Origin of the sequence: Mesorhizobium sp. B2-2-3 (assembly GCF_006442405.1) — a bacterium.
Lineage (GTDB): Bacteria > Pseudomonadota > Alphaproteobacteria > Rhizobiales > Rhizobiaceae > Mesorhizobium.
In genome coordinates, this window is record NZ_VFWC01000001.1 from 342,116 (window position 1) to 399,786 (window position 57,671).

51 protein-coding genes (2 of these 51 running past the window's edge) are annotated in these 57,671 nt (G+C 63.2%); 26 read left to right on the forward strand and 25 right to left on the reverse strand.

What is annotated here, in order from left to right; all coding sequences use genetic code 11:
• The 5 genes from truB to FJ951_RS01615 form a co-directional block, all read left to right on the forward strand.
• Positions 1-560 carry the 3' portion of a tRNA pseudouridine(55) synthase TruB gene (truB, locus tag FJ951_RS01595; RefSeq protein ID WP_140513172.1) on the forward strand. It extends 412 nt beyond the left edge of the window, so the window shows 560 of its 972 coding nt (coding positions 413-972); its start codon lies off the left edge, out of view; the stop codon is at positions 558-560.
• Between the two features lie 44 nt (positions 561-604).
• Positions 605-1,699: a magnesium/cobalt transporter CorA gene (gene corA, locus FJ951_RS01600; protein ID WP_140513174.1), complete on the forward strand. Its 1,095-nt coding sequence runs from the start codon at positions 605-607 to the stop codon at positions 1,697-1,699.
• A 139-nt stretch (positions 1,700-1,838) separates the two neighbouring features.
• On the forward strand, positions 1,839-2,150 hold the full coding sequence (gene rpsO, locus FJ951_RS01605; protein WP_281405124.1) for a 30S ribosomal protein S15: 312 nt from the start codon (positions 1,839-1,841) through the stop codon (positions 2,148-2,150).
• 413 nt (positions 2,151-2,563) lie between these two features.
• Entirely contained in the window at positions 2,564-4,711 is a 2,148-nt protein-coding gene (gene pnp, locus FJ951_RS01610; RefSeq protein WP_140513176.1) for a polyribonucleotide nucleotidyltransferase, read from the forward strand.
• 69 nt (positions 4,712-4,780) lie between these two features.
• Positions 4,781-5,800 carry a class I SAM-dependent methyltransferase gene (locus tag FJ951_RS01615; RefSeq protein ID WP_140513178.1) on the forward strand — a complete coding sequence of 340 codons (1,020 nt, stop codon included), beginning with the start codon at positions 4,781-4,783 and terminating at the stop codon, positions 5,798-5,800.
• An 18-nt stretch (positions 5,801-5,818) separates the two neighbouring features.
• Here the strand turns inward: FJ951_RS01615 and FJ951_RS01620 are convergent, their stop codons facing one another.
• The 4 genes from FJ951_RS01620 to fabA all read right to left on the reverse strand — a co-directional run bounded on the left by FJ951_RS01620 (position 5,819) and on the right by fabA (position 10,121).
• Positions 5,819-7,363, reverse strand: coding sequence for a bifunctional diguanylate cyclase/phosphodiesterase (locus tag FJ951_RS01620; protein ID WP_140513180.1), 1,545 nt, complete (start codon positions 7,361-7,363; stop codon positions 5,819-5,821).
• Positions 7,364-7,488: 125 nt separating this feature from the next.
• Positions 7,489-8,301, reverse strand: a complete 813-nt coding sequence (fabI, locus tag FJ951_RS01625) for an enoyl-ACP reductase FabI (protein WP_140513182.1) — start codon at positions 8,299-8,301, stop codon at positions 7,489-7,491.
• A gap of 31 nt (positions 8,302-8,332) precedes the next feature.
• The gene (gene fabB / locus FJ951_RS01630) at positions 8,333-9,553 is read right to left on the reverse strand and encodes a beta-ketoacyl-ACP synthase I (protein ID WP_140496770.1); all 1,221 of its coding nucleotides are present in this window, start codon (positions 9,551-9,553) and stop codon (positions 8,333-8,335) included.
• Positions 9,554-9,602: 49 nt separating this feature from the next.
• Positions 9,603-10,121 (reverse strand): 3-hydroxyacyl-[acyl-carrier-protein] dehydratase FabA, encoded by a 519-nt coding sequence (fabA, locus tag FJ951_RS01635; protein WP_140496768.1) that lies wholly within the window; start codon positions 10,119-10,121, stop codon positions 9,603-9,605.
• Between the two features lie 242 nt (positions 10,122-10,363).
• Here fabA and irrA point away from each other — a divergent pair, with 242 nt between their 5' ends.
• Complete coding sequence (gene irrA, locus FJ951_RS01640) at positions 10,364-10,795, forward strand: iron response transcriptional regulator IrrA (RefSeq protein ID WP_181172194.1); 432 nt, start codon at positions 10,364-10,366, stop codon at positions 10,793-10,795.
• An 85-nt stretch (positions 10,796-10,880) separates the two neighbouring features.
• Positions 10,881-11,240, forward strand: a complete 360-nt coding sequence (locus FJ951_RS01645) for a DUF4260 domain-containing protein (RefSeq protein WP_140513186.1) — start codon at positions 10,881-10,883, stop codon at positions 11,238-11,240.
• 43 nt (positions 11,241-11,283) lie between these two features.
• Here FJ951_RS01645 and FJ951_RS01650 read toward each other — a convergent pair whose 3' ends face one another.
• The gene (locus tag FJ951_RS01650) at positions 11,284-11,844 is read right to left on the reverse strand and encodes an SH3 domain-containing protein (RefSeq protein ID WP_140496762.1); all 561 of its coding nucleotides are present in this window, start codon (positions 11,842-11,844) and stop codon (positions 11,284-11,286) included.
• 148 nt (positions 11,845-11,992) lie between these two features.
• Between FJ951_RS01650 and FJ951_RS01655 the strand changes: the two genes are divergently transcribed.
• The gene (locus tag FJ951_RS01655) at positions 11,993-12,994 is read left to right on the forward strand and encodes a D-glycerate dehydrogenase (RefSeq protein WP_140496760.1); all 1,002 of its coding nucleotides are present in this window, start codon (positions 11,993-11,995) and stop codon (positions 12,992-12,994) included.
• A 30-nt stretch (positions 12,995-13,024) separates the two neighbouring features.
• Here the strand turns inward: FJ951_RS01655 and FJ951_RS01660 are convergent, their stop codons facing one another.
• From FJ951_RS01660 to FJ951_RS01700, 9 genes are all read right to left on the reverse strand, one after another.
• A complete protein-coding gene (locus FJ951_RS01660) occupies positions 13,025-13,513 on the reverse strand; it encodes a GNAT family N-acetyltransferase (protein ID WP_140513188.1) in 489 nt (162 codons plus the stop codon).
• Between the two features lie 2 nt (positions 13,514-13,515).
• Entirely contained in the window at positions 13,516-14,274 is a 759-nt protein-coding gene (locus tag FJ951_RS01665) for a molybdopterin-synthase adenylyltransferase MoeB (RefSeq protein WP_140496755.1), read from the reverse strand.
• A gap of 39 nt (positions 14,275-14,313) precedes the next feature.
• The gene (gene recF, locus FJ951_RS01670) at positions 14,314-15,456 is read right to left on the reverse strand and encodes a DNA replication/repair protein RecF (protein WP_140513190.1); all 1,143 of its coding nucleotides are present in this window, start codon (positions 15,454-15,456) and stop codon (positions 14,314-14,316) included.
• 11 nt (positions 15,457-15,467) lie between these two features.
• The gene (dnaN, locus tag FJ951_RS01675) at positions 15,468-16,586 is read right to left on the reverse strand and encodes a DNA polymerase III subunit beta (protein WP_140496751.1); all 1,119 of its coding nucleotides are present in this window, start codon (positions 16,584-16,586) and stop codon (positions 15,468-15,470) included.
• 200 nt (positions 16,587-16,786) lie between these two features.
• Positions 16,787-18,331 carry a chromosomal replication initiator protein DnaA gene (gene dnaA / locus FJ951_RS01680; RefSeq protein ID WP_140496749.1) on the reverse strand — a complete coding sequence of 515 codons (1,545 nt, stop codon included), beginning with the start codon at positions 18,329-18,331 and terminating at the stop codon, positions 16,787-16,789.
• An 848-nt stretch (positions 18,332-19,179) separates the two neighbouring features.
• A complete protein-coding gene (gene rpsT / locus FJ951_RS01685) occupies positions 19,180-19,446 on the reverse strand; it encodes a 30S ribosomal protein S20 (RefSeq protein ID WP_140496747.1) in 267 nt (88 codons plus the stop codon).
• A gap of 207 nt (positions 19,447-19,653) precedes the next feature.
• Entirely contained in the window at positions 19,654-20,427 is a 774-nt protein-coding gene (locus FJ951_RS01690; RefSeq protein WP_140513192.1) for an enoyl-CoA hydratase, read from the reverse strand.
• A 41-nt stretch (positions 20,428-20,468) separates the two neighbouring features.
• Positions 20,469-21,359: a bifunctional DNA-formamidopyrimidine glycosylase/DNA-(apurinic or apyrimidinic site) lyase gene (gene mutM / locus FJ951_RS01695; protein WP_140513194.1), complete on the reverse strand. Its 891-nt coding sequence runs from the start codon at positions 21,357-21,359 to the stop codon at positions 20,469-20,471.
• Positions 21,352-22,593, reverse strand: coding sequence for a phosphopentomutase (locus tag FJ951_RS01700; RefSeq protein ID WP_140513196.1), 1,242 nt, complete (start codon positions 22,591-22,593; stop codon positions 21,352-21,354). Before FJ951_RS01700 ends, mutM begins: the two co-directional genes overlap by 8 nt.
• Positions 22,594-22,728: 135 nt before the next feature.
• On the opposite strand from FJ951_RS01700, the gene FJ951_RS01705 reads away from it, so the two are divergent.
• Positions 22,729-23,646, forward strand: a complete 918-nt coding sequence (locus FJ951_RS01705) for a PhnD/SsuA/transferrin family substrate-binding protein (protein WP_140513198.1) — start codon at positions 22,729-22,731, stop codon at positions 23,644-23,646.
• Between the two features lie 5 nt (positions 23,647-23,651).
• On the opposite strand, the gene FJ951_RS01710 is transcribed toward FJ951_RS01705, so the two are convergent.
• From FJ951_RS01710 to FJ951_RS01720, 3 genes are all read right to left on the reverse strand, one after another.
• Complete coding sequence (locus tag FJ951_RS01710; protein ID WP_140513200.1) at positions 23,652-24,272, reverse strand: TadE/TadG family type IV pilus assembly protein; 621 nt, start codon at positions 24,270-24,272, stop codon at positions 23,652-23,654.
• 40 nt (positions 24,273-24,312) lie between these two features.
• On the reverse strand, positions 24,313-24,894 hold the full coding sequence (locus FJ951_RS01715) for a TadE/TadG family type IV pilus assembly protein (RefSeq protein ID WP_140513202.1): 582 nt from the start codon (positions 24,892-24,894) through the stop codon (positions 24,313-24,315).
• A gap of 127 nt (positions 24,895-25,021) precedes the next feature.
• Positions 25,022-25,444 carry a pilus assembly protein N-terminal domain-containing protein gene (locus FJ951_RS01720; protein WP_140496732.1) on the reverse strand — a complete coding sequence of 141 codons (423 nt, stop codon included), beginning with the start codon at positions 25,442-25,444 and terminating at the stop codon, positions 25,022-25,024.
• A 320-nt stretch (positions 25,445-25,764) separates the two neighbouring features.
• Between FJ951_RS01720 and FJ951_RS01725 the strand changes: the two genes are divergently transcribed.
• From FJ951_RS01725 to FJ951_RS01765, 9 genes are all read left to right on the forward strand, one after another.
• Complete coding sequence (locus FJ951_RS01725) at positions 25,765-25,944, forward strand: Flp family type IVb pilin (protein ID WP_140496730.1); 180 nt, start codon at positions 25,765-25,767, stop codon at positions 25,942-25,944.
• 161 nt (positions 25,945-26,105) lie between these two features.
• Positions 26,106-26,624, forward strand: a complete 519-nt coding sequence (locus tag FJ951_RS01730; protein WP_140513204.1) for a prepilin peptidase — start codon at positions 26,106-26,108, stop codon at positions 26,622-26,624.
• Positions 26,625-26,825: 201 nt separating this feature from the next.
• Positions 26,826-27,638: a Flp pilus assembly protein CpaB gene (gene cpaB / locus FJ951_RS01735; protein WP_140513206.1), complete on the forward strand. Its 813-nt coding sequence runs from the start codon at positions 26,826-26,828 to the stop codon at positions 27,636-27,638.
• Complete coding sequence (locus tag FJ951_RS01740; protein WP_140513208.1) at positions 27,635-29,155, forward strand: type II and III secretion system protein family protein; 1,521 nt, start codon at positions 27,635-27,637, stop codon at positions 29,153-29,155. Before cpaB ends, FJ951_RS01740 begins: the two co-directional genes overlap by 4 nt.
• Before the next feature lie 14 nt (positions 29,156-29,169).
• Positions 29,170-29,907 (forward strand): CpaD family pilus assembly protein, encoded by a 738-nt coding sequence (locus FJ951_RS01745; RefSeq protein ID WP_140513210.1) that lies wholly within the window; start codon positions 29,170-29,172, stop codon positions 29,905-29,907.
• 34 nt (positions 29,908-29,941) lie between these two features.
• Positions 29,942-31,231: a CpaE family protein gene (locus FJ951_RS01750; protein WP_140513212.1), complete on the forward strand. Its 1,290-nt coding sequence runs from the start codon at positions 29,942-29,944 to the stop codon at positions 31,229-31,231.
• A 29-nt stretch (positions 31,232-31,260) separates the two neighbouring features.
• A complete protein-coding gene (locus tag FJ951_RS01755) occupies positions 31,261-32,769 on the forward strand; it encodes a CpaF family protein (protein ID WP_140496710.1) in 1,509 nt (502 codons plus the stop codon).
• Positions 32,770-32,798: 29 nt separating this feature from the next.
• The gene (locus FJ951_RS01760) at positions 32,799-33,812 is read left to right on the forward strand and encodes a type II secretion system F family protein (RefSeq protein ID WP_140496708.1); all 1,014 of its coding nucleotides are present in this window, start codon (positions 32,799-32,801) and stop codon (positions 33,810-33,812) included.
• A 9-nt stretch (positions 33,813-33,821) separates the two neighbouring features.
• Complete coding sequence (locus FJ951_RS01765) at positions 33,822-34,838, forward strand: type II secretion system F family protein (RefSeq protein ID WP_140496706.1); 1,017 nt, start codon at positions 33,822-33,824, stop codon at positions 34,836-34,838.
• A gap of 83 nt (positions 34,839-34,921) precedes the next feature.
• On the opposite strand, the gene FJ951_RS01770 is transcribed toward FJ951_RS01765, so the two are convergent.
• Positions 34,922-35,743, reverse strand: coding sequence for a tetratricopeptide repeat protein (locus FJ951_RS01770; protein WP_140496703.1), 822 nt, complete (start codon positions 35,741-35,743; stop codon positions 34,922-34,924).
• 130 nt (positions 35,744-35,873) lie between these two features.
• On the opposite strand from FJ951_RS01770, the gene FJ951_RS01775 reads away from it, so the two are divergent.
• The 5 genes from FJ951_RS01775 to pdeM all read left to right on the forward strand — a co-directional run bounded on the left by FJ951_RS01775 (position 35,874) and on the right by pdeM (position 41,902).
• Positions 35,874-37,238 (forward strand): leucyl aminopeptidase family protein, encoded by a 1,365-nt coding sequence (locus tag FJ951_RS01775; RefSeq protein WP_140513214.1) that lies wholly within the window; start codon positions 35,874-35,876, stop codon positions 37,236-37,238.
• A gap of 77 nt (positions 37,239-37,315) precedes the next feature.
• Positions 37,316-37,666 carry a MarR family winged helix-turn-helix transcriptional regulator gene (locus tag FJ951_RS01780; protein ID WP_140513216.1) on the forward strand — a complete coding sequence of 117 codons (351 nt, stop codon included), beginning with the start codon at positions 37,316-37,318 and terminating at the stop codon, positions 37,664-37,666.
• A 29-nt stretch (positions 37,667-37,695) separates the two neighbouring features.
• Positions 37,696-38,556: an NlpC/P60 family protein gene (locus FJ951_RS01785; RefSeq protein ID WP_140513218.1), complete on the forward strand. Its 861-nt coding sequence runs from the start codon at positions 37,696-37,698 to the stop codon at positions 38,554-38,556.
• Between the two features lie 98 nt (positions 38,557-38,654).
• Positions 38,655-41,189 carry a ligase-associated DNA damage response DEXH box helicase gene (locus tag FJ951_RS01790; RefSeq protein WP_140513220.1) on the forward strand — a complete coding sequence of 845 codons (2,535 nt, stop codon included), beginning with the start codon at positions 38,655-38,657 and terminating at the stop codon, positions 41,187-41,189.
• Positions 41,186-41,902, forward strand: coding sequence for a ligase-associated DNA damage response endonuclease PdeM (pdeM, locus tag FJ951_RS01795; RefSeq protein ID WP_140496693.1), 717 nt, complete (start codon positions 41,186-41,188; stop codon positions 41,900-41,902). The genes FJ951_RS01790 and pdeM overlap by 4 nt, the downstream gene beginning before the upstream one ends.
• Before the next feature lie 5 nt (positions 41,903-41,907).
• Here pdeM and FJ951_RS01800 read toward each other — a convergent pair whose 3' ends face one another.
• From FJ951_RS01800 to FJ951_RS01810, 3 genes are read right to left on the reverse strand one after another with little or no spacing between them, the layout of a single operon-like run.
• Entirely contained in the window at positions 41,908-42,843 is a 936-nt protein-coding gene (locus FJ951_RS01800; protein WP_140513222.1) for a DmsC/YnfH family molybdoenzyme membrane anchor subunit, read from the reverse strand.
• A 5-nt stretch (positions 42,844-42,848) separates the two neighbouring features.
• Complete coding sequence (locus FJ951_RS01805) at positions 42,849-43,583, reverse strand: 4Fe-4S dicluster domain-containing protein (RefSeq protein WP_140496689.1); 735 nt, start codon at positions 43,581-43,583, stop codon at positions 42,849-42,851.
• Complete coding sequence (locus tag FJ951_RS01810) at positions 43,580-46,510, reverse strand: molybdopterin oxidoreductase family protein (protein ID WP_140513224.1); 2,931 nt, start codon at positions 46,508-46,510, stop codon at positions 43,580-43,582. Before FJ951_RS01810 ends, FJ951_RS01805 begins: the two co-directional genes overlap by 4 nt.
• Before the next feature lie 277 nt (positions 46,511-46,787).
• Between FJ951_RS01810 and FJ951_RS01815 the strand changes: the two genes are divergently transcribed.
• On the forward strand, positions 46,788-47,690 hold the full coding sequence (locus tag FJ951_RS01815; RefSeq protein WP_140496685.1) for a LysR family transcriptional regulator: 903 nt from the start codon (positions 46,788-46,790) through the stop codon (positions 47,688-47,690).
• 12 nt (positions 47,691-47,702) lie between these two features.
• Here the strand turns inward: FJ951_RS01815 and FJ951_RS01820 are convergent, their stop codons facing one another.
• The 4 genes from FJ951_RS01820 to FJ951_RS01835 all read right to left on the reverse strand — a co-directional run bounded on the left by FJ951_RS01820 (position 47,703) and on the right by FJ951_RS01835 (position 55,054).
• Positions 47,703-48,959: an Hsp70 family protein gene (locus FJ951_RS01820; RefSeq protein ID WP_140513226.1), complete on the reverse strand. Its 1,257-nt coding sequence runs from the start codon at positions 48,957-48,959 to the stop codon at positions 47,703-47,705.
• A 180-nt stretch (positions 48,960-49,139) separates the two neighbouring features.
• Entirely contained in the window at positions 49,140-49,928 is a 789-nt protein-coding gene (locus FJ951_RS01825) for a TIGR02186 family protein (RefSeq protein WP_140496681.1), read from the reverse strand.
• Positions 49,928-50,851 carry a sulfite exporter TauE/SafE family protein gene (locus FJ951_RS01830; protein ID WP_140496679.1) on the reverse strand — a complete coding sequence of 308 codons (924 nt, stop codon included), beginning with the start codon at positions 50,849-50,851 and terminating at the stop codon, positions 49,928-49,930. Before FJ951_RS01830 ends, FJ951_RS01825 begins: the two co-directional genes overlap by 1 nt.
• A 192-nt stretch (positions 50,852-51,043) precedes the next feature.
• Positions 51,044-55,054: a peptidoglycan-binding protein gene (locus tag FJ951_RS01835; RefSeq protein WP_140513228.1), complete on the reverse strand. Its 4,011-nt coding sequence runs from the start codon at positions 55,052-55,054 to the stop codon at positions 51,044-51,046.
• Positions 55,055-55,499: 445 nt separating this feature from the next.
• Here FJ951_RS01835 and FJ951_RS01840 point away from each other — a divergent pair, with 445 nt between their 5' ends.
• Together FJ951_RS01840 and FJ951_RS01845 are read left to right on the forward strand one after the other, a co-directional pair.
• A complete protein-coding gene (locus tag FJ951_RS01840) occupies positions 55,500-55,961 on the forward strand; it encodes a MerR family DNA-binding transcriptional regulator (protein ID WP_140497287.1) in 462 nt (153 codons plus the stop codon).
• A gap of 262 nt (positions 55,962-56,223) precedes the next feature.
• Positions 56,224-57,671: the 5' portion of an acyl-CoA dehydrogenase gene (locus tag FJ951_RS01845; RefSeq protein WP_140513230.1), read on the forward strand. The gene runs 343 nt beyond the window's last position; the window shows 1,448 of its 1,791 coding nt (coding positions 1-1,448); it begins with the start codon at positions 56,224-56,226; the stop codon falls past the right edge of the window.

Below are 57,671 nucleotides of genomic sequence, written 5' to 3' on the forward strand. Positions count from 1 at the left end.
ATGATCTCGCCCGCGACGGCGAGACGGTCGACATTCCCGCGCGCGAGATCGAAATCGGCCGCCTCGACATCGTCGAGCACGGGGCCGATCACACGGTTTTCGAGGTCGAATGCGGCAAGGGTACCTATGTGCGCTCGCTGGCCCGCGACATGGGCCGCGATCTCGGCTGCTTCGGCCATATTTCTGAACTGCGCCGGATCGAGGTCGAGCCGTTCACCGCCGAGGATTTCGTCACCGTCGCCGAACTGGAGGCGGCGCGCTTCGGCGAGCAGGGTCATGGCACGCAGCAACCGTCCCCCGATTCGATAGAAGCGCCGATCGATTTTGCCGCGATCGACGCGCTGCTTGTCGACACCTCGGCGGCACTCGACTGCCTGCCGCAGATAGCCATCAGCGACGATGCGGCGACGAAGATCCGCCTCGGCAATCCCGTCATCATCCGCGGCCGCGACGCGCCGGTGGAGGCCGAGGAAGCCTGCGCGACCGCGCGCGGCAAGCTGGTGGCCATCGGCGCCATCGAGCAGGGCATGTTCAAGCCCAAACGGGTCTTTGCCGGGTGAGGGCCCTCGTCTAATCTCTATGCGATATCTATCCGAGGGGCCGCATGGCAAAGGTTGAGGCGATCAAGACGCGGGCGCCGCTCAGGGCCAGGCGGCCGCCGGTCGGTGCATCGCCCGGAACGCTGATCGCCGATCCCGCGGCGCGACGCTCGGAACTGCGGCTCACCCTGATCTCGCCGCAAAAGTCCAAAACGATCGACAATGCCAGCATCGACGACGTCAATGCCAATTGCGAAAAGTGGCCGGTCATCTGGCTGGACTGCACCGGCCTGGCCAATATCGAGCTGATCAAGGAGATCGGCCGCATCTTCAGCCTGCATCCGCTGGCGCTGGAGGACGTCGTCAACACGGGCCAGCGGCCGAAGGTGGATTTCTACGAAGACCATGCTTTCGTGGTCGTGCGGATGATCGACGACGTCGCCTCGCACCGCTACGAGCAGATCGCCGTTTTCCTTGGCAAGAATTTCGTCGTCACCTTCCAGGAGCGCGAAGGCGATCCGTTCGATCCGGTGCGCAAGCGCATCGAAAGCTCGGCGCCGAACCGGCTGCGCGCCCGTGGCGCCGACTATCTCGCCTATGCGCTGATCGACGCCATCGTCGATAGCTACTTTCCGCCGATCGAGGCGGCCGGCGAACTCGTCGACAGCATCGAGGACCAGATGCTGCACGCACCGCACAAGCATCAGATGCAGCAGCTTCATGGATTGCGGCACGACGCCAATGTGCTGAAGGGGGTGCTGTGGCCGGTGCGCGATGCGCTAGCGACGCTGATCCGCAACGACGTGTCCTATGTGAAGGCCGAAACCAAGGTCTTCCTGAACGATACGCTCGACCACGCGCTGCGGCTGATCGAGCTGGTCGAGAACCAGCGCGACATGCTGACCGGCCTGATCGAGATGCATCTGTCGCTGAGCCAGGCACGCACCAACGACGTCATTTCCTATCTGACGATCGTCTCGGTCATCTTCATGCCGCTCACGTTTCTGGTCGGCGTCTGGGGCATGAATTTCGATCCGGAGACGTCGCCTTGGAACATGCCTGAGCTGAAGGCCTATTACGGCTATCCCTTGTCGCTGCTGTTCATGGCCGTGGTCGCGGTTGGGCTGATTGCCTTCTTCAAATGGAAAAAATGGCTTTGACAGGGATAACTTGCCGTTTTGGCGTGAAAAGCCGGCTTCGTGAATTGGGCTGGTGTTTTCTTGGGAATTGCACTATATGCGCCGCAGCTTAGCGCTATGACGCTCTGCTTGCACCGGCCCCTGCTGGACGACATCCCGGCTGAGGGCGACCCGTTTCCTCGAACAGATAAGGAAAAACACGATGTCGATTACTGCCGAGCGCAAACAGGAATTGATGACTGAATTCGCAACCGCCAAGGGCGACACCGGGTCTCCGGAAGTTCAGGTAGCCATCCTTTCCGAGCGCATCAAGAACCTGACCGACCATTTCAAGGACCACAAGAAGGATAACCATTCCCGCCGTGGTCTGCTCGCTCTCGTCTCCCAGCGCCGAAGCCTGCTTGATTATCTCAAGCGCAAGGACGACACGCGCTACCAGACGCTGATCGAGAAGCTCGGCCTGCGCCGTTGACGAATTGACCGGCGGGCCTCACAAGGGCCCGCCGGTCGCGCATTTGAGCACCGGACCAATCCGATCTCGAATGCAGGTACTGGAGCGCCGCGCACCCATCCGGATGCCGGACGGACGCTCCAACAAGTTGAGTTTGCGCGTGACGCATTCCACAAGCCGCTGCTTGTGGGGTCATGCGCAGGGCCAGTCGGATCGATTGGCCAAATCCGGTTTCGAGCGTGCAGAGGGCCCCCTCGAAGCCACCCCATGGACGGTCATGGGGCAGGATTGCAGGACGCTCGCGCGGCCATCCGGCCGACATGGATCGAGCTTCCCGTTGTCTTGCCCGTGGCTGCCCGAGAAAGGAAGCCAGGGGAAAGGGCACCCGCGCACGCTGAAACGGCGCGGCCCTTTCCTCATATGAAGGACAAGACATGTTCAATCACCACAAAGTGGAAATCGAATGGGGCGGTCGCCCGCTCATCCTCGAAACCGGCAAGATCGCGCGCCAGGCCGACGGCGCCGTGCTCGCCACCTACGGCGAGACCAAGGTTCTCGCCACGGTCGTTTCGATGAAGGAGCCCAAGCCGGGCCTCGACTTCTTTCCGCTGACCGTCAACTACCAAGAAAAGACCTACGCCGCCGGCAAGATCCCGGGCGGCTATTTCAAGCGTGAAGGTCGTCCGAGCGAAAAGGAAACGCTGGTTTCGCGCCTCATCGACCGCCCGATCCGCCCACTCTTTGCCGACGGCTACAAGAACGACACGCAGATCGTCGTCACCGTCGTCCAGCATGATCTCGAGAACGATCCGGACATCCTGTCGATCGTCGCCACCTCGGCGGCCCTGACCCTGTCGGGCGTGCCCTTCATGGGCCCGATCGGCGGCGCCCGCGTCGGCTACATCAACGGCGAATACGTGCTCAACCCGCATGTCGACGAGATGCAGGAATCCAAGCTCGACCTGATCGTCGCCGGCACCGCCGACGCCGTGCTGATGGTCGAGTCCGAAGCCAAGGAGCTCGGCGAAGACCTGATGCTCGGCGCGGTCATGTTCGGCCATCGCGGTTTCCAGCCGGTGATCGACGCGATCATCAAGCTGGCCGAAGTCGCCGCCAAGGACCCGCGCGACTTCACCGCGCCGGACTATTCCGCTCTCGAAGCCGAGATGCTGAAGATCGTCGGCGACGAGCTTCGCGACGCCTACAAGATCACCGACAAGCAGAAGCGCTATGCCGCCGTGGACGCCGTCAAGGCCAAGGTCAAGGCGGCCTTCGCTCCGGCCGAAGGCGAAGAGCCGAAATATTCCTCCGAGCAGATCGGCAGCGTGTTCAAGGAGCTCCAAGCCAAGGTCGTGCGCTGGAACATTCTCGACACTGGTTCGCGCATTGACGGCCGTGACCTGAAGACCGTGCGCAAGATCGTATCCGAGGTCGGCGTCCTGCCGCGCACCCACGGTTCGGCGCTGTTCACCCGCGGCGAGACCCAGGCGCTGGTCGTCGCCACGCTGGGCACCGGCGAGGACGAGCAGTATGTCGATTCGCTGACCGGCATGTACAAGGAGAAGTTCCTCCTCCACTACAACTTCCCTCCCTATTCCGTCGGCGAGACCGGCCGCATGGGCTCGCCCGGCCGCCGCGAGATCGGCCACGGCAAGCTCGCCTGGCGCGCCATCCGCCCGATGCTGCCGACATCAGACCAGTTCCCCTACACGCTGCGCGTGGTCTCGGAGATCACCGAGTCCAACGGCTCGTCGTCGATGGCAACCGTCTGCGGCACCTCGCTGGCGCTGATGGACGCCGGCGTGCCGCTGGCCAAGCCGGTCGCCGGTATCGCCATGGGCCTGATCAAGGAAGGTGAGCGCTTCGCCGTGCTCTCCGACATCCTGGGCGACGAGGATCACCTCGGCGACATGGATTTCAAGGTCGCCGGCACCGCCAACGGCATCACCTCCTTGCAGATGGACATCAAGATCGAGGGCATCACCGAGGAGATCATGAAGATCGCTCTCGACCAGGCCAAGGACGGTCGTCAGCATATTCTCGGCGAAATGGGCCACGCGCTGTCCGGCGCGCGCGCCGAGCTCGGCGAGTTCGCGCCGCGCATCGAGGTCATGCACATCCCGACCGACAAGATCCGCGACGTGATCGGTTCCGGTGGCAAGGTCATCCGCGAGATCGTCGAGAAGACCGGCGCCAAGATCAACATCGAGGATGACGGCACGGTCAAGATCGCTTCGGCGAACGCCAAGGAGATCGAGGCGGCGAAGAAGTGGATCCACACCATCGTCGCCGAGCCGGAAGTCGGCGAAATCTACGAAGGCACGGTCGTCAAGACCGCCGACTTCGGCGCTTTCGTCAACTTCTTCGGCCCGCGTGACGGCCTCGTCCACATCTCGCAGCTTGCCAACGACCGGGTCGCCAAGACTTCGGACGTCGTCAAGGAAGGCGACAAGGTGTGGGTCAAGCTGATGGGCTTCGACGAGCGCGGCAAGGTCCGCCTGTCGATGAAGGTCGTCGACCAGGCCACCGGCAAGGAAATCGTTCGCGACAAGAAGGCCGAGAGCGAAGAAAACGCCGCCTGAACTGGCTAACGGAAAAATCGAAGCGGGCGCGGCTCATGTCGCGCCCGTTTTCGTTTATGGAGCAAAGGCATGTCCGCTGAAGTGCTGAAGACGCTGTTCCATCCATTCGAGGCCGAGGCGGTCGCCTTGCCGCGAAAGGGCGAGCGCATGCTTTTTCTCGGGGCCGAATCCGGCTTGCGGACACCGCGGGACTTCGACGCCGAGCTGCACGTGGTGCAAGGCTTCCGGCCGCATTTTCGCGCGCTGCAAGCCGCGGGCTTCACTGTCACCCCGCAAACGCAGGGCGATGGCTTTGACGCCGCGCTGGTGCTCGCGGGCCGCCATCGCGGCCAGAACGAGCTGCGCATCGCGGATGCGCTGGAGCGCGTCACCGAGGGCGGATTGATCGTCATTGCCGGCGGCAAGGATGATGGCATCGCCAGCCTGCGCAAGCGCATGGACGAGCTTGTGCCGCTCGAAGGCCATCTGCCCAAATATCACGGCATCGCCTTCTGGCTTCGCCGGCCGGCCGGGACGGAGACGGCAGCAGCGCTGCGTGCCGCCAATCCCGCCGGGCTGGTCGACGGCCGCTTCAGCACGGCGCCCGGCATGTTTTCCTTCGATCGTGTCGATGCCGGTTCGAAGTTGCTGGCGGACCATCTTCCGGCCGACCTGCGCGGCCATGTCGCCGATTTCTGCGCCGGCTGGGGCTATCTGGCGGCGGAGATGGAAGCGCGTTCGCCCGGCATCTCGGCACTTGATCTCTATGAGGCGGATTTCGCTTCGCTCGAAGCCGCCAAAGCCAATCTTGCCACGGCCAGCCAGTCGGTTGCGAAAGGTTTCTTCTGGACGGACCTGCAGGGGGAGCCGGTCGAGCGTCGCTACGACGCGGTCATCATGAACCCGCCTTTTCATCGCAGCCGCGCGGCCGAACCGGAGATCGGCGCCGGCCTGATCCGGGCAGCGGCAAAGGCGCTGAAGCCGGGAGCGCGGCTGTACATGGTGGCGAACCGCCAGCTGCCCTACGAGCCGGTACTGGCCGCCGCCTTCTCCAGCCATGCCGAGCTCGCCCGTGACGGCATGTTCAAGGTTCTTTCCGCGCGTCGCTGACACGCAACAGCGTGGCACTCAGTGCAGATTGGCGACGCGCCTCGAATCCTCGATGACATGTCCCTCGCCGGCCATGACCGCAAGCGGCGCCGGCCGGCCGAACAGATAGCCTTGCACCACCTCGCAACCGGCTGCCCTGAGCAGTGTCGCCTGGTCCTCTGTCTCGACACCCTCGGCAATGATACTGACGCCGAGTGCTCGCGAGAGGCCGACAATGGTCGATACGACGGCGCCGGAGCTCGAATCCGTATCGATGCGGCTGACGAAGGAGCGGTCGATCTTCAGCTTGCCGAATGAAAAATCGATCAGGTAGCTGAGATTGGAATAGCCGGTGCCGAAATCGTCGACGGCAACCGAGATGCCCATATCGGCAAGCTCTTTCAGGATGGCGGCGGCGCGGTCGCGGTCCTGCATCATGGCCGTCTCGGTGACTTCCAGCTCCAGCCGCGAGGGCTTGATGCCGGTGGTCCGCATCGTGTCGCGCACGAGGCCGATGAAGTCCTTGGTCATGAACTGGACCGGCGAGATGTTGACGGCGACGAAGCAGTCGTCGGGTAAATGGCGGGCGTCGCTGCATGCCTTGCGCAGAACCCATTCGCCGATCGGATTGATCATGCCGGTTTCCTCGGCGATCTGGATGAACTCCAGAGGTGGGATCATGCCGCGTTCTGGATGGTTCCAGCGGATCAGCGCTTCATAGCCGACGATGCGGCCGCTCGGCAGGTCCAGCTGCGGCTGATAGTGAAGGTCGAAATCACCGCGCTCGAATGCGATGTGCAGCTCGGATTCGACCCATTGGCGATGATCGGCGACCCGCCCCATCTCGGTATCGAAAACCGACCAGTTGCCGACTCCCCTGGCGCGCGCATTTTGCAGCGCCAGGTTGGAGCGGCGCAGGATGAGGACCGGGTCGACGCCGTCCTTGGGCATCGCCACGATGCCCACCGACAGGCTCACCGATTGCTGGTGGCTGCTGAGCTCATAGGGCTCCATCATCTCGTCGATGAGCCTCTCCACCATAGCTTCCATCGTTCCCTGAATCTGATGATCGGGAAGCAGCACCGCGAACTCGCCGGCGCCGATGCGCCCGATCTGCACGCGCTCGGGCACGCAGGCCTGCAGCCGCTTGGTAAAGGCGCGGATCAATTCGTCGCCCTGGCTGTAGCCGATCGCGTCGTTGATCTGCTTGAACCGGTCGATGTCGATGTCGATGAGGAACATCGGGGCCCCGGTGCGGCTCGTCGCGCAGGCTGCCTCGGCGATCTTGCCGACCATCGCCGGACGCGCCAGCAATCCGGTCAGCTTGTCGAACTGGGTTTCGTTGAAGACGAAATCAGCCGATTCATCGACGCCGGCGAAGAAAGACATCGCGGCTCCCGCCGCCGCCAATGCGCAAAGGGCAGCCATGATCGCCACCATCACGTCCGCCGGCATGCCGGCAAAGCCGTCGCCAAGCGCGTGCTTCAGCCCCCAGATGCCGAGAATGAAACTGCCAATGCCCGAACTGGCTATGGTGATCAGCCGGAACACCGGTGTGCGGTTCGGGTTGCTGACGGCAGGCATTGAAAGTCCCCAAATTGCGGGACTCTATAGCCGACAGGCCCTTAAAATGAGTTTCCGCGAATGCATCCAATTTTATTGGAAGGGAATTATTTCTTCGCAGGAGAAAGACTATTTCGCGAAATGGCCTATTCGCTCGCGCGATCCGTCTGCTTCAGCTCCTCAAGCGTCGGCATGGAAACGATATGATAGCCGGAATCGACATAGTGGATTTCGCCGGTGACGCCGGAAGCGAGGTCGGACAGGAGATAGAGTGCCGAGCCGCCGACCTCGTCGATGGTCACGGTGCGGCGCAGCGGAGAATTGCGCTGCTGGTAAGAGAACATGTGGCGCGCATCGGAAATCCCGGCGCCGGCAAGCGTTCGCACCGGTCCGGCCGATATGCCGTTCACCCTGATGCCGCGCGGGCCGTAATCGTTGGCGAGATAGCGCACGCTGGCCTCGAGGCCGGCCTTGGCGACGCCCATGACGTTATAGTTCGGCATGACGCGCACCGAACCGGCATAGGTCAGGGTGATCATCGATCCGCCATCCTGCATCAGGGCCGCGGCGTGGCGCGCGACCTCGGTGAAGGAATAGCAGGAGATGACCATGGTGCGGATGAAATTGTCGCGGCTGGTGTCGGCGTAGAGGCCCTTGAGCTCATTCTTGTCTGAAAAGCCGATGGCATGGACCACGAAGTCGAGCCCGCCCCAGGCCTTGCCCAAGGTCTCGAAGGTGGCGTGGACCGAGGCGCTGTCCTCGACATCGCAGGGAACCACCAGCGCCGCGCCGAGCTTGTCGGCAAGCGGCTTGACCCGGCGGCCGAAGGCGTCACCCTGGTAGGTGAAGGCAAGTTCGGCCCCATGTTCGGACAGTTTCCGGGCTATGCCCCAGGCGATCGAATGATCGTTGGCGACGCCCATGACAAGCCCGCGCTTGCCCTTCATCAATCCGTCCATGATCGCCAATCCTCGTGGAAAAAACGTGGCCTTATGCGGAATAGCGCTGGAAAACCAGCGTTGCGTTGGTGCCACCAAAGCCGAAGGAATTGGACAAAACGGTGTCGATCCTGGCGTTGTCGATGCGCTTTCGCACCACCGGCATGCCCTCGAATTCGGGGTCGAGAGTCTCGATATGGGCGCTTTCGCCGATGAAACCGCCTTGCATCATCAGGATCGAATAGATGGATTCCTGCACGCCGGCCGCGCCCAGCGAATGGCCCGTCAGCGATTTGGTCGAGGTGATGAAGGGCATCTTCTCGCCGAACACCTCGCGGATCGCGCCCATTTCGCGGGAATCCCCCACCGGCGTCGAGGTCCCATGGGTGTTGATGTAGTCGACCGGGGTGGTGACGGTCGCCAGCGCCTGCCGCATGCAGCGGACCGCGCCTTCGCCCGAGGGCGCAACCATGTCGAAGCCGTCCGAGGTGGCGCCGTAGCCGACGATCTCTGCATAGATCTTGGCGCCGCGCGCCTTGGCATGCTCCAGTTCCTCGAGCACCAGCACGCCGGCGCCGCCGGCGATGACGAAGCCGTCGCGATCGACGTCATAGGCGCGGGAAGCGGCAGATGCCCTGTCATTGTACTTCGACGACATGGCGCCCATGGCATCGAACAGGTCCGACATCGTCCAGTCGAGATCTTCGTGGCCGCCGGCGAACACCATGTCCTGCTTGCCCCACTGGATCAGTTCGTAGCCATTGCCGATGCAATGCGCCGAGGTCGAACAGGCCGACGAGATCGAATAGTTGACGCCGTGGATCTTGAACCAGGTGGCCAGCGTCGCCGACGCGGTCGACGACATCGCCTTCGGCACCGCGAATGGGCCGATGCGCTTGGGGCTGCCATTCTTGAGCGTGGTTTCGGCCGCCTCGACGATGGTGCGGGTGGAAGGCCCGCCCGAGCCCATGACGATGCCGGTGCGCTCATTGGTGATGTCGCTCTCGCCAAGGCCGGCATCGGCGATCGCCTGGTCCATGGCGACATGGTTCCAGGCCGCTCCCTGGCTCAGGAAGCGCATTGCGCGGCGATCGATCATGGCGCTGGGATCGAGCGTCGGCGCGCCCCAGACCTGACAGCGGAAGCCGTGCTCGGCGAAGGAGTCGGAGAAGCTGATGCCGGATTTGGCGTCATGCAGCGAGGCTTGCACCTCGTTGGCATTGTTGCCGATCGACGACACGATGCCGAGGCCTGTGACTACGACACGTCTCATTCGCAACTCCTTCCAGGAATGCTGGCCACGAGGTCGGCCAGGGCGACGGTCAAGCGACCGCCGACTGCTTGGACAGACCGACTTTCAGGTCCGTTGCCGCGTATATGGGTTCGCCGTCCGCCTTTAGCCAACCATCGGCGATGCCCAGCACCAGCCGGCCACGCATCACACGTTTGAATTCCACGCCATACTCGACCTTTTTAACCGAGGGCGTGACCATTCCCTTGAACTTGACCTCGCCGGTCGACAGCGCCATGCCTTTGCCGGGTTCCCCCAGCCAGCCGAGATAAAAACCCGTCAGCTGCCACAAGGCATCGAGGCCCAGGCATCCAGGCATGATGGGATTGCCGATGAAATGGCAGGCAAAGAACCACAGGTCCGGCTTGATGTCGAATTCGGCGCGGATGAAGCCCTTGTCGAAAGCCCCGCCCGTTTCGCTGATCTCGGTGATGCGGTCAAACATCAGCATCGGCGGGTAAGGCAACTGGGCATTGCCCGGTCCGAACAGCTCGCCGCGGGCGCAGGCCAGCAATTCTTCGTAGTCGTAGCTGGATTTCGAACCCGCCATCAATCTCGTTCCCATATGTCCCAGGCGCTGGCGCGCCCTTGTCGTTGGTGTCCTAACACAATCTGTTTCAGGCCGGAAACCGGCGTTTGCGCTTAACCCGCCAGTCTTGCCGGGTCAATGCGCGCTATTGATCGCATCCGGACGACAGAATATATGTCGAAAGGGGTCCGGTTTCGGCAGACATCCATTTTTTTGCCATTCTGGACGTGTCTTGAGGCGGAACTGTGAGCTTGGACGACCAGATGGACCGGGGCTGCCGGAAGGAAAATGTCGCTGTGGACAAGCGGGTTCGTGAAGCCGGCCTGAGGCCGACACGGCAGCGCATTGCGCTTGCCGACCTGCTTTTCGCCAAGGGCGACCGCCATCTGTCGGCCGAGGAACTGCACGAGGAGGCCGTCGCCGCCGGCGTGCCGGTGTCGCTGGCCACCGTCTACAACGCCCTTCACCAGTTCACCCAGGCGGGACTGCTGCGCATTCTCGCTGTCGAGGGCGCCAAAACCTATTTCGACACCAACACCTCCGATCATCACCATTTCTATATCGAAGGCGAAAACCGGATTTTCGACATCGCCGATGGTCCGGTCACCGTCACCAACCTACCGGAACCACCCGAGGGGATGGAGATCGCCAATGTCGACATCGTGGTGAGGCTGCGCCCCAAACGCGCCGAATGACCGGGGGCCAGGCACGTATGCACGGCCGGGCACGTATGAACGGCTGGGCACGTATGAACGGCCAGGCACGTGTGAACGGCCAGGAATGAAGCCGCTCGATCTGGCTATCCGGCTGGAATGGGCCGCTGTCGCGGTGTCCGCTATCGTCTTTTATGCACTCGCCGGTGCGTCCTGGTGGTTGTTCGCCTTGTTGATCCTGGCGCCTGATCTGTCCATGTTCGGCTATCTCGCCGGGCCGCGCGTCGGCGCCGCGTGCTACAATGCCTTCCACATCTTGGTCCCGCCAATGCTTTTGGTGCTTGCCGGCAGCCTGTTCGGCAATGCAGCCGCTATAGCGGTTGCATTGATCTGGATCGCCCACATCGCTATCGATCGTGCGCTGGGCTACGGCTTGAAGCTGTCGAGCAGCTTTCAGGATACCCATCTCGGCCGCATCGGCCGCTAAACGGTCCGGCCTGCGGTTCAAACGAGTCGGGCAAGGCCAAAAATCAGTCCTTGACCCGTTCGCCGGGATAGGCGCCCCAGACGACGGATTGGGCGAGCCAGCCGGTGTGGCCATCGAGCGTCATTTCGCACCACTGGCCGTCGCAGGATTTGATCGTGCCCATGACGCCCGGCTCGACGATCGCCACCACGCTGGCGTCCTTTTCGGGGCTCCTGAGGAGATTGATCTGGGCGCCCTTGCCGCGCTGCCACGGCGCCACGATCGCCGTGCGCCGGCCCGAAAGCAGCGACTGGTTGATCCAACCTTCCGAACCGTCGGCGTCGCGCACGCGGCGCCATGTGTCGAATTCCTGGATGATCTCCATCGGCAGGCCTGCCTTCAGATACATCCAGTCGACCGAGTAGTTGGCGCCCGGCCCGACACGCGAATTGACGCGGCCGGATTTCAGGCTGACGAATCGTGGCAGCGGCAGGCCGCTCGGCCCGAGCGTGACGACGCTCTGGGCGGGGGCTGCTGCACCTTGCGCGCACAGTTGGGGTGAATAGAGCAGAGCGCCGAGAAATGCTGCGCTGAGGGTCAGGCGAAGCGACGCGAAACCAGACACTTTCGTTCCTTTCGGCGCTGGCCTGCCGGCCCCGGCGCCCCTTTTTCTTTGTCTTCGGCGGCACCGCTTGGTACATGGGTAAATCGGCTACCGCGACCGGCTTCCAGTTTCGCCGGTCTTGGTTAAAGAGGTCTCAACGAGGGAAACAATGGCAGGCAAAAAGAAGCCTCTCGTGGTCATCACGCGAAAACTGCCCGACCCTGTCGAGACCCGCATGCGCGAGCTGTTCGACGCAAGGCTGAACGTCGAGGACAGGCCGATGACGCAGCCGGAACTGGTCGCGGCGGTCAAGGAGGCCGACGTGCTGGTGCCGACGGTCACCGACCGCATCGACGCGGCATTGATCGCCCAGGCCGGCGAAAACCTCAAGCTGATCGCCAATTTCGGCAATGGTGTCGACAAGATCGACGTGGCGGCCGCGGCCAAGAAAGGCATCACCGTCACCAACACGCCCAACGTGCTGACCGAGGACACGGCCGACATGACGATGGCGCTGATGCTGGCGGTGCCGCGCCGGCTGGCGGAGGGCGCCAATGTACTCACCGGCGACAAGAAATGGGCTGGCTGGTCGCCGACATGGATGCTTGGCCGGCGCATCTGGGGCAAACGGCTCGGTATTGTCGGCATGGGGCGTATCGGCACCGCCGTTGCCAGGCGTGCCAAGGCCTTCGGCCTCTCCATCCACTATCACAACCGCCATCGCGTGCTGCAGGCGGTCGAGGACGGGCTGGAGGCGACCTATTGGGAAAGCCTCGATCAGATGCTGGCCCGCATGGACATCATCTCGGTCAACTGCCCCTCGACGCCGGCGACGTTCCATCTGCTTTCGGCGCGGCGGCTGGCGCTGCTTCAGCCCACCGCCTATATCGTCAACACTGCGCGCGGCGACATCATCGACGAGGAGGCGCTGGTCAAGCTGATTCAGGATGGCAGGATCGCCGGCGCCGGACTCGACGTCTACGAGCACGAGCCCGCATTGAACGGAAAACTGCTCAAGCTCGCGACCAAGGGCAAGGTCGTGCTTTTGCCGCATATGGGGTCGGCGACGCTCGAGGGCCGCATCGACATGGGCGAGAAGGTGATCATCAACATCCGCGCCTTCGTCGACGGCCACCGCCCGCCGGATCGCGTGCTGCCGCTCAGGACCTGAGCGGCTTCGCAACATAATGTAAGTGGAAACTTACGAAACAGTCTTGCGCATGGTGACCGAAGTCGGTCGCGCATAACCTTCATGCGCCGTTCTCACGGTCTCGCGAAAACCGAGCCGGGCAAAGGCTGCCTGGTTCCCAGCCAGCTCGATTCGCGTCTGCAGCTCGATTGCGGCCTTGCCGCGGCTGCGGGCAAAATCCTGGACGGCTTGCATCAACAACCTGCCGATGCCCTGGCCCTGACAGTCCGGCGTGACGGCGAGCTTGCCGACATAGAGGTGGTCGGTTCGTTCCAGGGCGAAGATGCAGCCGACGATCCTGTTGCCGCTGAGCGCCAGCATGCCGGTCTCGCGGCGGGCTTTGTCGCGCAAGGTTTCCGCGGTGAGCAGGTGCGCCGAGGACGGCGGGTCGATGATGCCGTCCATGAAGGCGAATGCGCGCAGGATCAGGGCGAGCACTTCGTTCCAGCGGTCGAAATCGGCCGGAATCCGGGTGATGACGATATCGGCAGTGCGCGTCAACGTCAGTTTCGTCTCTTGTAGCGGATGGTCTCGAAACGCGCGGCTAGCGCGTCATAGAGCAGCAGTCGTCCGATCAGCGGCTCGCCAATGCCGGTGATCAGCTTGATGGCTTCCATCGCCTGCAACGTGCCGATGACCCCAGTCAGCACGCCAAGCACCCCGGCCTCGGCGCAGGACGGCACCAGACCCGGCGGCGGGGCCTCCGGGAAGAGGTCGCGGTAGCCGGGGTTGGAGGTGCCGTCCCTATCGGCTTGGAACGGCATCAGCACGGTCACGGAGCCATCGAAACGGCCCACGGCGGCGTGCACCAGCGGCTTTCCCTCCGCCGCGCAGGCATCGGCCACGACATAGCGCGTCTCGAAATTGTCGGACCCGTCGACGACCACGTCGTAACGGGCGACGAGGGCTTGGGCATTGTCCGCGGTCAGGCGCAATGTGTGGATTTCGACAGCGGTGTTGGGATTGATGCGGGCAATTGCCGCCTTGGCGCTGTGGGTTTTCAGCATGCCGACAGTGTTCGTGCCGTGAATCACCTGCCGCTGCAGGTTGGAGAGCGAAACCGTGTCGTCGTCGATCACGCCGAGCGTACCGACGCCGGCTGCGGCAAGATATTCAAGCACTGGTGCGCCCAATCCGCCGGCGCCGATGACCAGCACCCGCGCTCGCTTCAGGCGCTGCTGGCCGGCGCCGCCAATTTCGGGCAGCACGATGTGGCGGGCATAGCGTTCGAGTTCTTCGTCGGTGAGGGCGGTGGCGATCATGGCTCGATCATATAGCGGGAGAAAAACCTTGTCAGGTGCTCACACAGCCATCGGCGCGACCGTGCCGTGATCCACGATCAGGAACTGCGCCCGGCCCGCCAGGCTGGAAAACAGCGCAGCATCGGTTCCCGTCATGAAAGCCTGGCAGTTCAATTCCTCCAGGATCGAGAACAGCGCCGCACGCCGGCCACCATCGAGATGTGCCGCGATCTCGTCGAGCAGCAGGATTGGCGTCAAGCCGGACATCTCGCCGGTCAATCTGGCATGCGACAGGACAATGCCGACAAGCAAGGCTTTCTGTTCGCCGGTCGAACACAGCGCCGCCGGCATCGCCTTGGGTCGGTGCCGGACCACGAGATCGGAGCGGTGCGGGCCCTCGAGCGTGCGCCCGGCGGCGCGGTCGCGGTCGCGGCCCCCGGCGAGCGTGCGGCGGAACCGCTCCTCGACGTCGACAGCCGGCGTGTTGGCGATCTCGGCTTCCAGATCGCCCGACAGGCCGATATCGGCCTGCGGAAACGGGCCGCTGTCGGGCAGCCTGTCGATCATGGCGGCCAGAAGGCGCACCATTTCGGCGCGCGCCGCGGCGATCGCCACGCCCGTCTCGGCCATCTGCATCTCGATCGCCTCGAACCAGCTCAAATCCCGCGAACCTTCCGTCAGCAACCGGTTCCGGCCGCGCATCGCCTTTTCATAGTCGAGGGCGCGCTGTCCGTGGCCTGGATCGATCGCCAGCACCAGCCGGTCGAGAAAGCGCCGGCGGTCCGCGGCCGGTCCGGTGAACAGAGCATCCATGGCCGGCGTCAGCCACACGACGCGCAGCCATTCCAGCATGTCCTCGGCGGATCGCGCCGTGGCGCCGTTGATGCGCACCCGTCTGCCGCCCTCGCCAAGACTGTCGCCACCCGAAATGCCCGTCCCTATCTCGACTTGGCCGTCAGGTCCGTCGAGCCGTGCGTGCAGCGCAAAGCCGCCGTCACCGCCCTCACGCGCGACGTCCGCGTAAGGCGCGCGGCGCAGGCCGCGGCCCGGCGTCAACAGGGAAATCGCTTCCAGCAGATTGGTTTTGCCAGCGCCATTGTCACCGGAAAACACCACCGCGCCCGGCTCAAGCTCGACCGACAGCGCCGCATAGTTGCGGAAATTGGTAAGTGTAAGCTTACTTATATGGGTTTGTGCCGGCAACCGCTACTGCTCTACACCCGCATCGGCATCAGCACATAAAGCGCGGTTTCATCGGCCATGTCGTGGATCAGCGTTGGCGAACCGGCGTCGGCCAACATGAACCGGGCCTCTGAACCGGTCAATTGTGCGGCAACGTCGAGCAGGTACTTGGCGTTGAAGCCGATCTCGATCGGGTCGGCTGAATAGTCGGCGGCCAACTCCTCGGTGGCGCTGCCCGAATCCGGATTGTTGACCGCAAGCGTCACCTGGCCCTCACTGATCGAAAGCTTCACCGCGCGCCCGCGTTCGGAGGAGATGGTCGAGACGCGGTCGACGGCGGCCGCGAAGCTCTGGCGGTCGATGATCAGCTTCTTGTCGTTGCCGGTGGGAATGACCCGCTGATAATCGGGGAAGGTGCCGTCGATCAGCTTGGAAGTCAGGATGACGCTGCCGATGGTGAAGCGGATCTTGGTGTCCGACAGTTCGGTGGTGACCGCCACGTCGGGATCATCGACCAGCTTCTGCAATTCGCTGACCGTCTTGCGCGGTATGATGATGCCTGGCATGCCTTCGGAACCCGCCGGCGCGTCGATCTCGGCGCGCGCCAGGCGATGGCCGTCGGTCGCCACCGAGCGCAGCTTCAGCTTGCCGCCGACCTCATGTGTGTGAAGATAGATGCCGTTGAGATAATAGCGCGTCTCCTCGGTGGAGATGGCGAACTGGGTCTTCTCGATCAGCCCCTTGAGCGCGACCGAGTCGAGCCGGAAGATATGCGAGAAGGATCCGGCCGAAAGCTCGGGGAAGTCCGATTGCGGCAGGCATTGCAGTCGGAAGCTCGAGCGGCCGGAGGTCACCGTCATGGCGTTGCCGTCCTCGTCCGTCTTCAGCATCACCTCGGCACCGTCGGAAAGCTTGCGCACGATGTCGTAGAGCAGATGCGCCGGAACCGTTGTCGCGCCACCCCGCTCGACCTTGGCCGGCGTCGCTTCCGTCACCTCCAGGTCGAGGTCGGTGGCCTTCATTTCCAGGCTGGCGCCTTCGGCGCTGAGCAGCACGTTGGACAGGATCGGTATGGTGTTGCGCCGTTCGACCACGCGGTGGACGTGGTTGAGCGACTTCAGGAGATTTGACCGTTCCAGGATAACACGCATGACGAACCAGGCTCGCTTGAATGAATGAGCGGGTCTCCGGCTGGCGGCGTCCCGCGAAAGGTCTGAACAGGCTTCAGAATCTGCGTAAACTGACAGGAAAAAACCAGCAAACGCAAGCCCGCGCGACCGGTTCGGGCCGGCTACGCGGGCTTTCTGGGGATAAAGGCGGCGAAGCACGCCGCTAGGCGTTTTCGAACGGCTCAGGCCTGGTCGTTGATCAACCGTCTCAACAGTTCCAGTTCCTGCGCCAGCGTGTTGTCGCCGCCGGAAAGATCCTCGATCTTGCGCACTGCGTGCAGCACCGTTGTGTGGTCGCGGCCGCCGAAGCGCCGCCCGATCTCGGGCAGCGAGCGCGGCGTCATCACCTTGGACAGATACATGGCGACCTGCCTCGGCTTGACGATGGTGCGCGTGCGCCTGTTGGACAGCAACTCGGTCTTCGACACATTGTAGTGCCGCGCGACGATGCGCTGAATATCCTCGATACGGACCCGCTTCGGCTCGCCGGTGCGGTAGATATGGCCGAGGATCTCGTCGATGCGATCGATGGTGATCTGCGGCTCGAACGACTGGCGGAACAGGAGTTGATTGAAGGCGCCTTCCAGTTCGCGGCCGCTGCCGGTCACCGTGCGGGCGACGTGATTGAGGATCTCGTCGGAGATGTCAAGGGAAGCGTCGTCGTGCCTGGCGGTGGCGAGGCGCAGCTTGAGCATGCCCAGGCGCATGGCGAAATCGGGGGCCGACATTTCGAGCGCGACGCCGCCATTAAGGCGCGAGCGGACCCGCGGTTCGAGGGATTCCAGTTCCGACGGGGGCCGGTCGGCGGCGACGACGACCTGCTTGGCGCTGTCGAGCAGCATGTTGATCAGATGGCAGAATTCGTGCTGGATCGACTTGCCCTGCAGGAATTGCATGTCGTCGATGATGAGCAGGTCGATATCGCGAAGCTGTTCCTTGAGCGTCAAGGCATTGTTGTCGCGGATCGCGGTGGCGAAGCGCCACATGAAATATTCCGCCGTCAGGTAGACGACGCGCGATTTCGGGTTCTGCTTCAGCGATTCCGCGGCGATAGCCTGCAACAAATGGGTCTTGCCGAGGCCGACCGTCGCATGAAGGAAGAGCGGGTTGAAGCGCACCGCGCTCGACTGCGATTCCGCCACGGCCTTGGCCGCGGCGAAGGCCACCCGGTTCGACGGCCCTTCGATGAAAGAGGCGAACGTGTAACGCGGATCGAGCGGCGATCCCAGCACATTGTGGCGGAACTCGCTCTCGGCCGGCATGCCCGGGCGCGGCGCCGGAGCCCGCTCCAGCCTGCCGGGGCTTACGGTGCCGGCGGCCAGCGCCGTCTGCGTTTGTCGCGTCATCTTGCGCGCCGGCGCCAATTCCGGTTCGGCATGGCTGCGTCCCTGTCGGGTGGCTGTGCGCACGATGATCTCGATCTTGAGGATCTCCGGATCCTCGTGCTTCCAAAGCTCGCAGATAAGGTCGAGATAATGGCCGTTGATCCACGAGCGCAGGAAGGCAGTGGGCACCGAAATGCGAACGATGCCCTTTGAAGCCTCCGCGACCTTCATGCGCCCGAACCAGCTCGAATAGACTTCGGTTCCCAAGCGCGCCTTCAACTGGGCCTTGACCCGGTCGAACTTCTGTTCCGCGTCGCTGGAAGCCGCCATCTCATCAGCTCCGATCAGATTTCCTGAAAATGGGATGTCATTGGTAAGCTCCCTTTCGACGCCGCTCTGCATGATCGAGTTCCTTGTCTCTGTACCTGTTTTTCCGCCGGGGATGCGCCTCCTGCATCCGTGTTCCAGCGACTGCGCTTTGCTGCGACGCCCGCTGCCGCCGCCGGCAGATGAACGTCGCCCATTATCCAGGGAACCGGTGCCGGCCCATGGAAGCCAGTCCGTGTTGGGTATGTCAGGGCAATGCAACACCGTCCGGCGAAAATCGCCGGCGCTGTCGACCTGCCATGTATAGTTACGCCAGTCCCCTACCGTATCGAAAAAGAGCAAACCAACCCTGTCCGCGGACTTGATCCGCGCCACAAACCCCGCCAATTTAAGCTGGCCCATTCAGGCTGGGTCAGGGCCACCCGGCCCATCCCTTTCGATGGACCGACATTACCGAAATCGCTGTGGATAGGGCAAGGCCACGTCTAACGGATTTTTAAGGAATCTGGTTAGGTCCGGCGCGCCGAAGCGCCATGCGGCAGCACTATAGTTTGACAAAGCCATTGTGATTCAAACCCTTTTCCGGCGAATATGAAAAAGCCGGGCTGGCGCGAAATTTTGTGAAATAAATCGCTTGACAGCCAGTTGTTCTCCTGGCGCTTCGCCGCGCTGTGGACAACGTGTGGATGACTATCTGTAACTAGCTGGGAAATATTGATTATTTCTGCGGAGGGAGAATTTTTTAGCCGACACTTTTCAAGTATCTGGACCATCAGCCGGCACGCATATGCCGGCAAAGCATTTCGGACCGCAAACTCCGCTTTCGACGCCGTTTCCGAGTATTCTTTTTAAGTGCTTGCCGGCAAACGAAAAAACCCGGCACTATCGGCCGGGTTCTCAGAAGATCAGTCCGGAAAGGGACGTCAGGCCGACAGCACCTTGAGGCGCTGGGCCAGCCGTGAAACCTTGCGGGCCGCGGTGTTCTTGTGGATCACGCCCTTTGTCGCGGCACGCATCAATTCCGGCTCGGCGGCCTTGAACGCCGCCTGCGCGGCGGCCTTGTCGCCGGAGGCGAGCGCCTCCTCGACCTGGCGCACATAAGTGCGGACGCGCGAGCGGCGGTTTTTATTGATCGCCGCGCGGCGGACGATCTTGCGCGTTGCCTTTTTGGCCGAGGATGTATTGGCCATGATGCCTCTCTTCTGATCTGGTCGGCGCATGCGGCATGCCGCAGGGCACAAAAAACAAACGGGCAGCCACAGGGCCGCCTCGGTTGGTGCGGCTTATAGTTCAGCTTTCCCGGCGCGTCAACGCTGGCTGGCGTTCTTTTTGGCTGTCGTCGCGCCGGAGCATTTTTTCAGCCACGCCGAAGCATTTCGCGCCCCGGAGGTGCGCTGTCAGCGATTGGTGAAATTCGGCTTGCGCTTCTCGGCGAAGGCCGCCATGCCTTCCTTCTGGTCGTCGAGCGCAAACAGCGAATGGAACAGTCGACGTTCGAACCGCAGCCCCTCGGCGAGCGTCGTTTCATAGGCTCGGTTGACGGCTTCCTTTGCCATCATCACCGACGGCAGCGAAAAATCGGCGATCCTGGCCGCCGCCTTGACGGCCTCCTCGACAAGCTCGCCGGCAGGCACGACGCGCGAGACCAGCCCGGAACGCTCGGCCTCCGCGGCATCCATCATCCGCCCGGTCAGGCACATGTCCATCGCCTTCGACTTGCCGACGAACCGGGTCAGGCGTTGTGAGCCGCCCATGCCGGGAATGACGCCGAGCGTGATTTCGGGCTGGCCGAATTTTGCCGTGTCGGCGGCGATGATGAAGTCGCACATCATCGCCAGTTCGCAGCCGCCGCCCAGCGCATAGCCCGCCACCGCCGCGATGATCGGCTTGCGCGCCCGGGTCAATTCTTCCCAGCCGACGAAAAAGTCTTTGATGTAGGCATCGACGTAGGAAATCGACTGCATTTCCTTGATGTCGGCGCCTGCGGCGAAGGCCTTCTCGGAACCGGTGACGACCATCGCGCCGATGCCGTCATCTGCCCCGAACACGTTTACCGCGGCCACCAATTCCGCCATGACCTGGGAATTCAGCGCATTGAGCGCCTTCGGCCGGTTCAAGGTGATCAGCCCGACCTTGCCCCTGGTTTCAACGACGATCGTTTCATAGGCCATGGCTTCGGCTCCTCTTCCAGGCAATTGAAGATCGATCTAGCTCACCGCTGACAGGTCCGGCAATAGAAGGTCGAGCGGCCGCTCTGCGTGATGCGCTCGATATGGCCGCCGCAGCCAGGCTTGGAGCAGGGTTCGCCCTCCCGGTCATACACCGCGAAGGAGTGCTGGAAATAGCCCAGCGAACCGTCGGTCTGCATGTAGTCGCGCAGCGACGATCCGCCGGCCGCAATGGCATCTGCGATGACCGAGCGGACCGCCACGGCAAGCCCCCGGCTTTGCTCACCCGCTTTCTTGCCGGCTTTGGCTATCGTGCCCGCCTCGCGCAGCGGCGACAGCCCGGCGCGCCATAGCGCCTCCGAGACATAGATGTTGCCGAGCCCGGCTATCAGTCTCTGGTCGAGAAGAGCGGCCTTCAGCGGCGATTTCCGGCCCTTCAGCAGCGAGGCCAGCAGCACTCCATCAAGCGCATTGCCGGTGGGTTCGACGCCGAGCCCCGCCAGCATCGGATGGGTGTCCGGCGGCCCTTCGCAAAACAGCATGAAGCCGAAGCGGCGCGGATCATTGAAAACCACGCGCGAGCGGGTGCCGTCCCGAGAGGCGACATCGAAGATGACATGGTCGTGCGTCGAACTCTTCGACCGCTCGTGATGGAACACGCCGGGCATTTTGGCGGCGTCGGCCGTCTCGATGCGAAACGAGCCCGACATGCCGAGATGGCAGATCAGGGCGGGACCGCCTTCGAGATCGATCGTCAGATATTTGGCCCGGCGTCCGAGCGCCGTGATCGTCTTGCCGATCAGCCGCTCGGCGAATTTTTCGGGGAATGGAAAACGCAGGTCCGGCCGGCGTGCCTCGGCGCGGATGATGCGGGCACCCTCCAGAACCGGCTCCAGCCCGCGCCGGACCGTCTCGACCTCGGGCAATTCAGGCATGGCCGCCCATATCCGGGTAAAAGGAAGTGCCGTAGCGGCCGTGCGCCAACCCGAGATGTTCGGCCACGGTTTCACCAATGTCGCAGAATGTCGTTCTCAGCCCGATGTCGCCGCCCGTCAGACCCGGTCCGATGCCGATCACCGGAATCCGTTCGCGTGTGTGGTCGGTGCCGCGCCAGGTCGGGTCGTTGCCGTGGTCGGCCGTCAGGATCAGCAGATCGCCCTGTCGCAATCTCGCGAATGCTTCCAACAGTCGCCGGTCGAAGGCCTCGAGCGCGGCGGCATAACCTGCAACATCGCGGCGATGGCCGAACTCGGTGTCGAAATCGACGAAATTGGCGAAGACGAGATCGCCGTCGCGGGCCGCATCCATTGCATCAAGCGCCTGGTCGAACATGGCCATGTTGCCCGCGGCCCTGCGCACTTCCGAAATCCCCCGATGGGCAAAGATGTCGCCGATCTTGCCGACGGCGATGACACGGCTGCCACGCGCCGTCAGCCGGTCGAGCAATGTCGGCTCGGGTGGCGGCACGGCGTAGTCGTGTCGATTGTAGGTCCGCTCGAAAGTGGCTGCCGTCTCGCCGACGAACGGTCGGGCGATCACCCTTCCGATCCTCAACGGATCAACCAGGCGACGCACCACCTTGCAGAATTCGTAGAGCCGCTCCAGGCCGAAATGGACCTCGTGCGCGGCGACTTGCAGGACTGAGTCCACGGAGGTGTAGCAGATCGGCTTGCCCGTGCGGACGTGCTCCTCACCGAACCGTTCGATGATCTCGGTGCCAGGCGCGTGGCAGTTGCCGAGAATGCCCGGCACCTTGCCTTCGCGGATGATGGCCTCGGTCAGTTCGGAGGGAAAGGCCGGGACCGCGTCGGGAAAGTAGCCCCAGTCGAAACGCACCGGCAGGCCGGCTATCTCCCAATGGCCGGATGGCGTGTCCTTGCCGCTCGAAACCTCCTGGGCGGCACCGTGGAAGGCATTGGCGACGAGATCCGTCCCGAAAGAGGCAAAGCCCAGCCCCGTCGCGGTCTCGGCAGCCTTGCCAAGTCCGAGCGACGCCATGTTGGGAACAAACAACGGTCCCTGGCGAAGTCCTTCGCGATCGGCGCGGCCTTCCGCACAGGCCTCGGTGATATGGGCGAAGGTGTTGGCACCGGCATCGCCGTAGCGTTCGGCGTCGGCGGCGCCGCCTATGCCGAAGGAATCCAGGACGAAGAGGAAAGCACGCGCCATGAGAACATTGTTGCCGGTTTGAGCATCCAGACATAGGGTTCCACGGCGGCATTGGCAATTCGGAAACCAAACGGCAACCGCTCGGCGCGATAGTCCGGAACCAATTCACTGACGGATCGCAGGACCGGGTCTCCCATGAAAGCTGCCCTGAAGGCATGCGCCGCTCTCATGATCGCGCAAGGCGCGGTCTGGTCCGGCTCGGCGCGCGCCGACTGGCGTGACGATATCGGCACGTTTCGCATCGGCATCGTCGCCGAACCCGGCGCAGCCAACACCGTTCCAGGCCTGGCGCGGTTGACCGAGGCCTTTACCAACGCGCTGGGCATGAAGGTGGAGTTCGTCGTTGCCCGCGACTATGCCGCGCTGATCGATGCGCAGGCCAATGCCCGCATCGAATATGCCGTCTACTCGGCGACCGCCTATGCAACGGCGTCAAGACGCTGCGAGTGCGTCGAACCGCTTGTGGCACCGGTCGATTCCGATGGCGCGGTCGGCATCCGCGCCGTGCTGCTGACGAAGGATGGCAAGGTGCCCAGCCTGGCCGCGATGGAAACCCACCGGATCGCCATGCCGCCGGCGGACAGCATTGGTTCTCTTTTGCCATTGGCCGGACTGGCTGCCGAGCACGTCAAGATCGCAGAGGACGCATCGTTTCTGGTTCACGCCGGTTCCGCCTCGGCCGCGGAAGGAATGCTGGTCGATGGCCAGGCCGATGCCTTGTTCGGCTGGGCGACGGCGGCGGCCGACGGCGAGCCAAGACTATCGGGCACGCAGGCAAGGCTCGAAGCCGCCGGGCTTTCGGCGACCGCCCTTCAAGTCGCATGGACGTCGGGTTTGCTGAGATACGGTCCTCACGCGGTGCGTAGCGATCTCGACCCGGAAGCCAAGCGCCGGTTGGCGGTTTTCCTGACCAATCTCAAATCGACGACGCCCGACATCTACGACCTGCTGGAATCGAGGCATTCCGGCGGTTTCGCCACCGTGGTTCCCAAGGATTACGAGATGGCGCACGCCATCGTGCGTCTGGTGTCGGACGGTGGCGTGCGGCGATAGGGTCGTCAGCAGTCGCCGCAGGGGATCGTCAGGCTTCTGCGCGGACGCAGATAATAGGTCTCGCCCATCGATATGTTGTTGAAGACCGTCGTCAATCCGGCCGTCTGTGAGCTGTCTGCGGACCAGGTGATGATCGGTTTGTAACCAAGTTTGCTTTCGACACGAATGAGAAAGGTGCCTGCGACCCTGAGCGTTGCCGGAACCGTAGTGGTTGCGGGCAGGGCGGTGCCGATACTGTAAGCACCATTGACCACCTTGCGCGACCACACCACGTTCACCCTGGGCGGCGTGTCGGTTGTGACCTGTATTGCCGTGATGGTGATATCCGGCTTCGAGCGATTGTACGGCTGCAAGGTGGAGGTGCCGATCTTCATGATGGCATCCAGATCCGCCTTGACGATGGTCGGCTGCTGCGTGACCAGATCCGCGACCATGCTGCCGATGCGGCTGACCTTCTTGCTGGTCTCGATGGCCTGAGAGGCCTCCATTGTGATGAAATACATGATCAGCAGGATGGGGACGATCAGGGCGAACTCGACCGCCGCGATGCCGCGGCGATCGCGTATGAAACCGACCCACTTCCCCCAGCGTCCTGCCATTTCTGGATGTGCCCCCGCACGCATCATGCCCGTTGCCCTTTTCTTGGCTTTTGCTTCCGCCGCGAACTCAGTTGTCGAATGGCTCGTTCTGCCAGGTCACCGATGCAAAATGCAGTGTCTTGTTACCGCCCATCGACTGAGCCAGAAGATCGGTCATGACGGGCCATTTGTAGAAGACCCGCAGCATGTTCTTCGATTCTGCCAGGCCCGGCGTGGTCGCGAAGGGCTGCGAGTTGGCGCCTTGCATCAAGATGATCTCGCCATTCTCGATCTTGAAGCTGGCCGTGGCCGCGTCGGCGAACGTGGTATATGCGCGAAGGTCCACGTCCAGCTGATTTGGGCAATCCTGCGAGACGATGATCTTCAGTTTGTCGCAGATCATGGTCTTCAACTTGTCCCCGGCGACGTCGGCCGGTCTCAACTGCCCGGTGCGCAATTTGCGCGCGATGTCGTCGGTGATGTTGGCCATAACTTCCTGGCCGGCAAATGAGATGCAGCTTTCCAGGATGGCGAAGACAAGAACCGCGAACGGCAATGCGAGCAGCGCGAATTCCAGTGCCGTACTGCCGCGGCGGTCGCCGGCGAAGCGTGCGAAAAGCCGTGCCCGTCTTGCCTTGCGGTCGCTTGTCGAGACGAATTCGATGCTCATGCTCTGATCCTGCCCATCCCCAGACGGTCTCGGCAGGTGTACTAGTGCAAACCAGTTGAAGTCCGGTTTGAATGATCGTTAAAGTCGCCGCGGGCGCCTTAACCACCCGCTAACCTGGACCGCGTGCCTACCGGCTGACGCTCATCTCGGCTTCTGAGGATTTTTCGGCTTCGCTCTTGTAGGAGCTTTCGCAATAGGGCGTGCAGGACATGGTCTGAACTTCAGCGCGCCGGTAGATGCGCACCGACGAGGCCGCCTGCCGCACGACGGTGATCTGTTCATCGATGATCGGGCTGCCATCCTGGTCGAGGACGACGAGGTTGGTGACGCCGAAGCCCTTGCCAGTCAGCACGATCGTCGAGGCGTCCTGCACGGACGCGTCGGCGATTGCCGGGTTGCCGACCACGATCGTGTCGGCGGGGCGCGACAGTTTGACGATCTTGGCCTGGTTCATGGTGACCTCGATGCCGGTGTCGGCCCTGGCGGGCATGACAAAGCTCACGGCGGCAAGAAGCACGGCAATCAGGATCGACGATTTCGGCTCGGCCATTGACGCGCTCCAGGCGGGCGGACTGTTCAACGGAACATGAACGAGATTGGTGAACCAACGGTTAAGCAGGCCCGGGCGCCATATGCCGCGATCGTCATACGCGCCGCGGAGCTGTTTCTTTTGCGGCTGCTTGCCTGGGAATTGCGCCTCGGCCGGCGCTTAGCCCATAGTTAACCACGCAATATGTTCCAACCGGGAAAGGAATCGGTAAGGCTGTTTATTAAGTCGATCGAAAGAGCTTCTCCCTAGATTGGCAGCATCCGATCAACCATCACAGAAGTTGACGGAAGTGCTGTAACACGTGGAGTAGGAGCTCTCGAATGTCTAATCTCATTGCACGTTTCGTAAAGGACGAATCCGGCGCGACCGCTATCGAATATGGTCTGATCGCCGCCCTCATCGCGCTCGCCATCATCGTCGGCGCCGGCGCGCTTGGCAACGCCATCAACGCCAAGTTCGAAGCTATCGGAACGTCCCTGAACAACGTCCCGACGCCCTGAACGACGTCAAGTATATTGAGCGCTTGGATTGCGTTCTGGACAAGGGCCGCCACCTGGCGGCCCTTGTTCTATTCAATGTCTTTTTGCCCTGGGCCTCATCAATCGTTAATCGAACATGCTTAGATTGAGTGCGGCTTAATCCGATAATAGGCATAGCGCCGATGCTTGAAGCCCTGATCTTCGTCGTCTTCCCGTTCTGCATGCTGTTCGCCGCGATCTCCGACATGCTGTCGATGACGATCGCCAATCGCGTGCCGGTGCTGCTCGTCGTCGTCTTCGCGCTGGTTGCGCCGCTGACCGGCATGGAATGGGCGGCCTATGGCTGGCATTTCGCCGCCGGCGCGCTGGTTCTTGCCGCAACGTTCGGCCTCTTTGCAATGGGCGGCATGGGCGGCGGTGATGCCAAGCTGCTGGCCGCGACCGCCGTGTGGATGGGACTCAACATCCAGCTCGTCGAGTATCTCGTGGTCTCGACCTTCATAGGCGGCTTGCTGACGCTTGCCATTCTCGTCTACCGGAAGTCGCCGCTTGCGGTTTTTACCGGCCGCAATCCGTTCCTGCGTCACTTCGCGGACGAGACGACCGGGGTTCCCTACGGCATCGCGCTCGGTTTGGGCGGATTGCTGACCTACCCGGATTCGCCCCTGATGGTCTGGGCGCTGGCCAGGCTGGCGGCCTGACCTTACCGATCATTCCTTGGCTGTGTTGCGGCTGGCTCCGCGGAGCGGGGCTGGCTGTTTGTCCGTGGCTGCGCAATACAGCTAATTTATGTAAACCTTAAATTAATCACGATCGTAAGCATTACATTAACCTTGTTTTGACGATTGCCGCTGCAAAGTCCGGCCTGGCTAGGTGGTTTGCCAAGGCGAGGGTTCGGACAGATGCCAGCATCCCGATTGATTATTCTGAGCGTGGCGGTCGCCGCGGCGGGTGGTGCTGGCTATGTCGCGAAGAACATGGTCGCCGCGCCGCCACCGCAGATCGTCGAGTCCGGTCCAGCGGCTCCCGCCGTGGCATTGCAGGACGTGCTTGTCCTGTCGGGTGATGTCACCATGGGCAGCCAGCTCGAGAACAACATTGCCTGGCAATCCTGGCCGGCCGACGGCATCAACGCCAATTTCATCACCAAGGCCACTGCTCCCGACGCCCTGGAGAAACTGAAGGGGTCCATAGCCCGTGTGCCGATGTACGCGGGCGAGCCGGTGCGGCGTTCCAAGCTGATCGGCGAGGGGCAAAGCTTCATGTCGTCGATCCTGCCCTCCGGCATGCGGGCGGTCGCCACGACGATATCGGCCGACACCTCTGCCGGCGGCTTCATCCTTCCGAATGATTTCGTCGACGTCATTATGACCCGCCGGGCCGATGCCAACAGCGGCGGCTCCGGCTTCAACACCGAAACCATCCTCAAGAACATCCGCGTCCTGGCGATCGACCAGACCATCCAGGAGGACGAGGAAGGCAAGAAGACCAGGGTGGGCCAGACCGCCACGCTGGAACTGACGCCCAAGCAGGCGGAGATCATCACCGTCGCCCAGCAGATGGCGGATCGCCTGACGCTCGCGCTGCGCGCGATCACGGACACCCAGGAAAAGAATTTGGATGAGGCCGACTATCTCGTTTCCGGCAATGGCCGCAAGGGAACGGTCAGGCTGATCAAGTCGGGCGAAGTTTCCGAAGTGGGGGCAAGGAAATGAGGCTAAGCGGTAAACTGCCGGCGATCATGGCAGCGGCTTTCGGCCTGCTGCTCATTGGGACAAACGTGCAGAGCGTTGTCGAGGCCAAGAGTGCACAGGTTTCGGCTTCGGCGGCCACCCAGCGCGTCAAGCTCGGCCTCAACAAGTCGGTGGTCATCGACCTGCCGAGTGATGCCTACGACATTCTTGTCGCCAATCCGACCGTCGCCGATGCGGTGACCCGCACCGCGAGGCGCATCTACCTGTTCGGCAAGGCGGTTGGCGAGACCAACATCTTTGTGTTCGGGCCGAATGGCGAACAGATCGTCAGCCTCGATCTGGCCGTCGAACGCGACGTCGCAGGCCTGGAGGATTATATCAAGCGCTTCATCCCGACATCGTCCATCAAGGTCGAACTGCTGAACGACAACGTCGTCCTGACGGGAACCGTCGACACGCCGCTGGACGCCAAACGCGCCGTCGACCTGGCGACGATCTTCGTCTCGGGCGGTGAAGCGACGACGGGACAATATTCGCAGACCGCGGCCGGCGGCTCGGCCCAGAGTGGTGTCGACATCAACAATCCGGACCAGGAACGCCGCGTCTCGAAAATCGTCAATCTTTTGCAGATCATCGGCGACGACCAGGTCACGCTCAAGGTGACGGTCGCCGAAGTCAGCCGCTCCGTGATGAAGCAGCTTGGCGTCAACATGGTGGGCAGCGGCGGTAGCAACGGCATCAGCTATGACGCGATGAGCACCCCGGCATACGGGCTTGGGAAACCGCTCTCGCAATTCTCGGGAGCTTCGATCGGCACCTCGGCGCTTCAGGCGTATCTAAACGCAATGGAGCAAGGTGGCGTCATGAAGACGCTGGCGGAGCCGACCCTCACCGCCGTGTCGGGTGAGAAGGCAACATTCAGGGTCGGTGGCGAGTTCAATCTCATCACCAGCCGTACGAACAATGTTTCGGACGAGAACAAGACAGGGCAGGTCACATACACCAACGACAAACTTGAATACGGCATCGGCTTGGAGTTCCAACCGGTTGTGCTGTCGGCCGGTCGGATCAGCCTCAAGGTCCGGACGTCCGTGTCGGAGCCTACTGCCGAAGGCGCCACCACGCTGGAAGCTGCAGGCAGGTTGCCCGGAACCACGCTGTTGTCTATCCGCAAGAGACTTGCCGACACGACCGTCGAATTGCCGTCAGGTGGTTCGATGATGATCGCCGGCCTCGTCCGCGATGACGTCAGGCAGGCTGTCGCCGGCCTGCCCGGGCTGACAAAGATCCCGGTGCTCGGCACACTGTTCCGAAGCAGAGACTTCGTGCGCAACGAGACCGAACTGGTGATCATCATCACGCCCTATCTGGTGAAACCGGTGGCACGAAACGACCTCGCCAAACCTGACGACAATTTCAACGCCGCCAGCGATGGCGCCGGTATGTTCCTGGGCCGAGTCAATCGTGTCTACGGCACAATGCAGACGGACAAGCCCAGCGGCCGTTATCACGGCGTCGTCGGCTTCATCTACAAGTGAACGGGGAAGCGGACATGTCTCAGTCAGCATTGCAGGCAAGGACCATCGCCATGACCACGCGCTCCGGCCGTTCGGGAATTCTCCGGCGCGCCATTCCTGCCCTGGCGGTGGCGATGGCGGCATTGCTGGCCGGCTGCGCCCAGCGCGACAGTGTCACCGTCGGCGCCATTCCAGACGACTACCGCACCAACCATCCGATCGTGATCGCCGAGAAGAACCAAAAGATAGATCTACCTGTCGGTGCAGGTGACCGCGGCATGACCGGCTCGCAGCGCGATACGCTCCTGGGTTTCCTCGACGGCTATGACAAGAGTGCTGCCCCGACGCTGACGATCCAGGTTCCGAGCGGCTCGGCCAACGAGGTCGCCGCCGCCGCAGCAGCGCGCGATTTCGCCCGGCTCGCGATTGCCGCGGGCGTCAAGCGCAACCGGATCGTGGTCGTCTCCTATCAGGCTGCCTCGAGTGAGACATCCGCCCCGATCCGGGTCGCCTATATCGCCGTGAAGGCCCAGACCGACAAATGCGGACGATGGCCAGATGACCTGCTGGAGACGTCTGAGAACAAACACTATGCCGATTTCGGCTGCTCCTATCAAAACAATCTCGCCGCCCAGATGGCCAATCCGGCCGACCTGATCGGGCCGCGCAAGCAGACCACCATCGACGCGGAAAATCGTGGCGCGGTGATCGACGTCTACCGCAGCAGGGGTATTTCGGACGAGTTCCTCGGCAATTCTGAAGTGACATACTGAGCCGCGCCCTAAGGAAAAGAGAAGTCACGGAAAGATGACCATGAGCAATCTTGCCTATGACACCCCCGTGGACGGCGGTGAGACCTCGCCGCAGGACATCGCCGCGATGCAGGCGCTGCGGCCGGTTCCCCGCATCTCGATCCAGGCATTCTGCGAGACCGAGGGTGTCGCCAATCCAGTCGAGCGCGCCGGCGAGGACCGCCGCATGACCAAGGCCCATCTCAAGGTCCATATGGGCGGCGTCCCCACGGCCATCGAATTCTACCAGTCGGCGCCGACGCCGAACCTGATCCTGCTGGAGTCGCGCAGCGAACCCAAACAGCTGCTGGAACAGCTCGCGCAGCTCTCGGAATATTGCGACCCGTCTTCCAAAGTGGTGGTAATCGGCCACTACAACGATGTCGGCCTCTATCGCGAGCTCATCCGCTCCGGCATTTCCGAATATGTCATCGCGCCGGTGTCGATGGCCGACATCGTCAGCGTCATATCGTCGATCTTTGTCGATCCGGAAGCCGAGCCGCTCGGCCGCTCGATCGCCTTCGTCGGCGCCAAGGGTGGCGTTGGCTCTTCCACCATCGCCCATAACGTGGCTTGGGCGATGTCCTCCCTGTTCAAATCCGAGGTGGTCGTCGCAGACCTCGACCTCGCTTTCGGCACGGCCAACATCAATTTCGACCAGGATCCCGCGCAAGGCATCGCCGAAGCGGTGTTTTCGCCCGAGCGCATCGATGAAGTCTATCTCGACCGGCTGCTGACCCAGTGCGCCGAACACCTTTCGCTGCTCGCCGCGCCCTCGACGCTCGAACGCGTCTATGATTTCGATCCCGACGCCTTTACGCAGCTTGTCGACACCGCGCAGCGCACCGTGCCGCTCCTGGTGCTCGACGTTCCCCATGTCTGGACGGGTTGGACCAAGAACACCCTGATCAAGGCCGATGAAATCGTCATCACGGCGACGCCGGAACTGGCCAATTTGCGCAATACCAAGAATTTGGTCGACATGCTCAAACGGCTTCGTCCCAACGACTCGCCGCCCAAACTCATCATCAATCAGGCCGGCGTGCCCAAACGTCCGGAGATTTCCCCGTCCGATTTCGCCGAGCCGCTCGGCCTGGCCGCGATGGCGATCATCGGCTTTGACCCGCTGCTGTTCGGCAATGCCGCCAACAACGGACGTATGCTTGGTGAAATGGACGCCAAGAACCCGGTTGTCGCCACGATCAACGAAATTGCCCATGTGCTGACCGGTCGCAGCGAAATCCGGGTGAAGAAAAAAGCGGGTCTCGGAAATCTGCTCGGCAAGCTTTCGCGCAACAAGAAATGATGCTTCTTCAGTGGAATCGGTAGTCGATCATGTTTGGTAAGAGAGGCAGCGACGACGGCAACCGGTTCAAGCCGGAATTCCGCCAGCCGGCACCGGCGCCGACCGCGCCAGCCGTCGCGGATTCGGCCGATACGGCGGTTCTTGCGAGGCCGGCGGCCGCACCTGCGTCGAGCGCTCCTGTTGCACCGCCGGCCCGCCGCGCGGTCGAGGCGCCGCCGATAGCTCCGGAGCCGAAGCGGGCGGCGCGCGAAAAGAGCGAAACCTACTACGACACCAAGAGCCAGGTCTTCGCCGCCCTGATCGACACGATCGACCTGTCGCAACTCGCCAAGCTCGATCCCGAAAGCGCGCGCGAGGAAATCCGCGACATCGTCAACGACATCATCGCGATCAAGAATTTCGCGATGTCGATCGCCGAACAGGAAGAACTGCTCGAGGATATCTGCAACGACGTGCTTGGCTATGGGCCGCTCGAGCCATTGCTCGCCCGCGACGACATCGCCGACATCATGGTCAACGGCTCCAAGAACGTCTACATCGAAGTCAACGGCAAGGTCGAACAGACCGGCATTCGTTTTCGTGACAACCAGCAGCTTCTCAACATCTGCCAGCGCATCGTCAGCCAGGTCGGCCGCCGCGTCGATGAATCCAGCCCGATCTGCGATGCGCGTCTTCCCGACGGCTCCCGCGTCAACGTCATCGCGCCGCCGCTCGCCATCGACGGCACCGCGCTCACCATCCGCAAATTCAAGAAGGACAAGCTGACGCTCGATCAGCTGGTGAAGTTCGGCGCCATCTCGCCGCAAGGAGCCGAGGTTCTCAAGATCATCGGCCGAGTTCGCTGCAACATCGTCATCTCCGGCGGCACCGGCTCGGGCAAGACGACGCTCCTCAACTGCCTGACCAACTACATCGATCGCGAGGAACGCGTCATCACCTGCGAGGACTCGGCCGAACTGCAACTACAGCAGCCGCATGTTGTCCGTCTGGAAACCCGCCCGCCCAACCTCGAAGGGGAAGGCGAGGTGACGATGCGGGATCTGGTCAAGAACTGCCTGCGCATGCGGCCCGAGCGCATCATCGTCGGCGAAGTGCGCGGACCCGAAGTGTTCGACCTTCTGCAGGCGATGAACACCGGCCATGACGGCTCGATGGGAACGATCCACTCGAACAGCCCGCGCGAATGCCTGAATCGTATCGAATCCATGATAGCAATGGGCGGTTTTTCGCTGCCGCAGAAGACCGTGCGCGAAATCGTCGTCGGCTCCATCGACGTGATTATCCAGGCGGCACGCCTGCGCGACGGATCGCGCCGCATCACTCACATCACCGAGGTGATCGGAATGGAAGGCGACGTCATCATCACGCAGGACATCGTCCTCTACAACATCAAGGGCGAGGACGCGAATGGGCGGCTGCTGGGAGAGCATGTATCGACCGGCATCGGTCGCCCGCATTTCTGGGACCGCGCCCGTTACTATGGCGAGGAGCAGCGCCTCGCAATAGCGCTTGAGGCGATGGAGAAACGCGCTGACTGACGCTGCTGCAGGCGTAAGGGTTCTGGTCGATGTTTGGAATTGACGGCACCGTATTGGCGTTTGTCGTGCTCGCCGGCTTCAGCGCCGGCGCGGTCGCCTATGCATTCCTGTTCACCCGGATCAGCAACGAAAAGCAGGCCGGCAAGCGGCTGGAAACGATCAAGACCGCGGAGACGGATCGCTCCGTCGTCAAGGCCTCGCGCGATCGCGTGGCGGAGGCGGCCAAAAGACGCAAGTCGGTCCAGGATTCCTTGAAGGAACTCGACGAGAAGCAGAAATCCAAGGACAGCGCGGTCAAGAAACCGCCGCTGAAGGCCCAACTGCGCCAAGCCGGCCTGAAGGTTTCCATCGAACGCTTCTACATCTATTCCGCCATTTGCGGCCTAGCCCTGACGATCATCGCGTTTGTGGTGGGGGCGCCGCTTTTTGTTTTGCCTGGCGTGCTGCTGGCCGGTGCGCTCGGCCTGCCGCGCTGGTTCGTCTCATTTCGCCGCGCGCGGCGGGTCAAGGCATTCCTCAACGAATTTCCCAACGCGCTCGACATCATCGTGCGCGCGGTCAAATCCGGCCTGCCGCTGAACGATGCGGTGCGCCTGATCGCCAATGAATCTCCCGAGCCCGTCAAGGCCGAGTTTCGCCGCATCGTCGATTCGCAGCAGATGGGCCTGTCGATCCCGGATGCCACCTTGCGCATGCCCGAAACCATGCCATGCACCGAGGCGAGCTTTTTCGGCATCGTCATTCAGATCCAGTCGCAGGCCGGCGGCAATCTCTCCGAGGCGCTGGGCAATCTTTCGCGCGTGCTTCGCGACCGCAAGAAGATGAAGGCCAAGGTCCAGGCGCTGTCGATGGAAGCCAAGGCGTCCGCCGCCATCATCGGCGCGCTGCCTTTCATCGTCGCGTTTCTCGTCTATCTCTCCAGCCCCAACTACCTGATGCCGCTGTTCACCACGAGCATCGGTAACCTGATCCTGGGGGTTTCGGCCGTCTGGATGTCGATCGGCATCTTCGTGATGCGCAAGATGATGAACTTCGAAGTCTAGGGCCGCGGCATGACCGAACAAGTCGTCAAATCACTGACGGATCCCGGCCTCCTGATCGCGCTGCTGGTCGGCATTGCCGTGTTCGCGACGGTCTTCACCTTGCTGCCGGCATTTGGCGGAAACCAGCTCAAGGCGCGCATGAAGTCGGTCGCGCTGGAACGCGACGAATTGCGCGCCAAGCAGCGCGCGCGGCTTGCAAGCGAGGCGGATCGCCGCCGCAAGGGCCTGCGCGAAGAACAGTCGATCGGCATGCGCAACATCGTCGACAGGCTCGACCTGCGGCGCGCCCTCGCCGACGAGGGTACCTTGCAGAAGCTCAAGGTTGCCGGTTTCCGTGGACAGAACCCGCTGACGCGGTTTCTCTTCTTCCGCCTCGTGCTTCCGTTTGTCGGCTTCGCACTGGGCGTGATCTACATATTCGTGCTCGGAGGACTGCCGCAGCAGCCATTGTTCATCCGGCTGTTCGTCTGCGTCCTCGTTGCCTATGGCGGCTTCTACGCACCGGTCGTCTATGTCAACAACCGCGCCACCAAGCGCAAGCAATCGATCCAGATGGCATGGCCGGACGCGCTTGACCTGATGCTGATCTGCGTCGAGTCGGGCATGTCGGTGGAAGCGGCATTGCGCAAGGTCGCCGACGAGATCGGCGCCCAATCCGTGGCCCTTGCGGAAGAATTCATCCTGACGAACGCCGAGCTCTCCTATCTGCAGGAGCGCAAGCAGGCCTATGAGAATCTCGCCAGCCGCACCGGCCTGGAATCCGTCAAGTCGGTGTCGCAGGCACTCGTCCAGGCCGAGCGTTACGGCACCCCTGTGGCGCATGCGTTGCGCGTGCTCGCGGGTGAAAGCCGGGACCAACGCATGAACGCTGCCGAGAAGAAGGCCGCCGCCTTGCCGCCCAAGCTCACCGTGCCGATGATCCTGTTTTTCCTGCCGGTGCTGTTCGCCATCATCCTCGGCCCTGCCGGCATCCAGGTCAGCCAGCGCGGCATCTTCGGCCAGGCGCACGAAACCAGCAGCCAGTAGGTGAATCTGACCGATCCAAAGAAAAACCGCGCGGCTGACGCAGCGCGGTTCTCTTATGCAGGGGTTCGGTGGCCGCGTGCCGCTCAGTTGGTTGCGGCTTTCGCCTTGTCCTGATCCTTGAGCTGGCTCCAGGCATTTTGCTGAGCCAGCATCTGCCTGAGATAAGCGACATTGGCCTGCGCCTGTTCGGGTGACAGCTCCTGCGAGGCGATCTTCTCGGCTTCGTCGAAGCGGCCCTGCAGGCCGACGACCAGCGCCAGGTTCTGGCGCACGCGGCTGTCGGCATTCGGCTGCTGTGCGGCCGAGCGCATATAGGTTTCGGCGGTGCGCAGGTCGCCTCCCAGCACATAGGACATGCCAAGGTTGGAAAGCACCGAAGGTTCGTTCGGCTTGAGCTCCAGCGCCTTGCGGTAGAGCTGGCGCGCGTCGTCCTTCTGGCCGAGCTGGTCGAGAATCGCCGCTTCCGCCGACACCAGCCTCCAGTCGGGATATTCCGGCGTCTGCGCCCGGCGCACGGCATCAAGCGCCGCCTCGAACTGGCCGTTGGCGGCCAGCGCCTTGCCGTAGGCGGCAAGCACGTCGCGATCCTTGGGATAGGCGATCGCCAGCTTGCGCATCACGGCAAGCGACTGGTCGGCATCGCCATCCATCTGCAGCGCCGCGGCGAAGTTGGTCGCTATCCGCTTATCGTTGGGATTCCTGGAATAGGACTGGCCAAGCGCTGCCGTCGCATTGTGCAATTCTCCCGCCGACATCGTCTCCAGCGGCTTGCCGCTGGTGCGTCCGATCGAGCCTGTGCTGATCTTGTCGGTTCCGCAGCCGGCAACGCCTGCGGCGAGGGCGAGCATGAAGGCCGTGGTGATGAGCCGCTTTCCGCTGGCGTTCATCGTGCGGTTCGTCGACATCGGCACCCTGGGCCTCCATTCGTGCGCGTGGCCATTGCGTGACCATCTTCCCTCTCGAAGAAATATTCTGTTAACCCTAACGGACAGTTAAGAAGCGCCGAATCGACGGACGTCGGCAGGAGAACATCGAATGTCAGTGGAACTGGTCGAGAACAAGCTGAACAACCCGCTTCCTGTCCATCTAGTGGCTAAGGACGGTCTGGAGACGGCCGGTCTGACGTCATCAGCCGTGGCGTGGGCCAGGGCCAACGGCTTCTCCGGCGAAGCGGGCAGGACGCTCATCGTGCCTGCGGAAAACGGCGCGCTCGGCGGTGCCTTGTTCGGCATTGGCGACGGCGAGGGCGCGCTGGCCGTCGGCGCGCTGGCGAAAAGCCTGGCGGAGGGCGACTGGCATTTCACCTCCGCGCCGGCCGAGCCGGAGCTGGCGGCGATCGCGCTGGCCCTCGGCGGCTATGTCTTTACCCGCTATGGCAAGAAACCGGGCAAGGCGCTGCGCTTCGAATTGCCGGCCGGCGTAGAGGCAAAACGCGTTCGCCGCATCGTCGAAGGCGTCTTCCTGACGCGCGATCTTGTCAACACGCCGACCAGCGACATGGGGCCGGACGAGCTGGAGAAGGCGGTTCGAGCCCTGGCCGAAATTCACAAGGCCGAGGTGTCGGTCATCAAGGGCGACGATCTCATCAAGCAGAATTTCCCGATGATCCATGCCGTCGGCCGGGCTTCGTCCAGCGCACCGCGTCTTATCGGCATGGGCTGGGGGCCAAGGAGCGCGCCGAAAGTGACGTTGGTCGGCAAGGGCGTCTGTTTCGACACTGGCGGCCTCGATATCAAGCCGTCGTCCGGCATGCTGTTGATGAAGAAGGACATGGGGGGCGCCGCCAATGTGCTGGGTCTGGCCTCGATGATCATGGCCTCCGGATTGAACGTGCGGCTGCGCGTGCTGATCCCGGCCGTCGAGAATTCGATCGCCGGCAACGCCTTCAGGCCTGGCGACGTGTTGGCGAGCCGCAAGGGCATGTCAGTCGAGATTGGCAACACCGATGCCGAGGGAAGACTGGTTCTGGGTGATGCGCTGGCGCTGGCCGACGAGGAGGAGCCGCAATTGCTTGTCGACATGGCGACGCTCACCGGGGCTGCTCGTGTCGCGCTAGGTCCGGACCTGCCGCCCTTCTACACCGGCGACGAGGCACTAGCCTCGGAACTGACGACAGCCTCGCTGGCGGTCGAGGATCCGCTGTGGCGCATGCCGCTGTGGCGGCCCTATGATGCGAAGCTATCGTCGAAGATCGCCGACATCAACAATGTCACCACGGATGGGTTCGCCGGTTCCATCACCGCGGCGCTGTTTCTCAAGCGCTTTGTCGAGAAGACGCCAAGCTGGGCGCATTTCGACATATTCGCCTGGAACCCCGCCGATCGTCCGCACGGACCTGCCGGCGGCGAGGCGCAAGGCATCCGGGCACTGGAGCGCGTCATCTCGAAGCGTTTTGGCTGAGGTGGCGGCGACTTTCAGGGCCGGCAGGTTGCCGAAACTGAAACGGAACCGAAACAATTTGCCGTCATTCTCGTGCGATGTCGATTTCGATGCGCCCGAGCCAGGCCTTGCGATTGTGGCAGCAAGTGATGCTGTCGCAGGTGCGCGACGACGCGCCCGACCTCACCATGCGCCAGACGGCTATCCTGTTCACCATCTATCTCGATCCGCCGCCGCACACGGTGCGCGGGCTGGCGGCCCGTCTCAACGTCACCAAACCGGTCATCACCCGCGCGTTGGATACAATGGGTGCGCTCAAACTGGTGTCGCGTCATCGCGACGAGCTCGACAAGCGCAACGTGCTGATCAAGCGCACGGTCGAAGGCGCCCTCTTTGTCGAGCGCTTCGGCGATGGTATCATCGCCAAGGCACAAGAGCTGCCCATCTGACGACCAGCCGCTTCAATGGATAAACTGATTTGACCGCCAGGGATGCCCGCCTCCACGCCTTTCGGCCCGATCTTGCCGATGCGAGATTGAAAGGAGAGGTCGCTGCCGACCGCTTCGTCGCCGGCCGGCCGGCGCGGATTTCGATCCCGGTTGCCGATATCCGCAAGGCTCCGCGTCCAGACGCTGGTGTCAACACGCAAGGCCTGTTCGGCGATGACGTGCTCGTTTTCGAGGACAGAGAGGGCTGGGCCTGGATCCAGGCCGAACGGGACGGTTATGTCGGCTATGTCGCCGACGCCATGTTGGGCGGGCGGGATCATGCGCTCACCCATATCGTCTCCGTGCCCCGAACTTTCCTCTATCCCGGCCCGGATCTGCGCCTTCCGATCGCGGGACAGCTGTCGATGGGGTCCACCGTCACGGTGACCGGGTCCGCCGAAACGCGCGGCACCCACTATGCCGTCCTGCCCTCCGGTGAGGCAATCATAGCGGGTCACCTGCGGCCGCTCAGTAATGTGGCCGCCGACTATGTTTCGGTGGCCGAGATGTTTCTCGGCACGCCCTATCTTTGGGGTGGTGTCTCCGGCTTCGGCATCGATTGCTCCGGCCTCGTGCAACTGGCGATGCGCATGGCCGGCGCCGATGTCCTGCGCGATTCCGACATGCAGGCGCAGAGCATCGGCGAGCCGCTGGATCCAGGCCCCGATTATTCCGGCCTGCGCCGCGGCGATCTCGTTTTCTGGAAAGGCCATGTCGCCATCATGACCGATGCCGAGACCATGATCCACGCCAACGGCCACACCATGTTGGTGTCGCGCGAAGGCCTGAAGGAAGCCGTCGCCCGCATCGGCTATCTCTACGGCGGGCCGACGGGGTTCCGGCGGCCCTAGCGCCAATCCTCCCTTCTCCCAGGGAGAGAAAAACTGCTCGATCACCTTTTGTTCCGATTGTTCTTGGCGTTAGCGCGCCGTCGCGCTAACTCTGACGCGTGACAGAGAAGCCGCGCCTTGCCGACCAGAATGCCGCCGTCATTCTGCCCGACCCATTCCTCAGATGGTTTGGCGAGAAGGGCTGGGCGCCGCGCGCGCACCAGATCGAATTGCTGGCGAGGGCTCAGGCAGGGCAGTCGGTACTGCTGATCGCACCGACCGGCGCCGGCAAGACGCTGGCCGGGTTCCTGCCTTCGCTGACCGAACTGGCCGTCAGGGCCAGGCGAAAACCGGGTCAGGCCCATCGCGGCATCCACACGCTCTACATCTCGCCGCTGAAGGCGCTGGCTGTCGACATCGAGCGCAACCTTGGCAAGCCGGTGGAGGAGATCGGGCTCTCCCTCACCATCGAGACCCGCACCGGCGACACGCCGGCGCACAAGCGCCAGCGGCAGAAGCTGGTGCCGCCCGACATCCTGCTCACCACGCCCGAGCAGCTTGCACTGCTGATCGCGGCTCCCGATGCAAGGCGTTTCTTCGAAGACCTGCGCTATGTCGTGCTCGACGAGTTGCATTCGCTGGTGATTTCGAAGCGCGGTCATCTCCTGGCGCTTGGTCTGGCGCGGCTGCGCCAGTTCGTGCCCGAGGTTCAGACCATCGGACTTTCCGCCACGGTGGCCGAACCGGACGAATTGCGCCGCTGGCTGGTCGGCCAGAATCCACCCGGCGATATGGCCGAACTGATCGTCGTTACCGGCGGCGCAAAGCCCGAAATATCCATCCTGGATTCGGAGGAGCGCGTGCCCTGGGCCGGACATTCGGCCCGCTACGCGACGCCCGAGATCTACCGCGAGATCAAGCGCCACAAGACGACCCTGCTGTTCGTCAATACACGCAGCCAGGCGGAGTTGCTGTTCCAGGAATTGTGGCGCGTCAACGAAGATACCTTGCCGATCGCGCTGCATCACGGATCGCTCGATGTCGCGCAGCGGCGGCGGGTCGAGAAGGCGATGGGCGACAATGCGCTGCGCGCCATCGTCGCCACCTCGACGCTCGACCTCGGCATCGACTGGGGCGACGTCGACCTCGTCGTGCATGTCGGCGCACCCAAGGGAGCGAGCCGGCTGGCGCAGCGCATCGGCCGCGCCAACCACCGCATGGACGAACCATCCAAAGCCGTCCTCATCCCGGCCAACCGCTTCGAGGTGCTCGAATGCCGGGCAGCGCTGGATGCCAACTACCTCGGCGCGCAGGATACGCCTCCACTGGTCGATGGCGGGCTCGACGTGCTGGCGCAACATGTCCTTGGCTGTGCTTGCGGCGCACCGTTCCGCGCGGACGATCTTTACGAGGAGGTGCGGTCGGCGGCCCCCTATGCCGGGCTGGGTCGGCCGACATTCGACCGCGTCGTCGATTTCGTCGCCACGGGTGGCTACGCCTTGAAGAGCTATGAGCGATACGCCCGCATCCGCCTCAACAAGGAGGGATTGTGGCGGGTATCCAATCCGCGCGTGGCCCAGCAATACAGGCTGAACGTCGGCACTATCATCGAGGTGCCGGCGCTCAACGTGCGTTATGTCCAGGCCGGCAGCAAGGGTTCCGTGTCGCGCGGCGGCAGGGTTTTAGGCAAGATCGAGGAGGCTTTCCTCGAGACGCTGACGCATGGCGACACCTTCATGTTCGCCGGCAAAGTTCTTCGCTTCGAAGGCATTCGCGAGAATGAGTGCTTCGTCTCGAACGCGCCCGGCAGCGATGCGAAGGTGCCTTACTATGGCGGCGGCAAGTTCCCGCTTTCGACCTATCTCGCCGAACAGGTCCGCGCCATGCTGGACGATCCGCAGCGGTGGAAGAAACTGCCCGAGCAGGTGGCCGACTGGCTGCGCTTCCAGGCCGACAAATCGATGCTGCCCAAACGCGATGACCTGCTGATCGAGACCTTTCCGCGCGGCAACCGCCACTATCTGGTCGCCTACCCCTTCGAGGGCAGGCTGGCCCACCAGACGCTCGGCATGCTGCTTACCCGCCGTCTGGACAGGACGGGCGCCAGGCCGCTTGGCTTCGTCGCCACCGACTATGCCTTGGCCATTTGGTCGCTGGGCGACATGGGGGCGATGTTCAAAGCCGGAAAACCCTCGCTCGGCGCGCTTTTCGATGAGGACATGCTTGGCGACGATCTCGAGGCCTGGCTGGCAGACAGCTGGCTTCTCAAGCGCACTTTTCGCAATTGCGCGCTGATTTCAGGGCTGATCGAAAAGCGTCATCCCGGCAAGGAGAAGAGTGGCCGTCAGGTGACTGTCTCGACAGACCTTATTTATGACGTCCTGCGCAGCCATGAGCCGGATCACATATTGCTCCAGGCGACGCGCGCGGACGCGGCGGCGGGCCTGCTCGATGTCAGCAGACTTGCGGACATGCTCTCGCGCATTCAAGGTCGAATCATGCATAAGAACCTCGAACAGATATCGCCGCTCGCCGTGCCGATCATGCTCGAGATCGGCAAGATGCCGGTGCACGGCGAAGCCGATGAAACGCTGCTGATGGATGCGGCCACGCTGGTTGAGGAAGCCATGGGGCCGGAGATGGCTGAGGAATGAATTTTTCGCTGGCGCGCGCATCGTTGATCGCCGACGCCGATCTGGTCGGCATCGCCGGCGAACGTGCGGTCTGCGATCCGCGCGGCGTGCTCTACTTTCCCGAGCTCAAGCTTCTGGCCGTTTCCGATCTGCATCTGGAAAAAGGCTCATCGCTGGCAAGGCGCGGCATGCTGCTCCCGCCCTATGACACCGGCGCGACCTTGCTGCGATTGCAGGCCGTCATCTCGGACTACCAGCCGGCAATCGTGATCAGCCTGGGCGATTCCTTCCACGATGGCGGCGGCGCCGAGCGCATGCATCGAAGTTTCCGCGAACGGCTGGAGGCGCTGATGGCGGGCCGCGACTGGTTCTGGGTGGCCGGCAACCATGACCCGGAGGCGCCGGCCGACCTGCCGGGCGATACGGTGCGCGAACTCGCCATCGGCTCGTTGCTGTTCCGGCACGAGCCGTCGAAGCTGCGCGTCGAGGGCGAGATATCGGGCCATCTCCATCCCTGCGCCCGCATCGTCCAGCAGGGCCGTTCGGTGCGGCGGCGCTGCTTCGCCGGCGATGGCGGCCGCATGATCATGCCCGCCTTCGGCGCCTATACCGGCTCACTCAACGTGCTCGACCGCGCCTATGCCGGCCTGTTCCGCCTGGAATCGCTGATGGCGTATATGCTCGGCACGGACCGCATCTTTGCGATTTCAGGCTCGATGCTGCGACCCGGCTGAAGCCGCTATTTCCCGTAGTAGAGAGTGACCGTGTGCTTCGCTTCGGCGAAGAACAGCCAACGTTCGACCAGCATGCCGACAAACTGTGCGACCGCGGCGAACACCGATGCGAGCGCCGCGAAAGGTGACGGCAAGGCGAAGGCCGTAATCAGCAGCAACGCGGGCAGCGCGAAACCCAGGAGCTGGGTGATCCGCCGCAGCTTTGCGCTGTGCTTGCGCGCGATGCGAAAACCCATTTCCTTGAGCAAATAATTTTCCTCGGTATGCGGCCATTCCAGCGATCTAACCGTCCCCCCGGCAAGCCCGGTTGCGGTGTTGGCGTTGGTGGGGATTTCCAATTGGTCGTTGTACCGCCAGGTCGCAAGCTTCCAGGCCCAACCGAGCAGGGTCAGCAGTACGCAGGCTGCCAGAAGCATTTTGGAACCGACGGCAAAGCCTTGGCATAGCGCGGCCAGAAGCACACTGCCGCTCATAGCCGAGAAAATGAGATAGCCGGGCAAGGTGTAAGGGCTGTGCCACTGAGCGATGGGTTTCAGCGAGGCATAGATCATGCCGGTCATGCAGACGGTGATGACGGCGCCGATCGTTGCCAGAAGTCCGGCGGCGGCGACCCAGCCATCGGTGCGGCCAAGAATGACCCAGCCAATGCCGAACAGTCCGGCCGGGACGAAGGTGGCGACCGAGGCGACGCCTTCGCGCGACAGCCAGGAACTGCGCCATTGCGAGAACGCACGCCAGGCGCGTTCGGGGCGGCCGAGATGTCCGGTCGAGGACAACAGGCCGGCGGTGATCAGCCCGAGCGCCAGTCCCATGCCGATGAAGCCCAGCCAGAAATCGGGTGCGATGACGCCAAGTGGCGCCAGCACGCCGAGCAGCGCCAGCAGGCCGTAGCCGGCGCCGGTGGCGGTGGTGAAGAAGACGACCGAGAAGGCTGGATGCATGGGGTTTAGTTCGAGAGCATGCGGTCGACCCAGCCGAGGAACCCACCCTCGGCCCTCACCGGCTCCAGGGTTGGCGCAGAAATCTTTGCGGCGCGTTCGGTATGCGCGCGCGGCGGCAGGTATTTGTTGGTCGGGCGGTAGCCGAGTTCCGGCATCAGGTCGACGCCGCCACGCTCCTCAACCAGTTGCGACACCGCCGAGGCGGGGTCGCCGAGATCGCCGAAATGCCGTGCGCTGGTCGGACAGGCCGCGACGCAGGCCGGCACGCGGTCCTCCTCGGCCAGATTGTCATTGTAGATGCGGTCGACGCAGAGCGTGCATTTCTTCATCACGCCGACATCGGTGTCGAATTCGCGCGCGCCATAGGGGCAGGCCCAACTGCATAGCTTGCAGCCGATGCACTTGTCCTCATCGACCAGCACGATGCCGTCCGAGGCTCGTTTGTAGGAGGCGCCGGTCGGACACACAGTGACGCAGGCCGGCGTCTCGCAATGCAGGCACGAGCGCGGGAAGTTCACCGTGCGGCCGCCCATCGCGGTGGTGTGCTCGTAGCTGTGCACGCGATTGAACCAGACGCCGTCGACATGGCCGCCATAGGGGTCGATGTCGGTCAGCGGCGCCATGTGGCCGCCGGTGTTCCATTCCTTGCAGGCGGTGACGCAGGCCTGACAACCGACGCAGGTGTCGAGGTCTATGACCAGGCCTAGTTTTTTGCCCGTGTGGGCGGGGACGCAGGTCATTTGGCGGCTTCCCTGTTCATGCGGAATTCGGCGCCAAAGCGAAGTGTGTCCGGCGATGGCTGGAATTGCGGCGGCTGGTGGAAACGCTCGAATTGCGGCTCGGTGAAACCGGCTTCCTCCGCCGCGCATTTGACGATGCGCACCTTGAGATCGAACCATGCCGCCTGGCCGGTCACCGGATCGGAATTCGAATACCGCCTGCCGTTGGTGTCTGCCGTGGTCTGGTCGCCGATGATGTGGTTGAGCAGGAAGCCGCGATTGCTCTCGGCGGCATCGTCCTTCAGCCCCCAGCTGCCGCGCCTTTTGCCGATGGCGTTCCAGGTCCAGACCGTGCTTTCGTTCACGCCCTCGACCAGCTTGATCTGTCCCTTGACCTTGCCATTGATGCTTTCGATCCACACCCAGTCGTCGTCGGCAAGGCCGAGACCTGCGGCGGTCCTCTCATGCACGAACAGCCGGTTTTGGCTGGTGATCTGCCTCAGCCACGCATTCTGCGAACCCCAGGAATGGTACATGTGCATCGGCCGCTGCGTCAGCGCATGCAACGGATATTTCTGCTGGTCGACAGCCGCTTCCTCGAACGGTGCGTACCAGAAGGGTAGCGGGTCCATGTAGGTCTCGATACGCTGGCGTTCGCTCTCGGGCGGCACGGCCCGACCGTGACCGCGCGCGGCAAGACGAAAGCGCTGCAAGGGTTCGGAATAGAGCTGGAAGACGACTGGTTCGGCCTTCGGGATGAAGCCCATCTGCACCGCGAAATCGAGATAGGACCGGTTGGCCATCTTGTAGTAACGCTGGTCCTCAGCGAAATCGTGGTGCCAGAAGCCGCCATTGTCGATGTAGCGCTGCAACTGGTCCGGGTTTGGCTCGCCCTTGCCGGTCGAATTGCCGTCCTTGCCGCGCCAGCCGGCAAGCGGGCCGATACCGGGCGTGCGCTGGTGATTGACGATGTAGTCGGCATAGTCGGCATATTTGGCCGCCCCGTCTTCTCTGACGAAACCCGGCAGGCCGAGGCGCGCGCCGAGCTCGATCAGCACCGATTGGAACGGGCGCACGTCCCGGTCCGGCTCGACCACGGGATGGCGTATAGCATCGCCCGGTCCGTCGGCATGGCTGATCGGCCGGTCGAGCAGGCTGATGCAGTCGTGCCGTTCGAGATAGGTTGTGTCGGGCAGCACGAGGTCAGCGAACGGCACGGTCTCGGAATAATAGGCGTCGGAATAGATGATGAAAGGGATCTTGTAATTGCCCGCCTCGTCGCGGTCGGTCAGCATACGAATCGTCTCGACGGTGTTCATCGAGGAATTCCAAGCCATGTTCGACATGTACATCATCAGCGTGTCGATCTTGTATGGATCGCCGGCCCAGGCGTTACGGATGGCGGTGTGCATCAAGCCGTGCGCAGCGAGCGGCGCCTCCCAGGAATAGGCCTTGTCTATGCGGATCGGCACGCCTGCCTCATCGACCAGAAGGTCGTCAGGCCCGCAGACGAAGCCGAGCGGAATGCCGTCCAGTGGCGTCATCGGCCGGACGTTCTTGCCGGCAGGCTTCGGTCCTGGCGGCGCGCAACGCGGATAAGGCGGTTTGAAGCGGAAGCCGCCCGGGACGTCCACCGTTCCGAGCAGCACCTGCAGCAGATGAATGGCTCGGCAAGAATGAAAACCGTTGGAATGGGCTGAGATGCCGCGCATCGCGTGCATCGACACGGGCCGTCCCCTAATCGTCTCGTGGCGGCGGCCGGCCCAGTCGGTCCACGCCACCGGCAGTTCGATCGTCTGCTCAAAGGCGACATGTGCGAGCTCGGCGGCGATCCTGCGGATCGTGCCGGCGGCAATGCCGCAGCGCTCCGCGACCGCATCGGGCGAATAGCTCTCATCGAGGTATCGATCGGCGATCAGCTGGAACGCCGGAACGCAGCGACGGCCGTCGATGGTGAAGCTGCCGGTCAGTGCCGGTTTGGCGCTGGCGTCGGTGGCGCGGACAGGCACCTTCGCCACTCTGTCCCAGGCGAGCAGGTTGCCGGCGCCATCGCGGACAAACAGCCCGTCATCGGCCGCACCCGGATCCTGGATGACGAGCACATGGGCGTTGGTGTAGCGCAGGAGATAGTCGAGATCGACGCGGCCTGCCTTCAAGAGCTCGTGGATGAGGGCAAACACGAATAGGCCGTCGGTGCCCGGCCGGATGCCGATCCAGTCGTCGGCGATGGCGTTGTAGCCAGTGCGGCATGGATTGATCGACACCACCTTGGCGCCGCGCGCCTTCAGCTTGCCGAGGCCGATCTTGATCGGGTTGGAATCATGGTCCTCGGCGACGCCGAAAAGCATGAAATACCGGGTATTGTCCCAGTCGGGTTCGCCGAACTCCCAGAACGAGCCGCCGATCGTATAAAGCCCGCCTGCGGCCATGTTCACCGAACAGAAACCGCCATGCGCGGCGAAGTTCGGCGTGCCGAACTGGCTTGCCCACCAGCCGGTCAGGGATTGCGATTGGTCGCGGCCGGTAAAGAAGGCGAGTTTCTTCGGGTCGCTGCGGCGGATGGACGAAAGCCGCTCCGCGGCGATCGTCAGCGCTTCTTCCCACTCGATCTCGCGGAATTCTCCCGAGCCGCGCGAGCCGGTGCGCAGCAGCGGCTTTTTCAGCCGGGCAGGGCTGTAATGCTGCATGATGCCGGAGCTGCCCTTACCGCAGATCACGCCGCGATTGACCGGATGATCCTTGTTGCCGTTGATGTAGCGGACCTTGCCGTCCTTGATGTGCACGTCGATGCCGCAGCGGCAGGCGCACATATAGCATGTGGTCTTGGCGATGCGGTCGGAGACGGCGGGCGAGGTGTCGACGCCATCGTTCTCGTCGGGTGCGTTCGTGTCGGCGAGCGGGCGTTGGGACGGGGCGGAATTCGCGCCGTGCAGAGATCCTTGGGTCATGATCCCCGAGCGCTTCTGCGGTTCGCGGCTTTGGCCCTGGTTTTCGGCCCGGGACCGCGCATGTAATGCTCTTCCGGATGATAGCGATCGCCGGCCAGCCGCCGCCGCAGGCCGCGGGTCCAGTGTGCGAACAGGGACTTGAACCGCCCGATCATTTCATTCTCTGTCAATCGGTAGCGAATTTTTTCTAACTTCGATTGAAAACTTAGAATAAAGCTATCAACCCGTCTAATCAGTTGTTCTTGTAAATTCGATCGATATTGGTTCTTAATGCCTTATGACACTTGACCAGTTGCGGATATTTGTCGCCGTCGCCGAGCGCGGCCACATGACCAAAGCGGCGGAGCTGCTGGGCATCTCCCAATCGGCCGCGTCGGCCGCCATCCGCGCGCTTGAGGAGCAGCATGGCGTCCACCTGTTCAACCGGGTCGGCCGCAACATCGAACTTGCCCAGACCGGTCACCGGTTCCTGCCAGAAGCCAAGGCCGTACTGGAACGAGCCGCCGCCGCACGCAATGTGCTGGAACATGTCTCGCAGACGGTTGCCGGCAGCCTCTCCATCGCCGCCAGCCTGACGATCGCCAGCTATTGGCTGCCGCGCCGGCTGGCGTCCTTCCACGAAGCCTATCCTGCGGTCAGGCTGAGCGTCAGCATAGGCAACACCAGGCAGGTCGAAGCCAGCGTGCTGGATGGAACCGCCGATCTCGGCCTGGTCGAGGGGCGCACCGAGTCCGACATATTGCGCCGCGCCAAGGTCGATATCGACCGGTTGATGCTGGTGGTTGCCGGTTCTCATCCCGAGATCGCCGAAATCGCGCCGGGCCGCCCCGACATAAAAGGGCTGCGCTGGATCATCCGCGAGGGCGGTTCCGGCACGCGGGAGGTGCTGGAGGATCTGGCGCGCCGCGAAGGGATTTCGCTTGACGACCTGCAGATATTTCTGGTGCTGCCGAGCAACGAGGCGGTTCGCCAGGCGGTCGAGGCCGGTGCCGGCGCCACCATCATTTCGGAGCTCGTCGTCGGACGCGCCGTCGCCGAAGGCAGCCTGCGGTCCGTGCCGCTCGAACTGCCGAAACGCGACTTCGCCATGATTACACATCGCGACCGCCAGGCAAGCTTGGCCCAGATGGCGCTCAAGGCGCATTTGGGGGCCGACGAGAAGGCGTCCGCGCGTTCGTGAATTGTCCGGATATCAGCCGAACTTGCGCTGCGCGTCCAGCGAAAGGCCAAGTCCGACCGAGCCGAACATATCGCCCTCGATGACCGAAGCCTGAGGCATCAGCGACAGGATTTTTTGTCTCGCCAGCGGGATCGCGGTGGATCCTCCGGTCAGGAACACGGCGGTGATGTCGGACGACTTGACCCCGGCGTCGCCGATGGTCTGGCCGACCGTGGCGGCAACGCGCTCGATGTCCCTGGCGATCGTGGCGTCCAGCGCCTTTCGGGTGATCTCGGCGGCGAACTGGACTTCCGGCAGCCTCACCTCGACATCGGCCGAGACCTTGTCGGTCAGCTCGATCTTGGCCCTTTCGACAAGAGCGGCCAGCGCGTGCCCGTACCGGTGCTCGACGATATGGATGAAGCGGTCGACGAGATCGGCGCGCTCGGCCTCGTAGCGGATCTGACGCAGATGCGTCATCGCCTTGGCCGTGTAGACCAGGTTGATGCGTTGCCATGTGGCAAGATCGATGAAGTAGCTGGCCGGCAGGTTGCGCTTGCCGTCCTTGGTCGGGCTGAGGTAGCCGAGTTCCGGCATCACATGCGCGATGCTGAGCAATCGGTCGAAGTCGGTGCCGCCGATATGGATGCCGCGGCTGGCCAGGATATCGTCCTTGCGGTCAAGCGAGCGGGCACGCTGCGGCGAGACCCTTACGATCGAGAAGTCCGACGTGCCGCCACCCATGTCGATGATCAGCGCCAGTTCCTCGCGCGTCACCTTCTGCTCGTAGTCGAGGGCCGCCGCGATCGGTTCGAACTGGAAGGCGATATGCTTGAAGCCCTGGGCGCGGGCGGCTCCTTCGAGCTCGCTTTGTGCCCTGGCATCGGCCTCGGCGTCGTCGTCGACGAACTGCACCGGCCGACCGAGCACCACGCTCTCGACGGCGCCGCCGGCATCGTCCTCCAGTCTTTTTCGGAGATGGCCGAGGAACAGGCCGACGATCTCCATGAAGCCGATCGACCGCGCCTTGATGCGCGTCTTTTCCTGCGCGAGCGCGCTGCCGAGCACGCTCTTCAGCGAGCGCATCAGCCGACCTTCGACGCTGTCGGTGTAATTGGCGATGGCGTGGCGGCCGAAACAGGTACGGTTGTCCTCGAAGTTGAAGAACACGGCGCTTGGCAGCGTGACCTCGCCGCCTTCCAGCGCGACGAGGTGCGGCTGGCCGCTCCTGACCACGCCCACGGTAGAGTTGGAAGTGCCAAAATCGATGCCGGCGAATGCTGGGCGCATCGCAGCCTCCTGTCATCTCTGCCAAGGCAGTGGTTCGGCGCCGCCTGTGAAGCGTGCGCTCTCTGTCGTCCGGGGTGGCCGGACTGCTCTGCCGAATTGAATTGTGCGTGTTGCCCGGCGGGCCGGGAGGTGGCGGTCTATAGCATGATCCAGGAAAGGGGAACCCCCTTTGTAGCCGCCTTAGTCCTTGCGGAAGATCAACCTTCCGAGCCAGCCCGTCACCATGGCCAGTGATATGGCGAAGACGCCGTAGAGGAAGGAATAGTCGTGGGCGACACGGAAGATCGACTGTTCGAAACCGGATTTGCGGATTTCGAGCTGGGCCGAGCTCTCCTTGATGAACAGGCCGCTCTTGAACAGGAACGCGCGCGCCTTGTGGGTGCCGACCGGAACGTTCGGCGCCAGCCGCACCGTGGCGCGGAACAGGTTCTGTGACAGGAACTGCACGCCGCCGACATTCTCGCTGTAGAGGCCGGTTGCGGCCTTGCGTTCGCGCAACGCCGCGGTGAATTCCTCGATCGTGGCCGGGCTGTCGCCGGCATCGGCCGGCTGCATGTAGAGATTGGAGGCGCCGAGCGACAATTGCCTGTAGCTGTTCGGCTCGGTGATGTCCTGCAACGGCCGCGTCGTCGCCACCGAATAGGACACCGGCACGTTTTCGAAGGTCTCGGATTCCAGGTTGACCCAGACGCCGAGCACCCGGTCCTTGCGGCGCACCACCACCGGCTTGGGTGGACCTTCGAGCACGACGATGATGTCGTAGCGGCCTTGGCGCGCCACCAGCGGATCGGGATTTTCCAACGAGCCGAAAATGGTCAGGTCGGCACCGGAAAAGCCGGCGGTGATCGAGACTTTGTCGGTGGAAAGGCCGATCTGGATGCTTTCGGTCGGCGGCGTCTGCGCCTTCGCGGGTGCGGCGGCGATCAATGACAGAAGAGCGGCGGTTGCGAGCGCTTTCAGGCCATTCATCAGTTGAAGCCCGCGCCGGACAGCGAATAAAGATTGGGCGGCGTGACGAAGAGGTCGATGGCAAGCCTTATCGCCACCGCCAGCACCAGCATCGCCAGCAGCGCTCTCAACTGCTCGCCGCGCAGCCGCTGGCCGGCCTTGGCGCCATATTGCGCGCCGGCGACACCACCGGCCATCAAAAGAAAGGCCAGCATCACGTCGACCGTCTGATTGGTGGTGGCGTGGACCAGAGTGGTGTAGGCCGAGGTGAAGATGATCTGGAACAGCGAGGTGCCGATGACGACGTTGGTCGGCACTTTCAGGAGATAGATCAGAGCCGGCACCATGATGAAGCCGCCGCCGACACCCATGATAGACGACAGGAAGCCGATGGCCGCGCCCAGCCCAAGGACGGGGATGACGCTGACGAACAGCTTCGAGGCCCTGAACCGCATCTTCAGCGGCAGGCGGTGGATCCAGTTGTGCTGGCCGGATTTCTTCAGCACCGGTGCCGCGCCGCTGCGCGTGGCGCGCAGCGCGTTGATGCTTTCGACCAGCATCAGCCCGCCGACGGTGCCCAGAAGCACGACGTAGAGCAGCGAGATGAACAGATCGAGCTGTCCCAGCCTGCGCAGGAAAGCGAAGACATAGATGCCGCCGGTGGAGCCGACGATGCCGCCGGCAAGCAGCACCCCGCCGAGCTTGAAGTCGAGCGTGCCGCGCTTCATATGCGACAGCGCGCCGGAGAAGGATGAGGCGATGACCTGGTTGGCGCCGGTCGCCACCGCGATTGCCGGTGGGATGTTGTAGAAGATCAGGAGCGGCGTGATGAGAAAACCGCCGCCGACGCCGAACATGCCCGACAGAAAGCCCACCGCAGCGCCCATGGCCAGCAGCACGAAGACGTTGACGGAAATTTCCGCAATCGGGAGATAGATGCCCACCCGTCGGTCTCGATCAGTTTGCCAGTCGGCGAATACCGCCGTTGCGGATAGTATCGCACCGAAAAGCCAATTTTTCCTTGCGCCGAAGCGGCGGCCGGGTCAAACCCCGCCGCCGCGCCGAAACAAAAAACATCTCAAGCAGTTAACAGGCAAATGTGTGGCAGGGGCGTCGCGGATACGACGCTCCTGCCGCTATTTGCGCGCCAGCAACGCCTTGACCAGCTTTTCGTCGACCGCACCAGTCGCGGGCAGCTTGTTGTCAGTCTGGAACGCGACGATCGCGTTCTTGGTCTTCGCGCCCATCACGCCGTCGGCGCCGCCGGCGTCGTAGCCGTTCTTGTTGAGGATAAGCTGGATATTCTTGACCGCCTTCTTCATATCGATGCTGGCCGTGGTCTGCGGTGTGCCGTCTTGCCAGGATTCGGGAATGTCGGCCGAATTGGCGGCCTGATCGAGCGGCTTGGCCTTCCACAATTCGGTGGCGGCGCGGGCGCGCTCGAGTTGCTCGGGACGCAGCGCGTTGGCGATCTCGTCGCGCTTGGCGGCAGCGTCCTTGTCGCCGGTCTTGGCGACGAGCGCGAACCATTTGTAGGACTCCTCCAGGTTCTGCTTCATGCCGACGCCCTTGGCGGCGAGGATGCCGAGATTGAACTGGCTGTCCTTCACGCCGAGATCGGCGGCCTCCTGGAACCAGTGCGCGGCCGATTCATTGTCGGTCACGCCGTCCGCGGCCATGGCGAACAGCACTGCCAGATTGTGCATTGCGCTGGCGTTGCCCTGCTCGGCGGCGAGCTGGTACCAGGTCTTCGACTTCTTGATGTCGCGCGGGACGCCGATGCCCTTCTCGTAGAAATTGCCGATGCGATACTCGGCCGGAGCGAAGCCGAGTTCCGCGGACTTTTCATACCATTTGGCCGCGGCCGCCATGTCTTCCTTGACGCCGCGCGCCTCGGAATAGCGCGAGCCGATCTCGAACAGCGCCTTGGCGTCGCCGGTGGCTGCGGCGTCGCGCAGGGCGACCGGGCCTGCATCGGCGGGAATGTCGAATTTGGCCGGGGCCGCGGGAGCGCCGGCGGGCACGACGGCGCCGGTGCTGTCATTGGCCATGGCCGGTGCAGCCACTGTCGGTTGGACACCGCTGTCCGTCGTTTGCGTTCCGCCGGCAGCAGCGGAAGGTGCCGGAGAAGAAGGAGCCGCTGCGACGGGACCGGCGGAAATGGGTTCTGCCGAAGCCATCGCGTCGGAGCCTGCCGCACCCGCGCCGGCAGGCATGACGGGAGCCATCGCCGTCGGAGCCCGCTCCGCCGTCGGGCCAGCGTTCGTCGGCCCATCGCCGTCCGACGGCATGGCGAGCGCGGTCTGCGCCACCATGTCGTCCTTGACCGCCGGAGCGGAGGGCTCGGCCTGCCTGACCTCACGGGCCGGTTCGCTGTTCGCTGCCGCCAACTGGGTTTTCGGCCTGGGCGGGCTCGCAGCGTCGACGAATGCGGTTTCCAGCGGTTGCGAGGCAACGGCCGGCGCATCATTGCTTGCCACCTGGGCGGGATCGGCGAGGAACGCCTTGCCAAGCTGCAGGCCGGCAAGCGCCAGCATGATCGCAGCGGCCGCCATCAGAATCGGCTTGCGCCGCGCCTTGAGCAGGTCGCCGATCCTGAGCGCCTTCACCGGTCCCTTCATCGTCGACTGGCGCTTCAAGGCGTCGGCCTCGGCGGCGGCGGCCTGCGCCGCGCGGCGGGCAGCCGCGATGAAGTCCGATTTTGCGGCATCGCTGTCGCTGAGCTTTGCCGGTTGCCCGCGCTCGTCGCGCACGCGCTTCATGATGGCGTTGAGGTCGGGCGCGCCGGAGCCGGGCTCCAGTGGCCGATTGGCCATTTTCGGGTCGAGCGGCTCGTCGAGGTCGACGCTCGGGATTTCCGGACCCGGCATCGAGCCCGCCAGCGGCGGAACGTCTGCTTCCTTCTTGCCCTTGAAGGCGCGCGCCAGGCCGCCCAACATCGATTTGCGGCGGCTTGCCGGCTCGCCCTTCCCGGCGATCGGATCGGAACCAAGCGCGGCCATGGCGGCGGCGGCCGCCGCCTCCGCGGGCGAGCGCGCACCCGGCCCGCGTGGCGAAGCGGGCTGGCTGCGCATGATCGCGGCGGCGCGGCCGTCGAGATCGGCCATGTCCCCTGTCAGCGGCATGGGCTCGTCGATATCCATCGACGGAGCGTCCACGGCCATCTTGCCGGCTCGCCCACGGCGCTTGCCGATCGCTTCATCCGGGCGTGCGTCCAGGAGCTCGCTCATCGCCTCGGACGGTTCGCCTGGTTCCAGCGAACCCAGCCTGTCGACGATCTTGAGCAGCGTGTCGTGGATGGCCTCGAACGTTCTCGAGTTACGCTCGTCGGAACGGCGTGTCAGCGTCTCGAGCGTCTTCAGGTCCTGGGCAAGGCCGGAAACCGCCGACGTGTCGGCGCCCGAGCCGGCCAGCGAGCGCACCGCGTTCTCGGCCGCCTCGCGCGCCGCGCCAAGGATGGAGTCGCGCGTTCCCGCCAGCGCCTTCTCGATTTCATTGAGGCGTGGGCTGATGTCCTCGAACTCCGGCAGCGGTGCGCTGGGCCTGGACAGGTGGGCGGACAGGCTGGCGACTTGCGCCTCCAGGCTGCGGATCAGCGCCGGATCGATGCCGGCGACTTGCGCGGCGGACGAGTCCAGGCGGCTCGAAATGTCTTCGAGCCGGCTTTCCAGGCCACGGATCGCGGCTTCGCCGGCGGGGTCGGGAATGCGTGTTTCCATGCGCTTGGCGAGCGCCGTGAAGCGGGCATCGATGGCTTCCATGATGCCGGCGCCGTCGACTTGCGGCATGCGCCGGTCGAGCCGGTCGGCAACCTCGTCCAGTCGGCGCTCAAGATCGCGGAACAACATGTTGCCCTGTTCGATGGCGTCGCCCTGGCGCCGTTCCATCATCGACGACAGCACGTCGAAGCGTTGCTCCAGCCCGTGGAAGATATAGTCGGCGTCTGGCATGGCCGGCGCCTGGTCGATCTTGTCGGCGATGAGCGCGATCTGCTTGGCCAGCCGTTCCATTGCCTGCTCGGGCAGGGCGGCGCGGCCGGCGAGTTCGTCGACCCGGCTAGACAGCGTGTTCAGCCGGTCGACGACGGCGTTGCCGGGGTGGTCCTGCGCCACTTCCTCGATCTGCCGGGCGAGCGAATCGATCCGTTTCTCGATGCGCTCGAAGGCTTCATGGTCGAGCGTATTGGCCTGTGCCGCGACGGTCGAGGCGACGATGGCGCGGGAGATCTCGTCCAGCCGCTCGTCGATCATGGCCAGCGTGCTGCCGCCGCGATTGTCCTGCTGGCTGGCGAAATGATCCACGGCGCTGGCCAGCGTGCGGACCTTTTCCTCCAGCGAGCGCAGGGATAGCGATTCCGGCAGGTTGTTGACGGCGTTGCTGATCTGCTCCAGCCGATCGGTCAGGCCCGAAATGGCGGGGTCCGGTGAGCGGTTGCGCTGGTCGGCGTCGACGCGGTCCTCGAAGGCTGTCCAGCGACGATCGAAATCGTCCCAGCGGCGGTCGACCTTCTGCACGCTCTCCTCGCGCGCCAGCGTGTCGAGCGCGGCTTTGACCTGTTCGAGTTCGAGCCGCAGCATGTTGACGCTTCTGTCGTCGCTTTTTTCCGACAGCGTCTTGATGGCGCCGGAAAGCCGCTCGAATTCGAGGCCAAGTTCGGCGCTGCCCTTGCCCGAAGCGCCTGACTTGGCGTTTGCCAGCAGTGCGCGGTCGATGTCCTTGCGCAGCGCCTCGAATTCGCTCTGCAGCCCGGCAGTCATCTGGTGGCGCAATTCCTCGCGCATGCCGCGCAGCTCGCCGGCGATCTTGCCGACCATGGCAACGCTGTCTTCCTGGCCGCGGATGCGGTCGATATCGCGGGCAAGGTTCTGGTAGTTCTGGCCGACGGCCGGCGCCGGCATCGGGGCCTGCGGATGCGGCGCGGGCTGCGGATCCTGGTACCAGCGCGGCTGAGCCGAAGGCTGTGCTGCGGGATAGCGCGGTTCGGCGCCATATTGGCGGGGATCGGGACGTGCCATCGTATCCTCGCGCGTCCTCTCCAGCCGCTGTTCCAGCGTCTCCAGCGAGCGGTTCAACTGCTCGAGCGTGGTCTGAGGCCTGCGCTGCCTGCCGGCGTTGAGTGTGTCGAGGTAGGACCGCTTGCTGTTCATCGGTGCGTCCGTCTTTCAGATTGGCCGGTTTGCGACCAGCTCCCCAAATCCTCGCCGGAACGAAGGCGACCGCACCACGGTGGAAGACAAGCTTCCCGGGTTCACCCGCGCTCCGAAAAACCGTGAAAAAATCGATACAGGATAAACACGGGTAGCCGACATGCGCACAATTCGCCCAACGTGGTAAACAACGCGTTAACCAAGCTTAAGAAGTTGCGACGAAGTTCGCGGTGAACCGGCCGCTGCGGCATAAAGCGCCGCCCGCACAACGCCCTTGCGTCATGAGAGGGCTATCGGTATAGAATTGACGTAAACGTAAAAGGCGCATCAAGCGTGCTGTTTGCGATTTGTTTGTCGAAACCACGGCTGGAAGCACGCCCCCGCTTTCAGTCAGGCATCGCTTGGTCCAGGACCGCGACGCCACAGACGGGGAAAGCCAGTGACCATGAAGCTTATCTCGGCCGGCGAGACCGCGGCCAATACCAACACTATATCCGTTGACTCGGGCGAGGACCTCGTCCGCATCGGCGAAATGGCCAAGAAATATGGCGTGACGCTGCGCACGCTGCGTTTCTACGAAGACAAGGGCCTGCTCAACCCGCAGCGCGACGGTTCAACCCGCCTCTACACGCGCCGCGACAGGGTTCGGCTGAAACTGATCCTGCTCGGCCGCAAGGTCGGGTTCTCGTTGCGCGACGTCAAGCAGATGATGGATCTCTATGATCCCACCGGCTCCAACACCAAGCAGTTGCGGCTGGCATTGGACAAGTCGGAGAAGCAGCTTGCCCGCCTCCAGAAGCAGCGCACGCTCATCGATGACGCCATCAGCGAGTTGAGCACCTCCATGGCTGCCGTCCGGCAGATGCTGGTCGAGCGCTCGGCGCCGCAGGCGAGCGTCGCCGGCTGATTTGGGCCGCCGCCTTGCGGCGCAACATCCATGATCGAAAAAAGCCGTGTGGCGAGCGCCACGCGGCTTTTGTCATTGAGGGTTCCAACACATGTACTGCATCGCGTGCGGTTTGCTGCGGTGCAGGAGAAATTTTGTCGCATCGGCTGAATTGACGTTTACGCAAACGTCAATTTTTGTTATCTCCCGCTGAACACGGGTCCGCATGCCGCCTGACATGAATTCGGGGGTTTCGGATCAGGTCCGCAGGGTGGAGAAGAGCATGCCGATCTACAGGGCGCCGGTGCAGGATACGCTGTTCGTGCTCAACGAGGTGCTGGGCTACCAGCGCTATTCCAATCTCCCCGGCTTTTCCGATGCAACGCCCGACGTGCTGGAGGCGATCCTCGCCGAGGGCGCCAAGCTCGCGGAAAACGTAATGCATCCGCTCAACCGTGTCGGCGACATGGAAGGCTGTGTGCGCCATGACGATGGCTCGGTGACGACGCCGAAGGGCTTCAAGGAAGCCTTCGATCAGTATCGCGAGGGCGGCTGGATGGGGCTGGCGGCGCCCGTCGAGTTCGGCGGCCAGGGCCTGCCCTATGCCGTTCATACCGCCGTGGCCGAGTATATGGTGTCGGCCAATATGTCGCTGATGATGTATCCGGGCCTGACGCAGGGCGCGATCGCGGCGATCATCACCCATGGCACCGACGAGCAGAAAGCCAAATGGCTGCCGAAGATGGTCGAGGGCGCCTGGACCGGCACCATGAACCTGACCGAGCCGCATTGCGGCACCGATCTGGGCCTGCTGCGCACCAAGGCCGTGCCGAATGGCGACGGCACTTACAAGATCTCGGGCCAGAAGATATTCATCTCGGCCGGCGAGCACGACATGGCGGACAACATCGTCCACCTGGTGCTGGCCCGCATCGAGGGGGCGCCCGAAGGGGTGAAGGGCATCTCGCTGTTCATCGTGCCGAAGCTCAAGCTCGATGCTTCTGGCAATCCCGATGAGAGGAACACCGTCTCCTGCGGTTCGATCGAGGAGAAGATGGGCATTCACGGCAATTCGACCTGCGTCATGAACTATGACGAGGCGCAAGGCACGCTGCTGGGTGAGGCCAATGGCGGTCTCAAGGCGATGTTCACGATGATGAACGAGGCACGGCTCGGCGTCGGCCTGCAGGGGCTGTCGCTGTCGGAGATTGCCTACCAGAATGCCGTCGCCTACGCCAAGGACCGCTTGCAGGGCCGCTCGCTGTCGGGGCCGAAGGCGCCGGACAAGAAGGCCGATCCTATCATCGTCCACCCCGACATCCGCCGCAGCCTGATGACCATGAGGGCCTTCAACGAGGCCGGCCGCGCGCTGGCGCTGTGGACGGCGATCAAGTCGGACATCGCCCATCGCTCCGCAGACGACAGGGACCGCCAGGCGGCCGATGACTACACCGGGCTGATGACGCCGGTGGTGAAGGGCGTGCTCACCGACAAGGGCTTCGATCACGCCGTGATGGCGCAGCAGGTGTTCGGCGGCCATGGCTACATCGAAGAGCACGGCATGAGCCAGTTCGTGCGCGATGCCCGCATCGCCATGATCTATGAAGGCGCCAACGGCATCCAGGCGCTCGATCTCGTCGGCCGCAAGCTGGGTCTGAACGGCGGCCGCGCGGTGCAGGCCTTCTTCAAGGAAGTCGGCGAGTTCTGTGAAGAGAACCGCGCCGACGAGAA

Coding starts and splice junctions, on each gene's coding strand:
- corA (WP_140513174.1), top strand. CDS start 605: ATGGCAAAGGTTGAGGCGATCAAGACGCGGGCGCCGCTCAGGGCCAGG.
- FJ951_RS01810 (WP_140513224.1), bottom strand. CDS start 46,510: ATGACCCAAGGATCTCTGCACGGCGCGAATTCCGCCCCGTCCCAACGC.
- FJ951_RS01700 (WP_140513196.1), bottom strand. CDS start 22,593: ATGGCGCGTGCTTTCCTCTTCGTCCTGGATTCCTTCGGCATAGGCGGC.
- FJ951_RS01655 (WP_140496760.1), top strand. CDS start 11,993: ATGGCAGGCAAAAAGAAGCCTCTCGTGGTCATCACGCGAAAACTGCCC.
- FJ951_RS01665 (WP_140496755.1), bottom strand. CDS start 14,274: ATGATCGCCACCGCCCTCACCGACGAAGAACTCGAACGCTATGCCCGC.
- FJ951_RS01690 (WP_140513192.1), bottom strand. CDS start 20,427: ATGGCCTATGAAACGATCGTCGTTGAAACCAGGGGCAAGGTCGGGCTG.
- FJ951_RS01715 (WP_140513202.1), bottom strand. CDS start 24,894: ATGAGCATCGAATTCGTCTCGACAAGCGACCGCAAGGCAAGACGGGCA.
- FJ951_RS01825 (WP_140496681.1), bottom strand. CDS start 49,928: ATGAATGGCCTGAAAGCGCTCGCAACCGCCGCTCTTCTGTCATTGATC.
- mutM (WP_140513194.1), bottom strand. CDS start 21,359: ATGCCTGAATTGCCCGAGGTCGAGACGGTCCGGCGCGGGCTGGAGCCG.
- FJ951_RS01705 (WP_140513198.1), top strand. CDS start 22,729: ATGAAAGCTGCCCTGAAGGCATGCGCCGCTCTCATGATCGCGCAAGGC.
- FJ951_RS01755 (WP_140496710.1), top strand. CDS start 31,261: ATGTTTGGTAAGAGAGGCAGCGACGACGGCAACCGGTTCAAGCCGGAA.
- pdeM (WP_140496693.1), top strand. CDS start 41,186: ATGAATTTTTCGCTGGCGCGCGCATCGTTGATCGCCGACGCCGATCTG.
- fabA (WP_140496768.1), bottom strand. CDS start 10,121: ATGGCGGGTTCGAAATCCAGCTACGACTACGAAGAATTGCTGGCCTGC.
- FJ951_RS01710 (WP_140513200.1), bottom strand. CDS start 24,272: ATGATGCGTGCGGGGGCACATCCAGAAATGGCAGGACGCTGGGGGAAG.
- cpaB (WP_140513206.1), top strand. CDS start 26,826: ATGCCAGCATCCCGATTGATTATTCTGAGCGTGGCGGTCGCCGCGGCG.
- FJ951_RS01760 (WP_140496708.1), top strand. CDS start 32,799: ATGTTTGGAATTGACGGCACCGTATTGGCGTTTGTCGTGCTCGCCGGC.
- FJ951_RS01775 (WP_140513214.1), top strand. CDS start 35,874: ATGTCAGTGGAACTGGTCGAGAACAAGCTGAACAACCCGCTTCCTGTC.
- pnp (WP_140513176.1), top strand. CDS start 2,564: ATGTTCAATCACCACAAAGTGGAAATCGAATGGGGCGGTCGCCCGCTC.
- FJ951_RS01730 (WP_140513204.1), top strand. CDS start 26,106: ATGCTTGAAGCCCTGATCTTCGTCGTCTTCCCGTTCTGCATGCTGTTC.
- FJ951_RS01725 (WP_140496730.1), top strand. CDS start 25,765: ATGTCTAATCTCATTGCACGTTTCGTAAAGGACGAATCCGGCGCGACC.
- FJ951_RS01815 (WP_140496685.1), top strand. CDS start 46,788: ATGACACTTGACCAGTTGCGGATATTTGTCGCCGTCGCCGAGCGCGGC.
- FJ951_RS01800 (WP_140513222.1), bottom strand. CDS start 42,843: ATGCATCCAGCCTTCTCGGTCGTCTTCTTCACCACCGCCACCGGCGCC.
- FJ951_RS01770 (WP_140496703.1), bottom strand. CDS start 35,743: ATGTCGACGAACCGCACGATGAACGCCAGCGGAAAGCGGCTCATCACC.
- irrA (WP_181172194.1), top strand. CDS start 10,364: ATGGACCGGGGCTGCCGGAAGGAAAATGTCGCTGTGGACAAGCGGGTT.
- FJ951_RS01745 (WP_140513210.1), top strand. CDS start 29,170: ATGTCTCAGTCAGCATTGCAGGCAAGGACCATCGCCATGACCACGCGC.
- FJ951_RS01765 (WP_140496706.1), top strand. CDS start 33,822: ATGACCGAACAAGTCGTCAAATCACTGACGGATCCCGGCCTCCTGATC.
- FJ951_RS01780 (WP_140513216.1), top strand. CDS start 37,316: ATGTCGATTTCGATGCGCCCGAGCCAGGCCTTGCGATTGTGGCAGCAA.
- FJ951_RS01820 (WP_140513226.1), bottom strand. CDS start 48,959: ATGCGCCCAGCATTCGCCGGCATCGATTTTGGCACTTCCAACTCTACC.
- FJ951_RS01645 (WP_140513186.1), top strand. CDS start 10,881: ATGAAGCCGCTCGATCTGGCTATCCGGCTGGAATGGGCCGCTGTCGCG.
- FJ951_RS01615 (WP_140513178.1), top strand. CDS start 4,781: ATGTCCGCTGAAGTGCTGAAGACGCTGTTCCATCCATTCGAGGCCGAG.
- rpsT (WP_140496747.1), bottom strand. CDS start 19,446: ATGGCCAATACATCCTCGGCCAAAAAGGCAACGCGCAAGATCGTCCGC.
- FJ951_RS01620 (WP_140513180.1), bottom strand. CDS start 7,363: ATGCCTGCCGTCAGCAACCCGAACCGCACACCGGTGTTCCGGCTGATC.
- FJ951_RS01740 (WP_140513208.1), top strand. CDS start 27,635: ATGAGGCTAAGCGGTAAACTGCCGGCGATCATGGCAGCGGCTTTCGGC.
- fabI (WP_140513182.1), bottom strand. CDS start 8,301: ATGGACGGATTGATGAAGGGCAAGCGCGGGCTTGTCATGGGCGTCGCC.
- dnaA (WP_140496749.1), bottom strand. CDS start 18,331: ATGCAGAGCGGCGTCGAAAGGGAGCTTACCAATGACATCCCATTTTCA.
- FJ951_RS01840 (WP_140497287.1), top strand. CDS start 55,500: ATGAAGCTTATCTCGGCCGGCGAGACCGCGGCCAATACCAACACTATA.
- fabB (WP_140496770.1), bottom strand. CDS start 9,553: ATGAGACGTGTCGTAGTCACAGGCCTCGGCATCGTGTCGTCGATCGGC.
- FJ951_RS01720 (WP_140496732.1), bottom strand. CDS start 25,444: ATGGCCGAGCCGAAATCGTCGATCCTGATTGCCGTGCTTCTTGCCGCC.
- dnaN (WP_140496751.1), bottom strand. CDS start 16,586: ATGCGTGTTATCCTGGAACGGTCAAATCTCCTGAAGTCGCTCAACCAC.
- FJ951_RS01805 (WP_140496689.1), bottom strand. CDS start 43,583: ATGACCTGCGTCCCCGCCCACACGGGCAAAAAACTAGGCCTGGTCATA.
- FJ951_RS01835 (WP_140513228.1), bottom strand. CDS start 55,054: ATGAACAGCAAGCGGTCCTACCTCGACACACTCAACGCCGGCAGGCAG.
- FJ951_RS01750 (WP_140513212.1), top strand. CDS start 29,942: ATGACCATGAGCAATCTTGCCTATGACACCCCCGTGGACGGCGGTGAG.